Genomic DNA, 52,862 nt, shown 5'->3' with positions numbered 1-52,862 from the left:
CCCGGCCACGGCCAGGGAGATGAGGCTCCAGGGTTGGTAGACCTCCCAGCCGGGCATGTTGAGGATGTTGGCCAGCCGGCCGCCCAACCAGAACCAGCCCAGTGGGTAAAAGGTGGGCAGGCCCTCGTAGTTCATGTCCGCATAGGAGCTGGCTTCCGTGACGCGGGTGAGGAACTGGGTGCGGAATACCTGGTCAACTTGGACGCCGTCGAGCCAGAGACGGGAGGCCGACAGTGGCAGGCCAATGCTGGTAAGCGTAAGAAGCGCCGGAGAAATATAGCACAGGGCGGTGGTGAGCCACGTCCGCCAACGGGGGCGCGGCGAAGCGCCAATAACCCACCACACGCACAGAGCGCCCACCAGGAGAACGGTGAGCGCAGTTCCCGCGGTGCTCAGCGCACGGGTCACCATCGACGTACTGAACGCCGGGAGGGAGACCGTCTTAAAGGCAAAGAAGCCAAGAAGCGTGACAAGGCCACCACCTAGAGCGGCGGCGGCGATACCCACGAGGGTGGCGCGACGCGATAGGCGGTCGACGTCATATTCCATGGTGGGGGACACGGCGGGAGACGACATGGTGGGAGACTCAGTCATGTAAGTAGTTTCCCACACGCCGTGGACTTAGCGGAACTTTAGAAAGGCAGCTTCCGGAAGATCGCCTGCGGGATGAACTTGAATCCCAAGGACACGTACTCAAACAGCGGGTGCACGAAGATGGACTGCTTGCCGTCCAGGACCGCCTTGACGGTGGCCTTGGCCACGTCGGAGACGTTGACGGTCAGTGGCGCTTCGCCGGCTTCCGCCGACATCTTGGTGCGGACCTGGCCCGGGCGGACCACGAGCACGTTGGCGCCGGAGCCGCGCAGGGCCTCACCGAGGTTGATGAAGAAGCCGTCCACGCCGGCCTTGGAGGCGCCGTAGACAAAGTTGGAGCGGCGCACGCGCATGCCGGCGACGGAGGAGATCGCCACGATGGTGCCGTGGCCCTGCTCCTTGAACTTCTGGCCGAGCAAGACGCCAAGGGAGACCGGTGCGGTGTAGTTGGTCTGGGCGGAGGCGACGGCCTTGGCCTGGTCCTGCCACAGTTCTTCCTGGTCACCGAGGGTGCCGAAGGCGATGATGGCGACGTCGACATCGCCGCGCTCAAACGCGCGCTTGACGACGTCCCCGTGGCCCTCGAAGTCAGTCGCGTCAAAGTCGATGACCTCGACGTCGCCGCCGCGGGACTCGATGGTCGCGCGGGCATCCGCGATACGCGGGGAGTTGGCGCGTGCCGCGAGGGTGACCTTGGCCGGGCCGCGCTCGAGGAATTCTTCGACGATGCCCAGGCCGATTTCGGAGGTGCCACCGAGAAGGAGGATGTGTTGTGCTTGGCCTACTGCATTCAGCATGAGGTGATTCCTTTCTAGTGCAGCTCGAGGCGGCGGGACATATCGGAGGCGAAGACGCCGGTCGGGTCGATGTCGTTGCGGGTCTTGAGCCAGCCCGCGAGGCCCGGGTACATCTTGTGGAAGTTCTCCGCCGAGGTGCGGGACTCCTTGGCCAGGTAGAGGCGGCCGCCGAATTCCATGACGCGCTTATCCAGATCGTCGAGGAAGGCGCCCAGGCCCGGCTTGATGGGGAAGTCCACGCAGACATTCCAGCCTGGCATCGGGTAGGACAGCGGGGCCTTGTTGCCGGGGCCGAAGAGCTTGAACACGTTGAGCGCGGAGTAGTGGCCAGAGCGCTGCATGTCCCGGATGATCTCCTTGAAGGGTTCGACGGCGTCGGTCGGCACCACGAACTGGTACTGCAGGAAACCGTTGGAACCGTAGCCACGGTTCCACTCGCCGATGAGATCCAGCGGCTGGTAGAACTGCGTGAGGTTCTTGACCTGGTTACGCGCCGGGGCGCCCATGAGGTAGTAGGCCTCACCGATAGCCATGAGGGAGAGCTTGTTCATGGTGAAGTTCGGGAAGATATCCGGAACCGTCATCAGCTGCGGAGCATTGAACTTCAGCGGGTCCTTCGCCAGCTTCGGGGCGAACTCCTCGAGCTGCTCCAAGGTGGCCAAAGAGCCGCGCGAAATGGTGGAGCGGCCCAGCTTCGGCTCCGGGGAGATAACGTCGAACCACGCGGAGGAGTACGTGTAGTTGTGCTCCGAGCCATCGGAGTGGAAGGCCACGGTCTCATCGAGGTTATCGGTGCGGTCGGTATCCGCGATGAAGTAGGCGGTTTCCGTCTTGGTCATCTTGATCTGCGCGCGCAGGATGATGCCGGTCAGGCCCATGCCGCCGACGGTGGCCCAGAAAAGATCGCTGTGCTCTCCCTCCGGGGTTAGGTGGAGGACGCGGCCGTCGGCGACGAGCAGCTCCATGGAGGTGACGTGGTTACCAAAGGAACCGGCGGAGTGGTGGTTCTTGCCGTGGATATCCGGGCCGATAGCGCCGCCGATGGTGACCTGGCGGGTACCCGGCAGGACAGGAACCCACAGGCCGTAGGGCAGAGCGGCCTTCATGAGCTGGTCAAGGGTGACGCCACCGTCGACGTCGACAATGCCCGACTCCGGATTGATGGAGTGGATCTTGTTGAGGGGTTGCATGTCGATGACGAGGCCACCGGCGTTTTGCGCGGGGTCACCGTAGGAACGGCCCATACCGCGGGCGATGACGCCACGGCGCAGGTGGGCGGGCTTATCAGCATTGTCCTCAGCCACCTGGGCGACGGCAGTCTTGATGACGTCGACGTCTGGGGTGGACAAAACGTGGGCGGTTGTCGCCGCCGTGCGGCCCCAACCGTGGAGGGACTTCTCAGTAGTATGCAGTTCCATCTCTTACTCTTTGATTCGATGTGATGGGTCGGTTCTCTACCCTACCTAGGTGACAGTGCCTGTGGCGTGAGTGAAAACGTGAGATTAGGTACAAAAGCCAAGTAAACGGAACATTTGTACTGTCCGGTTATGTGGTTTTAGTTCGGAATTAGTACAGATCCATAATCTCGCGGATCTCTTCCGGCAGCTCTTCCTGGGAGGTGATCTCCGGGCCGTCATACTCACGGAGGATCTCGTAGACTCTTGCCCTTGAGACGGAATCGAGGATGGGGAGTTCCTCGGCGATGAGCCGCGTCATGAAACCATTGAGCGGCAGCGAGGTGTGTTCGGTGGCCAGATAGTGGCCGTGGCGTTTGTCTTCCTCGGCGCGCTCATCTTGCGCTGCTCGCTGGGCCGGGGTGAGGTGCTCTTTTTTGGAGGAGTACATGCACGGTAGCCTACCGCCCGCCTAAAGTGGGGCGGTATGACTTCTCCCAAGCAAGACAATTATGCGCTGGATGACACCCTTGCCGGACGCATCACCCAGGCTGCGGCCGTGGGCATCATGACCGCGTTCCCTGACTGGATCAAGAATAAGACTGCGCTCGTTTTCGCCTACGTGCTGTCCTTCCTCGGATTCGGCGCGCTCGTGGCTATCACTAATGCAGAGAGCCATGAGGACCGCCCGGAGCCGGAGACCCCCGACGTTCCTGTGTGGGCCATCCCGGTTGCCTTCGCCATTCTTGTGCTGGGTGGATGGATCACTGTGAAGACTGAGCAAAGCGTGGTCCGGTTTATTCGCCGCCGTGGGGCGGCAAAACCCTGGACGGTATGGGGCGGAATTAGTGCTGCCATCGTCCTCATCCTTAGCGAGCTTGAAGCACGCGAGCTCACCGCGCGTAACTAAAAATGCGTATGGTGGGGCACATGAGCTCACAGGTCACAGATTTGGCGCAGGTCCGCGCCAATCGTGGTGAAACCCTCCTGTGCCAGGTATCCAATGTTCGCGCAGAAGCAGAGGTTCACCGCCAGATCGGTTTCTCTGACGCGCTCACGTTGGAAGAGCTCCACCACATTCTTGAAATCTGCTTCGGGCTGCCGCAAGAGGATTCACCGTGGCACTTCTTTGAGCACACAGATGCCCGCGGCCAGCGCATCGATCCGAGCCACACCGTGCGCGAATTCTTGAGCCGCGAAGGCGAGCAGGTCGATTACGCCTGGGGGCTGTGGGACTTCGAAATCGTTGTGGTGGAGACCTACCCGCGCGATAGCGGGACGCCGGAGGCCCTGTGCGTGGGCGGTTCCGGTTCTTTCCAGACCCCCTTTGATCTCACCGCCGTGAATGCGGAGCTCACGGGCCAGGAAACCATCGATGAGGTGTTGGATCTTGTCATTAGTCCCGTCCGCGCGCTGATTGAGAGAACCCGTCTCTATGACTTTGTTCCGCTCCTCCAAGCTCTGGACCTGAAGCGTGAGGTAAGCATTGATGCTCAGGCGTTCCGCCAGCTGCGCACCTTGCCGCGCGAGGTGACGAATGAGGGCAAGGATGCTTTTTGGTCCATGGCTCTGGCACTGTCCTGCATGGGCGGGCGCGAGTTGACTGATTCCGTCGTAGAGACCGCCATGGCCGCTCTGGGCTGGGTCGACGATGACGGTGAGGAATTACGTGGTTCGGCGATTCGGGAGCTGTGCTCGGCGTCGCTTAAGGTTTTGTCATCCCTCGGCGCCTATGGCGAAGATGCCGTCGCGCCCGTGGACCGCCTGGACATTTACCGCGCCCTTATCCGCGGGTAGAGTATTTCGTCGTGACTGAACCTACCTCTAGCATGAAGACCCAACTCGTGCGCTTCGTGTCCGTCGGTGTTTTCACCGCGGCGATTGATTACGGCCTGACCCTCTTCCTTACTTATTTGGGTCTGCATCGCTCCCTGGCGAAGGCGATTGGCTGGGTCTTCGGCACCATCGCCGCCTATGTGGCCAATGCCCGGTGGACTTTTGGTGCCCAGGTTTCCGGCCGCACCGCCGGTGCCGTGGGCTTGCTGTACCTGTCCACCTTTGCAGTACAGAATTTCCTGTATTGGGTGCTCAACGCCCCGCTGATCAGCTTGGGCTTTGAAGGCGCGGTCAAGGACACCATCGCCTTCGTCATCGCACAAGGCGTTGCCACGGTGACCAACTTCGCCATTCAGCGCGCCTTCATCTTCAAAGGAAAGTAACCATGGCTGGTCGCGCCGAACGCCTCTCACGGTCGAATTCCCTGCAGGCGCAGGGCGCGAAGTTCGCAATCACGGGAGCCATTGCCGCGCTTATCGACGTCTCCCTGACCTGGCTCTTTCAAATTGGTTTAGGTCTGTTCGGCGATGTGGCCTCGCGGACCGTTGGCTTTGCCGCCGGTACCTTCGTGGCCTACCTGCTGAATCGGCGTTGGACCTTCAACGCGCGGGCATCGAAGCGCCGCTTTGCTGCCGTGTTTGCCACCTACGCCATGACCTATGCGATCAACATTGTGCTGTATCGCTGGGCCTTCCCCTTCTTTGATCACACACTGGACTGGCCTTCGTCCTGGGCGCTGGCGGTCGCTTTCGTGATTGCCCAGGGCACGGCAACGCTTATCAACTTCTTTGTGCAGCGGTGGGTGATTTTCCGCAGCACGCGCAAGTCCTTTGAGGTTTAGGGCCGGCGGAAGTCTTCCTTGCGGCCGCGGTTGTGCAGGCGCAGCCACTCCATAAAGCCCTTCACGTCATGCTGCTGCACGATGAAGAACCAGCCAAACCGCGCGAATTCTTGCGGCAGCAGCTTGCGCATGCCGCGCTGCCACAACAGGTAGCCGCGGTTGCGGTAGGTGAAGAAGCGCTTGAACTCGCCCTCCGGGTATTGCGTGTGCATCTTTCCGCCGAGGATGGGCTTGAACTCATCGGAGCCATCCGGGTGCAGGTAGCTCGTGGTCAGCGCGGTGCCGAAGTTTAGGCCCGAGTTGACCAGGCGGCGGTGATACTCCACCTCATCGCCGCGGATGAACAGGCGGTAGTCCGGAACACCGATGATCTCCATGGCTTCTGCGGAGATGAGCGCGCCGTTGAAGAGGGAGGCAATGCCGGGGAGGAAGTCACCCTCCAGCTCGTTCATGTAGCGCCGCCACACCAGGCCCTGGCGCAGAGGGAAGGCCAGCTTGGCGGGCTCGTTGATGTTGCACACGGCGGGGGAGACTTCGTGGAGTGCGTTGTTTTCCGCAACCCGGTAGAGCTCCTCTAGCACGTGGTGGTCGGCGGGGCGTCCGTCATCATCCGCGCACCACACCGCATCTGCCCCGAGGGCCAATGCCGTAAGGAAGCCCAGCGCGAAGCCGCCTGCGCCGCCAAGGTTGGTCTCGGAAGGCACGTAGACGCCGCGCTCACCGGCCAGTTCGTGGAGGAGCTCCTTCACTGCTGCTTCCGCACCGTTATCCACCACGATGACCCATTGCACCGGGTGCGTCTGGTTCACCACCTGCTCAAGGGAGGCGCGTAGCAGCTCCACGCGCTGGTGGGTGACGATCACAGCGGCCGTTGTTCCGGCCTGGGACAGGGTGGCAGTCATGGGTTCTATTGTGCCACCCGCATGTGGCGCTCAGGTGCGTGACATGGAGGTGGCCGAGGTTTAGGCGTTGAAGCCCGGAATCTTGATGAGACCGGAGTTCACAGCATTGACAACACCAGCAATGAGGCCCAGCACAATCGCGGCGATGGAGGTGCCAACGAGGATCTCAGCGGTGGTGCCCACCGGGTATTCCTTGGCGGTGTCATTCTTCAGGGAAGACATGGCCACGTCCTTGGCGGAGCCGGCAGTCTCAAGTCCTTCTTTGATTTCCTCAGGAGTGCTGCTGCCCTCGCTGCTGCCTTTGCTGCTGATAGCTTCAGCGCCCTTCTCAATGCCGTAATCCACGGAGGAGGCGAAGCCGTCACCGCCGACGAGTTCCTTAGCCCCTTGCTTCAGGATGTAGCCAAAGACCTCAGCCTCGGAGACCTCAGAAGAACCCTTCTCAGCAGCAGTAGCCGGGGCGATGGACAGGGACAGTGCAGTGGCGGCGGCAACGGCAGCGGCGGTGAAACGCTTCATGGAGGTACTCCTTGGAAGAAAGGTAGAGGTAGCGAAAGTAAAGAAAATGATAAAGAAGTGAAGGCTAAAAAGTATGCGATATGGAAAAGCTCCAGCCCTCAAAGGGCTGGAGCTAGAGCTTCAAAGCTAAAAGCTTGATGCGTTCAAATTAGAACGGAAGGGAAACGCCCGGGATGAGGCCGTTCTGAACTGCGGTGTAAGCAGCGCCGAGGACGGCAGCGGCGATGCCAACGCCCCAGAGGATGTCTGCGGTGGTGCCAGCAGCGTAGCCCTGCTTGAGATCGTTGTCGTAGGAAGAGCCGTAGAATTTGAACCAGTCCTTGGAGGAGTTGGTCGACCATTCTCCACCTTGAGCCTTAGAGCTGATGTCTGAGGAACCCTCATGCGGATCAGAAACACCATTGGCAGCAGCGGCGCCGAGAAGGTCAAGAACTCCCGTGGCTACCTGGACGTCATCGGAGTTAGTTGCAGCAGAGGCAACACCAGTGGACAGGGACAGTGCGGTAGCGGCGGCAACAACGCCAGCAGCGAAACGCTTCATGATAGGGCTCCTTAGAGTTAAGAGAGAACGGTGCCTGTGATTCAGGCTCGCGACAATTTTAGCTTGAAAGGAACTAAGAAAAAGAGCAAATAGAAAAAGTATCTATCGTGATTCACCCATACAGGGGTATGCATTCTTCCAGCGCATGGGCCCATTGACGAGTTCCGCACACAGTAGAGTGACCTTATGACCGTACGAAGCGTTGAAGAAATGTGGGCTCCCTTTCGAGTTTCCATCCACGTGGGTGACCTGACCCTGCGGGTGCTGCGTGATAACGACATCGCTGCGATTCATGGTGTCACTGCCGCCGAGATTTTTGGTGAGCCGCTACCGGATTACACGTTTCCGTGGTTGAAGCAGAAGCCTGATCCAGGTTTCCGGTGGGCGCACCGCGCGCAGATGTCCCCGGAAGAATGGTCGCTCGACTTCGGAGTGCATCTTGATGGTGAAGTCATAGGCTCAGTGGATCTGCGGGCAAAGAATTTTCCCGATAACCATGAGGTCGTAACCGGATCGTGGATCTACCACCGCCTTCAGGGCCGCGGCATTGGTACGCAGGTCCGCCATGCCGTTGCGGTCTTTTGTTTTGAATACCTGGGTGCGCGCCGGCTGCGCTCAGAATGGGAGCCGGGGAACGAGGCGTCGCAGGCTGTATCGCGCAAGCTGGGCTACACCATCGAAGGCAACAAGGCCGTGCTGAGCAAAGAGGATTACCAGCCGGGGCCGGAAGTGATTGTGGCCGGGATGAGTGAGGAACTGCGCGAGCTTCTGGGAGCAAACTTCGCAGTGTGACGAATCATTCGTGAAAATGGGAGAGTATCGACTCGTTTTCACGGATACTTGTATAATATTGGCATGCTTAACGCGCGGACCGCCTCAAAAATTGACGCTCTTCTTGATCAATATGCAGCGTTGCGGGAGGACAACTCCGAGGCCATTGCAGAGATAGCACGCGCAGAGGTGGCGGAGTCAGTGTATAACTCGAACGCCATTGAGAATTCCACGCTGACTTTGGAGGACACCGAGAACATCTTGGCGGGGTTCACCGCCAGAGCGCACGATTTACGGGAAGTCTTTGAGGCCACAAACCTGGCGGACGTGACTGAGGAACTTATTCGGGGCGTCGGTAAGCTCGATGCAAACCTCATTCTGCGACTGCATGGCGTGTTGCTTCGCGGCATCAATGACGACTGGGCGGGGTGCTTTCGTCGAAGGGGGGAGTGGGTTCGCGTGGGCGCTCATATGGGAGCCAACTCTGAATACGTGGACAGGCTGGTGGACACAGCCATTGCCGAATACTACGAGGACACTAGCTTCTTTGTTGACCGAATCGCGCGGTTTCATGCGGAATTTGAAACCATTCATCCTTTTTCAGACGGCAATGGGCGCATCGGGCGCGTCATTATCAATCAACAGCTCTTGGAGCTAGGGGCACCGCCCATCATCATTCCGAACAAGGGAAAAGAGCGCCACTATTACCCTGTGTTCCGTGGCTACCCAGTTAGTGGGGACTTCTCTGCGCTGAGCACGCTCATCGCGCAGCAACTCGTCGAGTCCCTACACAAGCGCATCACGCTCATGACCGCGCCGAAGGTAATTCGCTTGTCGGAATGGGCAAAGGCTAATGGAGTTTCTGGGTCCGCGGCCGCCAATAAGGCGGCGCGGGGTACCATCCCGGCCTTCCGACAGCGCGGAACGTGGATGATTGATGCGCAGTATGGCAGTGACAACAAACGCAGTGGCTAGGCGTTCTCCTCGTTGTCGAAGCGCTTGCGCAAGTCCCGCACGTACTGGCCCACCTCAGGGCCTTCGTACTCGCCGACGACCTCGGAGACCTCGCCCACCGAGCGAATCTGGCCGTGGTCGATCCACAGGGCGGTATCGCACAGCTGGGCCAGGAAGTCATTGGAGTGGGAGGCAAAGACCAGGATGCCGGAGCGCTTCACCAGGTCCTGAAGACGGACGCGGGCCTTGGCCATGAAGGCGGCGTCGACGGCGCCAATGCCTTCGTCGAGAAGCAGGATCTCCGGCTCAATGGAGGTCACCACGCCCAGCGCTAGGCGCACGCGCATACCGGTGGAGTAGGTGCGTAGCGGCATGGAGAGGTAATCACCCAGCTCAGAGAATTCCGCGATCTCATCCATCTTGGCCTTCATCTGCTTGATGGTCTGGCCCAGGAAGAGGCCGCGGATGATGATGTTGTCGTAGCCGGAGACCTCCGGGTCCATGCCCACGCCGAGGTCGAAGACGGGGGCCACGCGCCCGCGGACATCGGCGGCGCCGCGGGTGGGCTCGTAGATGCCGGAGAGCAGGCGCAGCAAGGTTGTTTTGCCCGCGCCGTTGTGGCCGACGAGGCCGACGCGATCGCCCTCGCGCAGGTGGAGGTTGATGTCCTTGAGTGCTTCCACCATGACCACGTTCTGGTCATTCTTGCCAATGGAGCCACCGGCCGTGGAGAGCATCGCCTTCTTGAGAGAGCGGGACTTGGCATCAAAGATGGGAAAGTCCACGCAAGCGTTATACGTATCAATGGAAACCATGGACGATCCTTTCTAGACCCAGTAGGAGACGCGGAAGCGCCACTGCCGCATGGCCAGGCCGGCGATGAGCAGGCCGGCGACGGTACAGCCAATGACGATGAGCCAGTGATAGCCGGCGACGGGTTCACCAATCATGGGGGCGCGGATGATCTCCATGTAGTGATACAGCGGGTTGATCTCAGCGATGCGCGCGCGGCTGGCTACAGCGCCTCCTTGCTCCTTCAGGGTGTTGGTCATCCACACGATAGGCGTGACGTAGAAGAGCAGCTGGGTTAGAGCCTCCAGCAGCGGGGCAACGTCACGGAAGCGGGTGGCAATGATACCGAAGAACATGGCGACCCACACGCCGTTGACCAGGAAGAGTCCTAACGCCGGGATGAACAGGAAGAACTCCCAGCCTAGGTGGCGCGGGAAGATAAGAATGAGCAGCAGCCAGATGATGAGGTTGTGGCCCAAGAAGAGGGTTTGCCGCCAGACCAAGCGGTAGACGTGCACCGACAGTGGCGCGGGCAGCTGTTTGATTAGGCCCTCGTTGTCGATGAAGACCGTCGAGCCTTCTTTGATGGCGCCCGAAATGAAGTTCCACATAATCAGGCCCACGGTCACGTGGGGCAGGAACTCCGCCACGGGGATCTGGAAGAGCATGGAGTACAGCAGGCCAAGCGCCGCGGCCATCACGCCGGTCGCGATGGTGATCCAGAACGGACCCAGCACCGAGCGGCGGTAGCGCTGCTTGATGTCTTGGATGCCCAGCTTGAACCACAGCTCGCGCTGGCGAGCGCCTTGCAGGAGATCGGCGAAGGCCGCCGACATGGTCATGGAACGCGAGGCCGGCTCCTCGCCGGGTGCAGGCGCGGAGGTCATGCGGGCGACGTCGTCACGCAGGTTTTTCTTGTCTTGCACGCCCTTCACCCTAGCGCGCACGTCCCACAAACACCTACACACACGCCCGTAACCTGGGAAAACACGGGCGAGCTGGGAAAACCGAGGGTTAGGAAAGATTCAGGTGGGGCGTATAGAGTAGGGGGCGTTCATCCGCATCGGAAGGAAGGGTTGAAGCATGACGGAACAGTATGACGTCGCCAGCGTGCGAGGTCTTTACACTGGTCTGTCCGATGGTTGGACCTACCTGAACGCGCATGCCGCGCCGCAGATTGCGGAGCGCGTGGCCTCTGGTGTTGCCCGTTCTTTCCGCATGTCCGCCACGGTGAAGCCGCTGGAGGACGCCGTGGGTGCGCACTCGGCGCACAACGATCCGGGGGAGCTCCACGCGGCAGACATGTATGCCTCCGCGCGCCGGGCGGTGGCGGATCTCACGGGTGCCACGGCGGAACGGGTCATCCTGGGCCCGTCCTTGCCGGTGCTTTACCAGTCCTTGGGCGTTGCACTGCGCCCGCTGCTGCGCCGCCAGTCTTCGGTGGTGCTCTCCCGCTTTGATTCGCCGGAGATGACACGCGCGTTTGAGCACGTGGGTGCTGATATTCGGTGGGCGCAGCCGGATTTGGGTACGGGCGAGCTCCCAGCCTTCCAGTACGCCGATCTGGTTGATGGCTCGACGCGATTCGTCGCTTTTTCCGCCGCGCACGAGCTGCTGGGCACGGTCACGCCGGCCTCGGACATAGTTGATGCGGTCCATGAGCGTTCGCGCGCATGGGCGCTTGTCGACGTCTCATCGATCGCCCCCTACCGTCTCCTCGACTTTGATGCGATTGGGGCAGACATTCTTGGTGTGGATGTGGGCGCGCTGGGTGGCCCGCAGATGGCGGCGCTGGTCTTCCGCGATACCGCGATGTTCCGCCGCCTCGATGAGATTGTCGTTGGTCCGGTCTCCGCGGGCTTGGCGGGTGGCGTTGGGCCCTTGGTGGATCATCTGGCAGAACTTGCCGGCGGGGAGCGCGGTTCGCGCCGCGTGCGCCTGACGCGTTCGATGGAAGCCCTCGCGGGTTACATGGAGGATCTCACGGGGGATCTCTATAGCTTGTTGGGCACGCTGCCGGCCGTTCACATCCTGGGCGTGACGGGTGAGGCGGCTGCCGACGCCTCCGATGATCGCCTCCCGCGCCTGACCTTCGCCGTGCGCGACGTGCCTGCGGATGTGATCCACCGCCGGCTCTTCGACAATGGCTTGGTTACTACCATCGCCCCGCACACCCCGCTGCTCACGGAGATGGGCGTGGAAGAGGTCGGCGGTGCCGTCACGGTCTCGTTGAGTCCGTTTAGCACGTACCACGACGTTGAGCACTTGACCCGCGTGGTCGCGTCCCTGGCTTAGACCTCGAGGACAAGCTTGCCCGTGACCTCGCCGGAGTCGAGGGCTTGGTGGGCTTCGGAGGCGTCGGCAAGCGCGTAGGTAGCGTGCAAATGGTGCTTGACGCTGCCGTTCTCCAGCCAAGGCCAGACGTTCTTAACGGTATCCGCAACGATGGCGGCCTTGCCCTCCAGCGAGCGGGAGCGCAGCGTGGTGCCCTGCAGGGTCAGGCGCTTGTTAAGGAGGATGCCCATGTTGAGCTCGGCCTTTGTGCCGCCCTGCATGCCGATGGTGACCATGTGGCCGCCCTTAGCTAGCGCGATGAGGTTCTTTTTGAGGTACTTCGCACCCATGATGTCGAGGATGACATCGCACTGGTTCTTCAGTTCCTCGGCGAAGTCCTGCTCGTTGTAGTTGATGAGGATATCCGCGCCGAGTTCCTTGCAGGTCTCGAGCTTTTCGTCCGAGCCAGCCGTCACCGCGACGGTGGCGCCGAGGTTTTTCGCCACCTGGATGGCGAAGGTGCCAATGCCGCCCGCGCCGCCGTGGATGAGGATGGTCTGGCCCTTATTTAGTTTCGCCTCCATCGCGATGTTCGACCACACGGTGCAGGCCACCTCGATGACGGATGCGGCCTCGGCAAAGGAATAGCCGCTGGGGATGGGCAGCAGCTGGCCTTGCGGTACGGCGACGTATTCGGCGTAGCCGCCGCCGGCCAGCAGTGCGCCGACCTTGGATCCAACCTCGATGTCGGTGTCGCCTGCGTCGACGACTTCGCCTGCGACTTCGAGGCCGATAATCTCCGAAGCGCCCGGCGGCGGCGGGTAGTGCCCGCGGGCCTGGAGCAGATCGGCGCGGTTTACGCCGGCGGCTTTGACTTTAACGAGGACTTCGCCGTCTTGGAGTTGTGGCTTATCGGCTTCCCCCAACTCCAGTGAGTGTGGGTCTTCCAGATTGGTCTGAATGATGGCTTTCATGCCACACCACCGTACTTAAATCCAATCATCCTCGACGAGAAACGCGTTGACCGCGATGGCTGCGGCGTTGGCCTCGCCCATCGCTACTGCCACCTGTGCCGGCGGGTTAACCACGTTGCCCACGGCCCAGATGCGCGGGTGGCTGGTGGCACCGGCTGGGCCCACCTTGATGAGGCTTCCGCCCATCGCAGCCGGCGGGCTGTGGCGTTCGAGGTTGAGGTCAGCGAGGAACTCATCGTGCGGGTGAGGAACAGGCATGTAGAACAGCGCATCGACGGCATGGGGTGTGCTCCCAACCAGGACCTTTCCATCTTGGAAGGCGGTGACGGGGCCGTCGACAAGCGCAATGCCCCGTCGAGTCAGGTCCGCGCGCTGCTCCTCGGTGAGCTCCATGCCGTTGGTGAAGAAGGTGATGTCCTTGGACCACTGGCGCAGGAGTGCCGCATGGTGCAGGGAGAACTCGCCGATGCAGAGAACGCCGAGCTTCTTGTCCGCCACCTCGAACCCGTGGCAATAAGGACAGTGAAGGACTGTATCTCCCCAGTTTTCTTCGAGGCCCGGGATGTTTGGATGTACGTCGTCCACGCCGCTGGCGACGATGATGGAGCGGGCCGCGATGGTCTCACCGTTGCTCAACGTGGCGGTGAGTGTGCGGTCATTGTCGGTGACGGAATCTACGGTGGCGTTCGCGATTGTTACGCCGTAGCTGCGCAGCTGCTCTTTGCCGCGCTCCTGGAACTCAAGGGGTGGTGTGCCCTCGAGGGCGATGACACCGTGGATTTCGTGGGCGAAGCGGTTGCGGGGAGTGGCGGAATCAACTACGAGGACGCTGCGGCGGGCGCGGACCATGACCAGCGCTGCCTGAAGGCCGGCCGCACCACCGCCGATGATGAGGGTATCGACTGTCTGCATGGGCCCGAGTAAACCAGAGCAAGGTGCGTGCGGCAATGGTTTTCCGTAGGTTGTGTTGGGCGCTTTGCACAACGTGATGAGGCGAATTCTTCTCCCGCCGCGGAGTCTAGTACTCTGAACGTGTTGCGCGCGGTGCATGCTGACGCGTGACGAGGAGGCGTGGCAGAGCGGCCGAATGCACTGGTCTTGAAAACCAGCGTGGGGAAACTCACCGCGGGTTCAAATCCCGCCGCCTCCGCCAATTGTTTTGGTGATTACACCAAAATCTTGCGTAAATTTAGCAGTGGCACTGGGCTACTCTAGTTCCATGGCCAATCGGCAAATATTCCTCCGCCCAGAGTACAGCCACCCAAGCTCGCTGTGGCCGTCTAAAGAACTCATAGTTTCTGGGGCTAATAGAATCGGATTCTATCTTCCTGAAGACTTAGGAATTGAGTCTGATCTGGGACGCGAAATCCTTGAGTGGACGGAGGAGTTTCAGCAGAATTTCCTCGAGAAACCCGATAGCTTTCGCCAGCGTCCGCGTTGGAAGGGCCAATTCGATAGATTTCGATGGTACGACGCGGGATGGCGTATTACTCACCAATTAAGGGAGCTTTTTCCATCGGTACAGATTGTTCCCCAGTTCGCTCAATTCGTTTTCTCCGTTAATGAGCGAAGAGAAAATGCAGGGAAGAAGCCCTTATGTCTCCCCGGAGAACAACTTACAGGGTTTGTATCCATTAGGGATGTGAGGAATGACGATTAAGCGAAGTTATCGCTCTACGGCGTCAGGCATTGTCTCCGTTGTTCATCGCTGCAGTCACCCAGCTCAGAACGCATCCCACTAGTAGGAACCCGCTGATCTGCAGGTGGGTGGCCCAGTTTCCGCCGCCAGGCAAGGCGAGAAAAATTGAAAATGCAACTGCGGCAAGGCAGTGGATGGCTAACCGGCTATGTGCGCCTAGACGTCGTTGTGGCCAGGCTTTCCCGATGGCCCAGCTCACTGCTGTGAGAATGACATAAAAGACGATTCCCGCTAAGGCTCCTGGAACAAGGTAGAGCATGGATTCATCTCCTTTGGAGGAGGAAAAGATTGTAGCGACGAACAGAGCACCTTACAAGTGTTCTGGTACCGTATTGTTGTACCACAACGTGGAGGTTGGACATGTCGATTAGTGCTTCGGAAGCTCGCCGTACTCTTTTCCCCCTGATTGAGAAGGTAAATCAGGATAGGGATGCCGTAGAGATCGTCTCTCGCAATGGGAATGCTGTGTTGATGTCAGCGGACGACTATTCGGCGTGGGTGGAGACTGCTTACCTTTTCCGATCTCCAGCTAATGCTCGCCGGCTATTGGAGTCTTACGAGCAAGCGCTTAGTGGAAAAGCGGAAGAACACGACATCAATCTGGATGCGTAAATGCTTTTGTCATGGACCCCGCATGCGTGGGATGACTACCTGTACTGGGAGCGCAAGGATCGGAAAGTCCTCAAGCGGGTCAACCAACTCTTGAAGGACATGATGCGGGACCCTTTTGAAGGAATCGGAAAACCGGAACCGTTAAAGTACGGAATTCCGAATGCGTGGTCGCGGCGAATCACGGACGAGCACAGGATTGTCTATCTAGTCGAAGACGGCGAGCTTAGGATCCTGCAGGCTCGCTATCACTACTGATTCGCCCCGCCAGGATGCGAGGTAGCGCCTCCGCTGCGGTGGCGGTGACCACGATGCTGGCAAGCGGCGAGAGGTCGGTGGGCTGTGGGGTGACTTCCACGATGGGGATGCCGCGTGCGTGGGCAATCTGTGGCAGGCCGGCGGCGGGGTAGACCACGCCGGAGGTACCCACGATGAGCAGCGCGTCCGCGGTGGACATGCGGCGCTCGGCCTCAGCCCATTCGTCGTCGGGCAGGGCTTCGCCGAACCACACCACGCCCGGGCGTACGAGCCCGCCGCACATGGGGCATTCGGGTGGCGTGATGGACTCAACTGGCTTAGTTGGGAGCGCGATGTCCTCGTCATACGGGGTATCGCAGTCGGTGCAGCGGAAGGCAAACAAGGAGCCGTGCAGGTGAACTACGTCTTGGCTTCCGGCGCGCTCGTGCAGGTTATCGATGTTTTGCGTGGTCACCGTCATGCCGCGTGCGGCAGCAATCGCGCGGTGCCCGGCGTTGGGCTCGGCCCGCTGCGCAAGCTGTGCGCGCCACAAGTACCAGGCGAACATGGGCTCAGGCTCGCTACGCCATGCGCTTATCGACGCCATCGCAACCGGATCCACGTTCTCCCAGATGCCCGTCTGCGCATCGCGGTACGTGGCGATGCCGCTATCCGCGCTCATGCCCGCGCCGGTGAAAACCTCAACGTGGGTGGCATCAGAAAGGATCGACTGTGCGCGCTCAAACAGGTGCTCCATGCATCTAGAGTACGGCGATGAGCACGCAGAATGCTATGGATGCGCTAAGGGCGATGCCCATGCGCCACAGGTAGCGCCGGCCCGGTTCGTGCGCGGTGTTGATCTGCAGCTTCGAAGAATTCGTGGAAAAGACTGCCATGCACATGGGGTCGGTGGGCTCGTTGTAGATGCCCATGCTGCCGGCAAAACGAAGTGCTTCGTTGCGAATTTGTTCTTCATGGTCGGCGGGTATGGATTGCACGGCCTTCGGGGATGTCAGCGTTAATCGGACGCCCTGAATCATGACGAACACGGTGAAGGCTATCCACGCGGCCACGAGCAGAAAGCCGGAGAAGGGGATATCCGGAATGACGGTGCAGACCGCAGTGAGGCACACGCAGGCCGTCATGGTGAGGACTGTCTGGGCAATGAACGTGGAGGTCTTTCGAGTGAGCAGCTCCGCGCGCTGTGCCGTGGCCTCGGAGAACGGAAGAGCTGACTCTGCCGGTACATCCATAGTTTTTCGAGCCAGCGAGATCGGCGGCACGCACAGTGGCAGTGCAATGGCAAACACAACGCCGATCCACACGAGGACCGTTGCGTTGAGGAAAGACTTTGGCTCGAAGCGGTCCGGGGTGCCCGAGACATCGAAGTGGACCGGGATGGGATCGGGCACCGAGTCCCAACGCAGCAGCATGTACACCAGCGTGAGAGCACACACCACAGCGGTAGCGACGTAATACTGGCGGCTTCTCATGCCAGTGAGTTTACAAGGCGACCGGCCGAGGACCTCTGCGAAAGGCGTCTGGCAAAAGGCATCTGTCAAAAGGCATCTTTGGGATTAAAACGCCATTTGCGCGGGGGTAAAAGGCGTTTTTGGCTCTGAAAACGCCTTCTGGTTGATGCCTTTTACAAGATGCCATGTGAGCAGAGGAGACTGAGCAAGAGTGCGGGCTATGTGTCGTTGTGCTCTTGCCAGGCGTCGATGCCGCCGCGCAGCGAGTAGACGCTGCTGAAGCCGTGGGCGCGGAATGGATCTTCATTGGAGATGTGCTTAAAGGGCGACCGGCTGATTCTTTCCACGCTACGTGGTCTGGGTGAGCAGGTAGAGTCGAGCCCAAGCTGACCAAGAACCGGAAAGGACAGTAGCCGGCAATGGAACCTTATGTTGGAATTGTCGTGATGGAGCTTGCTAAGAAGTCCAGTTCATCTGCCCAAAGCTTCTTCCGCGAGGACTTTTATATTGTGTATGCGGAGTCGGAAGAGAAGGCTCGAGAGCGCGTTGAAGCGATGGCGAACGAGCAGGCCGATGGTGAGGACGTGAAGGTACGGCATATCGTGGATGTCGCGCCAGCCCTCTATGGTTATGTAGACCGCGATTGTGATCTCTACTCGCGGCACTTTGCGAACCTAGAGGACTACGAGCGTTTCGAGATGAAGCTCGGCGGAACCGACCCGTTGGCTGATTAATCGTAGACTTCGCGAAGAAACCTGCTGACTCTCTTCTGCATTGGCCTGGCTAGCTTTCGGAAGGCTTTCGCACCGCGCGGCGTGAAGTTAATTCTCCACGCCACGTTCGGCCTCTAGGTCATCGAGAGAAATGGTCTCTAGCTCGCCTCGGCGTCGGCTTCGGCCGAGAGTTCGGAGATGTGCTCTTGCCAGGCGTCGATGCCGCCGCGCAGCGAGTAGACGTTGCTGAAACCGCGGGCGCGCAGGGTCTCGACGGCCTGGGCGGAGCGCAGGCCGCTGGCGCAGTAGAGGACGGCGAGGTCGGCGGGGTCTAGTGGCGGGTTGTGGCCGGCGAGGATCTCATCGAGCGGGAGATGCTGCGAGCCGGGGATGAGGGAGGCGGCGCGCTCGGGGGCGGTGCGGACGTCGATAAGCGTGGCGTCCTCTGGGATGTCGCGGATGTCGGTGGGGTTGTCGGGGCGCGCCGGGGTGGCGCCGTTCGCGCGCACGGGGATGTATTCCCAGGTCCCGGCGAGGGAATCGTAGTAGCCCAGCGTGCCGATGAGCGGGGTGCCGATGCCCGTGAGGAGCTTGAGCGCTTCGACGGCTAGGGCGGAGCCGGCGACGCCGACGACCGGTCCCATCACACCGGCCTGCGAACAGGAGGGCACCTGCGGGTCGGTGGGGAAGAGGTCTTCGTAGACCGGGCCGTGGCCGGAGTGGAAGACGGTGAGCTGCGCGTCGTAGCCCAGAAGCGAGGCCCATACGTGCGGAATGCCCAGTTCATGGGCGGCCCAGGAGGCTAGGTGGCGGGAGTAGAAGTTATCGGTTCCGTCGATGATGAGGTCAGCGCCGCGCAGTTGCTCCAAGGCGGTATCGGGTGTCAGGCGCGAGAACTCCTCGACGGTGCACTCCGGGTTGAGGGCGTTCAAGGCCGAAGCGGCGGATTCGGTCTTGGGCTGGCCTACGGTTGCTGTGCTGTGGATGACTTGGCGGTGCAGGTTGGAGAGGGAGACGGTGTCGTCGTCGAAAAGCAGGATGCGTCCCACGCCTGCGCCTGCGAGATAGAGAAGGGCAGGCGATCCCAGGCCGCCGGCGCCGATGACGGCGACGGCGGAAGCGCGAAGTCGTTCCTGTGTAGAGGTTCCCCACAGGGCTTCCTGGCGTGCGTAGCGTGAACTCATTCCAGGCCTACCCACGTGGTGGTGTCATCGGTGTGCAGCTGTTCCTTCCAGATGGGGACTTCCGCCTTGACGCGGTCGGCGCAGGTCGACGCTGCTTCGAAGGCATCCTTGCGATGCGCGGAGGCGGCGGCGACGATGAAGGCGGACTCGCCGATCTCTAGTGCTCCAGTCCGGTGCGCGCACCAGAGGCGGACGGCGGGGAAAGCGGCGGCGACTTCGCCGGCGACGCGCTCAATTTCCTGCTGGGCTGAGGGGTGCGCGGTGTAGGTGAGGAGCTTGACGCCGCGGCCGGAGTCGTGGTTGCGCACGATGCCGTCGAATAAAACGACGGCACCCGTTTCCGCGGTGGTGATGTCGGGGGCCGTGATGGGCTCGGCGCTGATGTGTGCGCCGAGGAGACCGTAGTTAGTGCTCATTGATGCCTTCCAGCTGGTTGATGATGTGGTTAAGAACTGGTTCGAGGACGGCGCCGCCGTCCTTGGCAGCACCCGTGGAGCCGGGCAGGGCCATGGCGAAAGTGGACCCGGTGACTCCGGCAACCGTGCGGGAGAGTGCCGCGGTGGGGATGGCCGCCGAGTGCGCATAGAAGGCGTGGGCCAGGCCGGGCAGTTCGCGGTCAAGATGTGGGGTGAGTGCTTCGACGGTGCGGTCATCCGGCGTGATGCCGGTGCCGCCCGAGGTGAGGATGACCGAGGGGGCGTTGGAAAAAGCGGCTTCGAGGGTGGAGTCGATGTCGGCGTCCGCGACGACGACGGGCTCCGGAGTATCGAAGCCCTGCTCACGGAGGAAGTTCACCAAGATAGGGCCGGAGCGGTCTTCGTATTCACCGGCGGCGGCGCGGGTCGAGGCAACGATAACGAGTGCGCGTCGGGTCATGAGAGTGGGAACACCTCCACGAGGTCGCCGGCTGAAAGCTGTGCGCCGGCGGGGATACGAATAAGGGCAGTGGCGCCGATGGCCTGGGACATCAGATGGGAGCTAGTACCGCCGAGAAAGGAGGCTTGGGCGGTGCCGTCGGAGATAGCTAGGGTGCCACGGCGGAACTGCTCGCGGCCCTCCAAGCCTTCGGCGTGCTCAGTAAGGCGTGCGCAAAATGGAGCGGGAGCGCGGCCGATAACGGGTGCCAAGTAGAGGCGGAAGCTTACCAGCGTGGAGATGGGGTTGCCGGGGAAGCAGACAACGGGCACCTCGCCCAAACGCGACAGGCCCTGCGGGCCACCGGGCTGCTGCGCCACGTGGCCGAACCAGCCGTCCTCTTCAAAGATTTGGCGGATGACCTCAAACTTTCCGTGGGAGATACCGCCTGAGGTGACGATGACATCGGGGCGGTGGGTAATGACGGCCTCGGCGAGGTCCGCGCGCAGGGCAGAAGGATCGTCATTCGTGCGCACGAAGCCGGCCACCTCGATGCCATATTGCGCGGCCAAGGCCGCGAGCATGGGCGCATTGGAATCGGGGATGGTGGCCTCGCCCGCGCCACCGATTTCCGCACCACCGGTGCAGATGAGGATGCGGGCGGGCGCGAAGGTGAGGACCTCGGCCAGGCCTTGGGAGGCGAGGGTGGCGATGGAGGGGGCGTCGAGAAGCGCGTGCTCATTGATGAGGGTTGTGCCGACCGTGACGTCGGAGCCCGCACGGCGGATGAACTGCTCAGGGGTTGCCGGCACGGTGACCGTGGCGCCCTCTTCCGTGAAGTGCGGGGGCTCGCAGTGCTCGACGGGAACGATGGTGGCGGTGCCCTCAGGGACCTTCGCGCCGGTCATGATGGGGAGGGCGGTGCCTTGCTCGAGTGAGCCCGGGGGATCACCCGCCGCAATGGTGCGGCCGACGGTGAAGGTGCCGCCGTCACATGTGGAAAGCGCATAGCCATCCATCTGCGAATTATCGAAAGGCGGAAGGTTGTGCTCCGCGCGGTACGTCGCGGCGGCACGGCGCCCGAAGGCGTTGGCCAGGGGAGTGGACACCACCCGGGGCTGCGGAAGGGCCGCGCGAACGGCGGCGAGGTGTTCCTCATAAGTGCGCATCGAGTTCCTTCCTGTCACGGAGGCTGGCATAGTGGCAACCATGGTTGATATACACTACTTTGCCGCAGCCCGCGCCGCCGCGGGGCGCGCGCAGGACACGGCGCAGGCGGCGACGCTGGGGGAGTTGCTGGACGTGTTGCGTGCTCGGCATACCGGTAGCACCGAGGCCGGCATGAGCTTTGCGGAGGTGCTGGAGCGCTGCACCTTCCTGGTGGATGGCGCGAGCGCAAAGGAAGACGCCGTGCTTGCCGACGCTTCCCGCGTCGACGTCCTCCCGCCTTTTGCCGGCGGTTAGTGTCGAGTTCGCAGCGGGCTGGTGAAGAAGTTCACCACGCTTGAGACAATCGCGAGGACAATCGCGCCGATGATGGCAGCGCCCCAGCCGTCGATGACGAGTGAGTCCATCAGCGCGCTGACGAGGAGCAGGACCGCGCCGTTGATGACGAGCGCGAAGAGGCCCAGTGTCAGGCAGGTCAGCGGTGCGCCGAGGAAGCGGAGCACCGGGGTGACGACCTCGTTGACGATGATGAAGACCGCCGCGATGAGCAAGAAGTTCTGGGTAGTAGCGGGAACGATGTCGATTCCGGGGACAATCGCTACCACGGCCCAGAAGGCCACCGCGACGGCAATGACGTTGAGTGCAAAATTGATAAATGTCTTCACAACTGCACTCTAACGCGGAAACTAGCCCTGCGCACCGAAGGCCGCGTCCCAGGCCTTGAGCAGCGTCTCGGTCTCCTCCGCCGTGGTGACGGAAATGCGCACGCCCTCGGGGAAGGCACGGACGAGGACGTCATTCTCGGCGAGCTGTGCGGCGACCTCCTGCGGGGAGCCCAGCTTCGCAATGCTGTCGGCGGCGAACCAGATGTGGTTGGCCTGGGACTCCGGAACGCCAAAGTCTGCGAAGTGCTTGACCAGGCGGTCGCGCTGCTTAACGGTCTCATCGGTGCGCTCACGCAGCTCCTTCTGAGCGGCCAGCGAGGCCGCTGCACCAACCTGCGCCACCGAGTTCACGGAGAACGGGATGGCCACCTTGCTTAAGGCCTCGATGATCTTGGCGTTGCCGAAGGCATAGCCCAAACGGATGCCGGCCAGGCCATAGGCCTTGGAGAAGGTGCGCAGGCCAATGACGTTGTCGTGGGTGTGGACATAGTCGGTGGCCAGCGGGACGGCCTCGTTGCGGTTGTATTCGATGTAGGCCTCATCGAGCGCCACGATGACGTCCTTCGGGACCTTGGCCAGGAAGGCGTCGAACTCCTCCTTGGTGATGATGGAACCGGTGGGGTTATTCGGGTTGCATACGAAGATCAGGCGGGTCTTGTCCGTGATGGCAGCCGCCATGGCCTCCAAGTCCACGCGGTGGTCCGCGGTGAGCGGAACCTTGACCGGGGTGGCGCCCACGACCTGCGCGAAGATGGGATAAGCCTCAAAGGAGCGCCAGGGGAAGACAATCTCATCACCGGGCACCGAGGTGATCTGCACCAGCTGCTGGCAAATGGCGGAGGAACCCGCGCCGGTGGTGACCTGCTCAGGGCTAACGCCAAGGTTTTCGGCGAGTGCCTTGCGGATTTCCACCGCACCCATGTCCGGGTAGCGGTTGACGTGCGCGACGGCAGTCTCCATGGCCTTGAGCGCGCCGGGCAGCGGCTCCTGGGTTGCCTCGTTGGAGGAGAGCTTCAAGGCGTGCTCGGCATTCTTGCCGGGGACGTAGACGGGCAGGGAGGAAAGGTCTGGTCGAATCATGTTCTCCACCTTAGGCGTTGCGGGGGCCGCGGGGCCCGAAGTCGAAATCTGCAGTTTGCGGGCCGAAGGCCTGAAGTCCCTTCGGCGCGTCGAAAGCGTCGAGGCGCACCTCAAGGAAGGCGCCGCGCTCCGGGTGGGCGGCGATATCCTCCAGGGCCTTGGCCAATTCGCCCTCGGTCGAGGCCACGTAGGACTCCATCGTGGTGTCCTTCATGAACACCTTCGGCAGAGCCGTGTAATCCCACATTTGGATCTCGTTGTACTCGCGCTCCATGCCCAGGATGTAGCGCTCGATGGTGTAGCCATCGTTGTTGACCAGCACGATGATGGGCTTGAGGTCCTGGCGCACGATGGTGGAGAGCTCCTGGGCGGTGAGTTGGAAGGAGCCATCACCGATGAAGAGGACGTGGCGGCGCTCCGGGTTAGCCAGCTGCGAGCCCAGCACGCACGGCAGGGTAAAGCCGATGGAACCCCAGATGGTGGAGTTGATGTACTGCACGCCCTCGGGCATGCGCTGCTGGCCCAGACCGATATTGGAGGTGCCGGCCTCGGCGATGACCACGTCATCTTCCTGGATGAAGCCGAGCATCTGCGGCCAGATGCGCTCCTGGGTCAGCGGGGCATCCGGGTTCGGCTCGAAGGGCTCGGGCTCGAAAGCCGCGCTTGTCGATGCCCCAGCTTCCGGGATGCGGTCGAGGAGGACGTCGAGAAGCTCCAGCGTATTAATGCCCACGAAGTACTCGCCGTCGGCGTTGAGGTGCTGGTCGCCGAAGTTATAGACGCGGGCATCGGCCAGGTTGTGGGTGAAAGAACCGGAGTTGACCTCGATGAAGCGCGGGTTCGTGGTGACCAGGAAGTCGGACTTTTCAATGCGCTCCTGCACGCCCGGCGCCGAGGCCGCGCCGTTATAGGTGCCGATGAAGAGCGGGTGGCGCTCGGACAAGATGGCCTTGCCGGAGGAGAGCTGGGAGTAGGGCAGCTGGGCCTTGTCGATGATGGCGCGGAATTTCTCAGTGAAACCGTGGCGGTTGGTGTCCTGGTCGATGAGGATGATCGGGTCCTTGGCCTTCGCGAGGTGCTCCAGCACGTAATCCGCAGCGGCGTTCAGGCGCTCCGGATCGGAGGGGGCGAGCTCGGTGGAGAAAGGCTCGTCGGGGACCTCGATGCTCAGGTGCGTGATATCGGAAGGAATCTGGATGTGCACCGGGCGCTTCTCGCGCAGGCAGGTGTGCAGGGCGCGGTCGAATTCCTCGACCACGTTCATGGGGGACACACGCGTGGCCACCTCGGTGAAGGGTGCAAAGGAATCCAGCATGTTGGCAAAGTCGCCGTCGGCAAGCGAGTGGTGCAGGTTCCAGCGGAACTCCGTGGCGTACTGCGGCGGCGCGCCCGCCAGCGACACCAGCGGGACGTGCTCGGCACGTGCACCCGCGATGCCGTTGAGGGCGGAAAGCTCGCCCACGCCATAGGTAGTGAGTAGGCAGCCCACGCCTTTCTGGCGGGCATAGCCGTCGGCGGCATAGGCGGCGTTGAGCTCGTTGCAGGCGCCGACGAAGCGGATGCCCTCGGAGGCCTCAATCTGCTCGAGGAAGCTCAGGTTGAAGTCACCGGGCACGCCGATGATTTCAGTAATGCCGATGGCCTTGAGGCGGTCCAGGATGAAATCACCAATGGTGGTCTGCATGATGAGGGTCCTTTCTATTTATTTCGGGCGTCGTGGCGCTTCTTGCCTAGCCAGATGAGGGCCAAGGCCACAATCCAACAGGGTAGGACAATGGCGCCGGTGCGGTAGTCGGGCAACATGAACATCAAAACGATGACGAGAGCGAAGAAGGCCAAGCACAGGTAGTTAGCGATGGGGTAGAGGGGCGCGCGGAAGGCCGCGTCCGGGCAGCGCTTGCGGAAGTTCAGGTGTGCAAGGGCGATGGCGGACCAGGAGATGAGCTCCGCGCCGACGATGATGGCGAGGAGAACGATCAGGATCTTGCCCTCGAAGAGGAAGTTAAGCAGCACAGCCGAGCCCATGAGTAGGGCGTTGAAAAGCAGAGCGCGAACCGGCACGCCCTTGGCGCTGACGGAATTGAAGAAGGGCGGAGCTTGGCCGCCGCGGGAAAGATCCCGCAACATGCGCGCGCCGGAGAAGGTCATGGTGTTGAACACGGAGACGGCGGCAACGAGCACGATGAGGTTAAGGCCCGTGGCCGCGGCACTAATGCCCAGGGTGCTTAGCGCGCGCACGAAGGGAGAGGTGGAGGTATCGAGCTCATTCCACGGGGCGAGCAGCACGATGATGCCGATGCCGCCGACGTAGAAGATGAGGATGCGCCAGATCACGTTGTTGATGGCCTTGGGCAGGCTCTTGGCGGGATCTTGGGCCTCGCCCGCGGCGGTACCGATGGAGATGATGCCGCCGAAGGAGAAAATCACCGCGACGAGGGAGAAGAGCACACCGGCGGCACCGTTGGGGAAGAAACCGCCGTGCTCGGTGATATTGCTCAAGCCGAGGGCGGGCTCCGGGGTAAGGCCGAAGACGATGGCCGCGCCGACGACGATCATGAGGATGAGTGCGACGACCTTGATGAGGGAGAGCCAGAACTCCGCCTCGGCGAAGGCTCCGACGTGCACCAGGTTGATGGCGGTGACGATGACGAGCGCGACGAGGGCGGTGAGCCAGTGCGGGATGCCAGGGAACCAGAAGTCCATGATGGTGCCCGCGGCGGTGAGCTCCACCATGCCGACGACGATGGTGGTGAACCACCAGTTCCAGCCGGTGACAAAGCCGGCGATGGGCCCGATGTATTCGCGGGCGTAGGCGCTGAAGGAGCCGGCGACGGGGTGCTCCACGGCCATCTCACCGAGCATGCGCATGATGAGGAAGATGATGAAGCCGCCGATGGCGTAGGCGGCGATAACGCCGGGACCGGCCTCCTGGATGGAGGCACCGGAGCCCAAGAAGAGGCCCGTGCCGATGCATGAGCCGAAGGCGATCATTTGCAGGTGGCGCGATTTCATGCCGCGCTGCAGGCCGTCGTCTGCACTGGTGTTATCGCTGGCGACAACGTCCTGTGCCCTGACGGAATTGTTGGTTGTGGTCATGTAGACGCCCTTCATGAACGTATATGTGTGACGTGGGTCATTTAGCTGTAGGAGATTATTGCGCAGCACAGTTTTGTTTGTCACTAGACAATATTCGGAAGTATCTTTGACATATGTCAAAAGTGACACCCCCGCAGCTGACGAGTATCCAGGATATCGTCGACGAATGCGCCCAGATCCTGCAGCGCTCCGTTGAGGTGACCACCCCCGCCATCGCGGTGATTGCGGCTAGTGCGCAAATCGGTGCCATCGATAAGAACCGGGCGGCCTCTATTCTTAATCGCACCCCGCCCCCGGAGCCCATCCCGTGGATGCTGAGCTTCGGAATCCAAGAGGCTGTGCTGCCGGTACGCTTGCCCGCTAACCCGCGCTATGACATGCTGCCCCGCGTGGTCATTCCCCTGCGTCACGAGGACAGGCTGGTGGGCTACCTGTGGATTATTGATGAGCCTGTGCTGGGCGACGCCCCCTTGGCCCGCCTGGATTCATTGCTTGCGCCCCTTGCCAGGCTTATCGACGCACGCGATGCTCCCCTCGCCGCCCGCGCCCAACAGCTCGGCGAACTGGCCCGCGAGGTGCTCACAGGTGATCCGGCTGCGCTGGCCGGTGCGCGGGAGCGCGATCTCTTGCCCTCCGATGGTGAGCTGACCGTGCATCGCGTGCTGGTGGAAGGCGATCAGCGCGCGGTGTCCGTGGAGCTCGCCCGCCCATTGGTGCGCCGGCCCTTCTTGGTCGCGGATTCTCACGATTCCCTCGTGCTCATTGAGTGCTGCCGCGACGACAAGGACACCGAGGCTCTCATGGAGGAGCTGCAGAGTGCCGCGCTTGTCACCGGCGCTGAGGTGGTGGCGCGTGGCTCAGCGCCGACGGCCCCGCAAGCGCGACTCATGGCGGATGTGGCCAAACTCTGTGGCCAGGATTCGCTGCGCTGGGAGGAGGCGGGCGCGTGGCGGCTGCTGCGCGGGTGGGAGCTGACCCCGGCAACGGTGCTGGAGATGAGTCCGGATGCCGCCGTGCTTCTCGACGACCCCCGCAATTCCTACTGGCACACCCTGCTGACCTACTTTGAGCATTCCCGCAACGTCTCCGCGACCGCCGCTGCGCTCTACATCCACCGTGCCACGCTGCACTACCGCCTAGACCGCGTCCGCGAGATTCTCGGGCCCGGCGTGCTGGATGATGGCTGGCGCTGCGCGGCACTCTACGTTGCCCTTAAGCTGCATGCGGCGCTTCAGGGAAAGAATAGGGAAGCCCCATTTTGTCCCTAGGGGAAGCGCTCAGGTAGAGTGATGGACGATTCATTGTGAATCGCTGGAGACGTGCCAGAGCGGCCGAATGGGGCTCCCTGCTAAGGAGTTGACTTACTTGCGTAGGTCCGGAGGTTCAAATCCTCTCGTCTCCGCAAACTACAGAACCCGAGTCATCGTTTCACCGGTGGCTCGGGATTTTACGTTTTCAGTTCCTTCGTATGCCGACAGCCCGTGAGCAGGGAACTTAGAATGAAGGCGCTGACCTTAATCTGTGCTGGCTGGGAGCGTCATGGAGTTACTAAAAGAGCCAATTTGGGATGTGGAAAGTAACGCGAACATCGATCCCGATGAGAACTTTGTCCGAATATTTTGTTCTTTCCAAAATTCATGAGTGCTATTCCCCTCAGCCACTTCCCAAAGCAACGAACGGCATAGTGAGGTGGGGGATGAAAAAGAAGTAAATATCGGGCGAATGTGCTTGATGGCGAAATGGGGCAGGGGTGGTTCCGAAGAATTTTTGGTCGCCTAATTCAGCACTAGCGGCAGGACCAATACACCGGTTGAGAGCGCGAGCATGCCTAAGCAGTTGATCCAGAATTCACTGTCGAGGAAGTGGGCGCGGACACGGGCTGCTGAGGCTGCGCAGAAATATGCGATGACTCAAAACATGGATGCGATTCCTACGCTTGGGAACCAGAGTCCGTCGATGACTCCTGTGGCTGCGCGGCACTTGATGACAATGAGCGCCCACCACCAGTCTTTGGGGCGCTGGTTAACCCGAGTCTCAAAAGACTAGGGTTTGCGGGGAAGGGGAGGGATTATATGCCTTCTTGTGCGCCCTCGCAACAAATCTTGAGGAAGTTTATACAATAGTCTACATTTTACATCTTTTGCTTCCAATTATCCCTACTGGATGTAACTCTAGGGGTGTCCGATTTTCAGCCATCTTTTCTAGAAAGGATTATGGACATGTATCGTCTCAAGAAATCTACGCGTTTAGTGGTGCTGGTTGCGGCAGCAACAGTTTTTGCACCAGTCAATGCTAGTGCCGGTACTGAGACTGACCTCGCTGAGTCGACTCAGAATAATGCCTCTCAGTCTTCTGTTTCCTCAGAAGTTGCGGAAAAAGCAGATTCCTATGTTTTCCTTCAGGGAGACCAATTCGCGATTGCTAGAGAGGCAGAAAGCGCTCTTTCGCAAAAGGAACTGCAAGAAATCAAAAATGAAGTAGAGACTCAGAACGAAAGGATCAGCGAGGCCAAGGCTGATAGTAACCTTGAGATGAAGGTGGCGGGAGACTCGATAACTTTCTGGGAAAAAGGGCCGAAGATTTCGAGCGCTGATGATGATGACATTGATCCATACTTTCAAGAGGGTCGGAATGGAATTGAATTCCATGGGACTTATGTGAGGGTGCTACTGTCTAAAACGACGATTAACCGGGTGGGTGGCGGTGTCACAATCGCTGGAGTCTGGATTCCCGAGCCAGTTCTTTCCAAAATCCTAGCTACTGGAGGGGCTATTGCTGGTCTTGCGCCCGGTGGTATGTATGCAGACTATGGCATTGGTTCGATTGTGGCTGGCGCTTTCACACATAATGCATATCCTCAGCGGGTTGGTTTTCAATAAATTATCCTTCCTCTAAACAGAAAGGGGTTTAGGGAAAGGTAATTGGAATTTTGCCATATGGATGTTTCTGCATTGTTCAGATAACAGTCCAAGAGAATCTGCCGCCTGGCAAGAATAGAAATGGTTCTGGAGAGTAAAATATGTGGAAAAAGATATTGGCCACTGTGGGCGTTTTATTGATGATGCTTTCCGCTCAACTTCAGTGGCCGTATGGGGTCACGATTGCTCTAGCAATTTTGGTCATTTTCCTTGTGTTTGTTCCATCTGGGAAGAAGTAAATATCTGAGCAGAGGTGGGTATTTTAGCGGGCCTGCCTCTGTTTTAGATTGATTATTTATTAAGTTATGAAACAAAATACTATTTCTATAGTAGGCAGGCTAGCTCTTTTCTTTCTGGCTAGCGTATCTTTTGGGGCCACGGCTTCATCAATATCTACTGCTCAACAGAGGAATTTCGATCCTCTTTCATATATTGAAAGTGGAGATGAGGTGCAGGTGGGTCCTCCCCGAGGGGCGGTGACGTGTTCTGTGACTATCATTTCCCAGCAGCGGGCCTTGACTGCCGGTCATTGTGGTGAAAGTGCGGATGAAGTGTATTCGAAAGGTAGGCGTATTGGAAGTATTGGTGAAAACTACTTGTGGAGTAACCAAGGGATAGATGTTTCAGAAATACTTCTTGATCCTCCGGTAGATTACGTTCTTCGGGCTGATAAAATTAGTGATAAAAGTATCGAAATACCTTCAGCTATTTTTGCAAAAACCTTTCTCGGAGGGAGAATTGATGGGGTTGTCAACGACAAGAACTTATATTGTGAGGCATTTTCCATCAATGGGAGAGAATATCAGGCGCGAACTCTAAAGGCTCAAATGACTTCAAAACCTGGGGATTCAGGCGCCCCTGTCTATAATCCTGCAGGAGAATTGGTGGCCCTCATTGAAGGCGGCAATGGGAAAGGGGATACTACTATCACGCCGCTTTCTTTCCTGGAGGAAAAACTCTCTGAAGACTCTTCTTCTAATGAGTGTAAAGGAAATGGTTAAATTACACAGCCTGTTTGCTAGGAGATTTTCCGCTTTATCTAACGACTAGTTGCAGCTGCTACGCAAAAGAGGAGGCGGAATCTGCTCAACGACTTCCTGCGCTAGCGACGAGTCGGATTTGGACGGTGTTGGTTGTTGCCGAGTGTATTTTGTTAGTCGGCGGACGTAGCGCCATCGGCAGATGCCTCAATACTAGTCCTTGTCCTAACATCGAGAAGTTTTAGAGTGCGTTAATTTTGTCGCTTTAGTCGAGGGCTTGTCGGTTTATTGATTGCTTGATTTCGCTGCTTCAACTTATAGAACCCTAGTCATCGTTCACCGGTGGCTCGGGATCTGCGTTTGTTGTTGTCATTCTAGAAGCGGGTGCCAGCGCAGCTCTCGGAAGCGGGCAAAGCCCTGATCTTGGCTCAGTAAGGTTGCTTCTTCTTCTATTACGGACGCGGCTATCCAGGCATCAGGGATGTCGCTGGCTTTAAGCTTGTGCAAGCGCACCAGTTCAGTGAAGGTTGTCCAGGTCCCTGGGCTGGAGCTCAAAAGAGTGCCCGTTTGGGGCCGCTAAAATGGTATTGAGTGCAGTCAGTGCTTGCTGGGCGGTTAGTGGTTTGTGGAATAGCTTGTGGTTGGTCATAACTCGAACAAGGCCCGTTGCCACAACATCCAGGAGCCCAATTGTTTCATGCCGATTCAGCGCACCACTTAACCACTGCTGAGCGGGTTTATGTTGTGGTGCTGCGGAGTGGAAGGTATAAACGAGAATGTTGACATCAGGAATGATCATCGAGCACCGCCCATACGGCTTCTTTGTCGCTGAGATCAACTAGAGCTGGTCCGCCGCAATCGAAGGAGGGGAGGTTTATCGTGGTGCACATACCTTTAGGGTAAAAAGCATCAAGTCATCAATCAAGGGGTGCAATGATGCATCTGCCTTCAGGAAGCCGTGAAAGGTTGACTGGTGTCTTAATTCAGTGCGAGCGTCAGGATCAGTACTCCGATGGAGAATGCGAGCATGCCTAAGCAGTTGATCCAGAATGCGCTACCGAGGAAGTGGGCGCGGACATGGGCTGCTGCGGCCGCGCAGAAATAGGCGATGACTCCAATCATGGCTGTGATTCCTACGCCGGGGAACCAGAGGCCGGCAATGAGTCCTACGGCGGCGAGGCACTTGATGACAATGAGCGCCCACCACCAGTCCTTGGGGAGTTTGACGCCGCTGAGGCAGGCTTCGATGAAGGGGACTGGTTTGAGGGAGAGGGCGGCGTCGCCAAGCAGAATGGCTGCTAGTAGAAGGGAGGGCCAGGCTGGGGAAGATTCTAGGATCATTGGGTTACTCCGAATGCGGTGTTGAGGCGTTCGATCGATGAGGCGGCTTGGGATGTGAGGTGCTCGGTGTCGTAGATTCCGGCGGCCCAGCCGATGAGTAAGCCGAGGTAGACGTTGTACAGCAGGTCGGCGTACTCGGCCGCATCGGCGCTGCTGAGCCTGGTGCCGAGTCGCAGGGTGATTTCATCGGTCAGGAGCGTTTTGAGTGCGGTGAGCGCTTCGCCTTGATTGCCTTGTTGGATGAGTGCTGCGCCAAAGGCGCGGGAGAGCTCTTCGTGGCCGGTAAACATCTGGAGGAAAGGTCTCAGGACATCGAGAAGGCTATCGGATTGTCCCCGGATGTCATCGTGGAGTTCTGAAATGTGTTGGCCAATGGTGCGGATGAGCAGCGTTTGTTTGTCGCCGACTCCCATGACGGTTCCCACGCTAACGCCAGCTTCGGATGCGATAGTCCGGATGCTGGTGGTGGCGTAGCCCTGAGTGAGGAAGAGTTCGTAGGCGGTGGCTAGGACCTTGCTGACGGTGCCAGCTTTGGCGGCCGAGCGCGATGAGTGAACGTGTTCAGTGAACATGTTCAAAAGGGTAGCTCTTGATGGTTTCGAGGTCAATGACGCCGAAGTGTTGACAGTTGGCGCTAGGCCAGCGTGGGGAAGACGCGGTCGCGCAGCAGGTGTGCAAGCTCGCGGTCGGGGGCTGCTGGGTTGACCCAGGCGGTGTCCCCGATTTCGGCGGCGGCGTGGGGTTCGTCGGTGGTGACGGTGCGGGTGTAGGTGAAGATGGTGCCGACGACGACCTCGCCCGGTTCGTTGGCGGCGGGAGCGTCGAAGGTGCCGAGTTTGTTGAGGCTCTCGGCGTCGAGGGTGAGGCCTACTTCTTCGGCAACTTCGCGCAGGGCGGCGTCGACAAGCGCCTCGCCCGCCTCGGGCTTGCCGCCGGGCAGTTGGTACTTGGTGGAGGACTTCTTGCGCACGGTAAGCACGTGGCCTTGTGGGTTGCGGATGACGACGGCTGCTACTTCAATCATGGCTGCTGATTGTAGGCGGCCTAGAGCAGCGGCAGGAGCACGAGGGCGAGATTGAGTGCGATGACCAGCGCGGCAAGCGTCCAGCCCACGGCCATAGACCAGGGTTTCGCGGCGAACTCACCCATGACGTCCCGGGAGCCGGCATAGCGGAAAAGCGGGATGATGGCGAAGGGGATGCCCAGGGAAAGAAGTGCCTGGCTGACCACCAGTGCCATAGTGGGGTCGACCCCGCAGCCGATGATGACCAGCGCCGGGATGAGCGTGACCAGGCGGCGGACTAGTAGGGGGACCTTGATGTGAAGCAGGCCGTCCATGATTTCGGAGCCGGCGTAGGCGCCCACTGACGTCGAGGCGAGGCCGCTGGCCAGCAGGCCGATGGCGAAGAGAACGCCGGCCAGCGGGCCGAGGTGGCTGGCAATCGCCGTGTGGGCCCCGGAGATGGTCTCTGTGCCGTCCACGCCGTAGAGGGCCGAGCCCGCCAGGACCAGCAGGCCCACGTTGACGAGCCCGGCGATGGACAGCGCCACGGCGATGTCCGCGCGGGTGCCGGCCAGCACGTGGGGGATTTCCAGGTCGGGGTAGCGCTGCTTGGTCAGGGAGGAGTGTAGGTAAATGGCGTGCGGCATGACGGTGGCGCCCAACATGGAGGCGGCCAGCAGGATGCTGTCCTTGCCCTCTAGGCGGGGGATGAGGCCGCCGGCCACGTCGGCGGGGTCGGGCGGGGCGATGGCGAGGCCGGCAAGGAAGCCGATGCAGATGACCAGGAGCAGGCCGATGACAAGCCCCTCGAACCACTGGTTCTTCTTCTGGAAGATGAGGAGAATGATGGAGACCGCGCCGATGATGAGCGCGCCCGCGAACAGGGGGAGGTTGAAGAGGAGTTGCAGGGCAATGGCGCCGCCGATGACTTCGGCGAGGTCGGTGGCCGCGGCGATGAGCTCGGCCTGGGCCCACATGCCTAGGCGCGCGCGGCGGGAGAGACGCTCGCCCATGATTTCCGGCAGGGAGCGGTGGGTGACTAGGCCCAGTTTGGCGGAGTGGTACTGGATGAACATGGCCATGAGGTTGGCCACGACGAGTACCCACACCAGGAGGTAGCCGTAGTGGGAGCCGGCGCTGATGTTGGCGGCTACGTTGCCGGGGTCGACGTAAGCCACTGCAGCAACGAAGGCGGGGCCGGTGAGGCTGATTAAGGTCTTACGCATAGGCATCTCCATACCAAAAGTTCAACTACTTGAAGTCTAGTTTTCATCGCCATATGTTCAAGCCAGGGGTTTGATCCGGCAAACCATGTTAAAGTTTATTTGTTAATTATTTAAATTACTTTATGTATTTCGGCAGGTTAGAGACTCGAAGCTTCAACGGGTACACTGCCTTCAGTGCGCCAAAGTTGGAAGATTTTTATTAGAGATGTAGCCAGGCTTGGCCGCGTCCCCAGGGCGTGGATCATCCTCATCGGGCTTATCATCACCCCCGCGTTGTATTCATGGGTGAACATCGCGGCTTTTCGTGACCCCTACGGCCATACCAACAACATCAAGGTGGCCGTGGTCAACGAGGATAAGGGTGCTAACAACGAGCTGACGGGGAAGATAGATGTCGGCAGCGAGGTCATTGAGAAACTCAAAAAGAATGACCAGCTAGGCTGGCAATTCCTCGAGCGCGACGAAGCCGAGAAAGCCCTTTTAGAGGGAGACGTGTATGCCTCGGTGACGATTCCTGAGGACTTCAGCGAGAACCTCGTGAGCATGCTCGACGGGAAGTTCACGCAGCCGCAACTGGTTTACCGCGTCAACGAGAAGAACAACGCCATCGCCGTGAAGATTACGGATACCGGTGCCAAAGGTCTGGACAAGCAGATCACGGCGGCCTTCAAGGAGCAGGTGGCCACCGTCGCGGCGGAGAACGTCAAGGACACCGGTACTGACTTCGAGCGAAAAGTCACGCGGGCGATGAACAACACCAGCTCCGCGTTCGGGGAGACCGCGCAGGAGATTGACGGTAACCGTGAGAACCTCGCGCGGATCCAGGGAAAGCTTGACGCCGCTGCTGATTCCACGTTGGGCGCCAAGTCCACGGTGGCTGATGTGAGTGCTGCGCTGGGCGACGCCCAAACAGCCCTCGCCGAGGTCTCCTCCCTAGTCGAGCAGGCCCAAGGGGGCATCGGTGACTTCACCGACCAGACCACCGGTGCCTTCGTCAGTGGCGCAAGTGCGGTGGCAGACGGCATCGCACAGGCGCAGGAATCCATTGCGGATGTCACAGCTGGCCTGAACCAGGCCGGTGACCGTTTCGATTACGCCACGCAACGGGCGAACACTGCTATTGACGCGAGTGCGGAATCGATTGCGCAGCTTAAGGCGTTGCGCGATTCCGCAACGCTTTCACCGCAGGTGGCCAAGGAGATCGATGACGCCATCCAGCGCCTCGATGAGGGCAATGAATCCAACCGCCAGCTGGTGGGGAACCTGAATGCGCTGAGCAAGGATACCCAGGCCGCAGCGGACAACGTGCAGGCAAGTGCGGAGGCCATCAACCAGGCGGCGGCAGATACCAAGGCCACCTCGCAAACGCTGCGCGATACCGTGACCACCGCTGTGCCCGAAATCAACCGTGCCATGAGCAATCTGAGCTCCATGGCGAGTGCTTTGAGCTCCACCCTGGAAGCTCAGAAGGGAACCATGCAGGAGGCCAATGGTCTCCTGGACGGCGTGGCCCAGCAGCTGCGCGCCACGAAGGACACCTTGTCCGATTTCGATACCAACCTCCTGGCCCTGCAGGACAGCCTGCGCGCTATGCAGGGCGATGTGGGTTCGCTGCGTGCCGCGATGAACTCCAAAGTCGTTCAAAATGTCACCGGGCTGGACGCGGAAGAAATCGGTAAATTCTTTGCGGAGCCCATCGAGCTGAAGACCGAAACCGTGTACCCGGTGGACAGCTACGGCTCCGCCATGGCGGCGCTGTTTACTAACCTCTCTCTGTGGATTGGTGCCTTCGTCCTCATGGTGATCTTCCGGGTTGAGGTCGATAAGGAGGGCTTCGACCGCATCACGGTGGGCCAGGCCTACTTGGGCCGCTTCCTCCTCATGGCCCTGATGGTCATCATCCAGGCCGTCACGGTGACCGTGGGTGATCTGCTCATCGGCGTGCAGACCGTGAACGCGCCTGCCTTCATTCTGACGGGCGTGCTCGTGGGGCTGGCCTACTTGAGCATTATCTATGGGTTGTCGACGTCTCTGGGTCACCTCGGCCGCGGCCTCTGCGTGGTCTTTGCCATCATTCAGATTCCAGGTGCGTCGGGCCTGTACCCGATTGAGCTGCTGCCCAGCTTCTTCCACAGCATCTACCCGCTGCTTCCGTTCACGTACGGCATTGACGCCATGCGCGAAACCATCGGCGGGTTCTACGGCAACCATTACTTCAAGAAGATGGGCGTGCTCGCCTTCATGTTCATTCTCTTCTTCGTCTTCGGTCTTCTACTGCGCAAGGCGTTGGCGCACTTCAACGTCATCTTCAATCGCGAGCTGCGGGACACCGAACTCTTCGACTATGAAAACGTGCAGGTTGTGGGCTCCGGCTACCGCATCGCGGACGTCATCCAGGCGCTGGATAGCCGCAGTGGCCTCAAGAGGGATTTGGACCGCCGCGCTCATAACTGGGGCTATTGGCTCAAGATGGTGGCCATCGCGGGCGTTATCGGCGTGGTCATCCTCATCATCGTCTCGGGCCTCTTGCCCGACCAGAAGCCGCTGCTCTTGGGTATTTGGACGGCGTGGTGCTTCCTCATCATTGTCGCCGCGGTCACCCTGGAATACCTGCGCATCAGTCTGAAGCAGTCCGCGGAGCTCGTGACGCTGGATGAAGATGACCTTATTCATCCGTCCCGCATCGGCGCAGAGTCCACGGAGGGGGATAACTAATGCGTGGAACACTCGATCTTTTCCTCAACGATATCCGCACCGCATGCCGCAACGTGATGAGCGCGGTGATGCTCGTGGGTCTCGTCGTCATTCCGATGCTGTTCACGTGGTTTAACGTGTTGGCTAGCTGGGATCCCTTTGATAACACCAGCCAGCTCAAGGTGGCGGTGGCCAGCAAGGACACCGGCTATGAGAGCGATCTTTTGCCGGTGCCCATCAACGTTGGCGACCAAGTACTCAATGAGCTGCGCGCGAACGATCAGCTGGATTGGGTTGTGACCACCTCTGATGAGGCGATTGAAGGTACCAAGTCCGGCGAGTATTACGCAGCCATCGTGCTCCCCGAAGATTTCAGTACCGACATGATGAACTTCTACACGGATGGTTCCCAGCCCGCGGATTTGTCCTTCTACATGAATGAGAAGAAGAACGCGCTGGCGCCGAAGATCACCGGTCAAGGCGCAGAGGGGGTGTCAGCCCAGGTTGCCGAGGCTTTCACGACGACGGTCGGTAACGTGTCCTTCGATCTGGTCACCTCACTCTCCGATTTCTTGAGCAAGGGCGATACCAAGGCTGTATTGGACCGGATGCAGGCGCGCGCGGATGGCGTGCAGACTCAGCTGGATATGGCGGCGCGTACCGCGCGTTCCCTCGCTGGCCTCGTGGATACTGCGGTTCCGCTCATGGAAAGCGCCCAGCGCATTGCGGACTCGGCGGACCTGAAGCTGCCGGAGATTCAGTCTTCCTCACTGAACGTGTCCACGGATGCGCTGCAGCAATCGCTCGATGCCACCAGCGCTAGTTATGACGTGGTGCGCCAACGCATTGATGCGCTTTACGCCGACGCCTCCGCCTCCCGCGCCGACCGCGTCGCCGCGCTCAACACCTTGGCCGGCCAGGTAGAAGGCACCATTGCCCAGTATCAGAACCTGCACGGCCACATTGAGGCCCTGCCAATTCCTGCCGGGGATAAAGAGAAGGCGCTCAGCCGTATCGAGGAGGCCATCGACGCGCAGCGCACTCTCCACGCGCGCCTCACTGCGGCCGCGAATGCTCCCGAACCCACGAAGCCGGATCTCTCCAGCATCGACAATGCCAAGAAGGCAGTGGAGGGAATCTCCACCTCTGGTCTGCGTGAATCCTTGCGCGCGCTGCAGGATTCCCTGGGCCAGGTAAGCGCGGATCTGGATACCGCGAAGACTCCCGTCACCATTGATTCCTCTTCCCTGACGGATGCTCGGGATGCAGTACAGAAGCTCGCCTCTGGCCTGCAGGATAAGGCCAACAAGTTCGGCGACCTGCGGAAGGATATCGACTCCGCTGCGGCATCTGGTGACCTGAAGAAGCTGGCGGACCTCATCGGTTCCGATCCGGACGCTCTGGCGCACGCGATTGCGGCTCCGGTGGACGTCGACAGGCAAGCGGTCTACCCAGTCAAGAGTTTCGGTGCCGGCATGACACCCATGTACACGGCGCTGGCGCTGTGGGTCGGCGCGCTGCTGACTGCGGTGAGCGTGCGCACGGATGTGGTGGATAAGGATACATATTCGCCGATGCAGCGCTTCTTCGGCCGCTTCGGAATGTTTGCCGCGGTTGGCCTCGTGCAGTCGACGATGCTGATTCTGGGCCTCATCTTCTTCGTGGGCATTGAGCCCGCGCACCCGATTCTCATGCTGTTGGCGGGCTGGGTTAGCTCGCTCATCTTTATGCTGATTTGCTACACCTTCGTGGTGTCCTTCGCCAACGCGGGCAAGGCCCTAGCGGTGCTCATGCTGGTGGTCCAAGTATCGTCGTCGGGCGGTGCCTACCCCTTGCAGGTGCTCCCGGACTGGTTCCAGAACATTAGCCCGTGGCTGCCGGCGACCTATACCATCCGTGCTTTCCGCGCGGCTATCGCCGGAACCTACCACGGTGATTACTGGCTGGCGTTGCTGTGCCTGCTGCTCTTTGCTGTACCGATGCTTGTTCTGGGCGTGGTCTTCCACAAGCCGTTGGAGAAATTCACCAACGGCTGGGTGGAGACCTTGGACAAGACCAAGCTGATGTAGCGCCTATTTCTTGGCGTAGGCGCTGCTTTCGGGGTTGTCGATTGTGGAGTGAGTGCGGCTGTCATGTAGGAAGAGCATGGCAACCACACCCAGCGCCGCCATGACAGTGACATAAATGGGGAAGGCGTTAGCATGACCGGCGTTCTTTAGACCCAGAGCGACGTATTCGGCCGAGCCGCCGAAGAGCGAGTTGCCTACGGCGTAGGTGAATCCCACGCCGAGGCCGCGGATGTAGGTGGGGAACATCTCGGCTTTGAGAATTCCGGAAATCGAGGTGTAGCCGCTTTCGAAGACGAAGATGAGAATGATGACTGCCCCGGCGCCGATCAGAGTGGATTGGGCTTCCAGGAGCATGAAGGCGGGGATGGTGCCGACCGTGGATGCCACACCGAAAATGAGGATGGTGTTCTTGCGGCCGATCTTGTCAGAAAGCAAGCCTGTCAGCGGCTGCAGGATCATAAAGACGAAGAGGCATACTGTCATCGTCCGGGCAACGTCGCCTTTGGCAAAACCACCCGTATTGATGAGGAACTTCTGCATGTATGTGGTGTAGGTGTAGAAGGTCAGTGAGCCGATTGCGGTAATACCAAGGACGACCCAGAACGAGCGCGGGTGCTGCATGAGTTGGCGAAGTGTTCCGGCTCCCTCCTCACTGCGCTCGGTGCTCGACGTCGTTTCTTCAAGACCGTTTCGTAGCCAGAGGCTTACCACAGCGGCGAGTGCACCGATTACGAAAGGCAGGCGCCACCACCCATTTGTGATTGCTTCTTCTCCCAGCGTGGAGGTCATGATGACGGCGAGGAGGCTGGCCAGCAATTGCCCGCCGATGAGCGTGACGTATTGGAAGGAGGAGTAGAAGCCGCGGCGTCCTGAGGAAGCAATCTCAGACATGTAGGTGGCCGTTGCTCCGTACTCACCACCCACGGAGAGTCCCTGGATGCAGCGCACGATGAGCATCAGCACTGGAGCCCAGGCGCCAACGGTCGCCGCGGTGGGCAAGGCCGCAAAGAGGAGGGAGCCGGCGCACATCATGATGATGGCGATCAGCATTGAGCGCTTGCGGCCATAGCGGTCGGCGATGCGTCCGAAAATATAGCCGCCGATGGGGCGCATGAGGAATCCGACAAAGAAGACGCCCGCAGACTTCATGAGCGCACCGGTTTCACCAGTCCCGCTGAAGAACTGGTCTGCAAAATAGACGCTGAAGAAGGCGTAGATATAAAAATCAAACCATTCCACAAGGTTGCCGCTGGATGCGGCGAGGATAGCCTTGATGGTTGGCCATTCGATTCTTGGTTTGGCAGCTTCAGTGCCGTCCGCCGTGTGCGTGGTCGCTTTATGGTTCATCATGGCTTCGCTTTCATATCCGGGTAAAGGGCCGATTCGTTCCTAATATCTGTCGTTCGATTGTCTAATGGGAAACTACCTTTCGGGCAGTTATTACAAAAGATATAACTATAAAATTGCCGGCAAATTCACAGGGAATGGGGGTGATTTAAGAGGGCGCGAAGCGTAGTGTTGACCGCTGTGAATCGCGGTCACTTCTTGGGCCCAGCTCGGCTCACCGCCGTGGGCTTTATCCTGCTCATCCTCGTGGGAACGCTGCTGCTGATGCTGCCGATTTCCGCCAACGTTCCGCAGTGGACACCGTTCCTGCCGGCGCTGTTTACGGCGACCTCGGCGGTCTCCTTGACGGGCCTCGTGGTGGAGGACACCGGGACCTATTGGACGCCCTTTGGCCAAGCGGTCATCATCACGCTTATCCAGCTGGGAGGGCTGGGCATCATGAGTTTGGCGTCGCTGTCGGGCATGCTGTTGACCGGCCGTATCAGCTTCAAAGCCCGCCGGACCATGGCTGCGGAGGGCCGCGCCGTGGCCTCCGGCGGCATTCGCCGCGCGCTCTTGCTTACCGTGGTCATGACCCTGATCTGCGAGGCCATCGTCGCTGTGTTCATCGGCGTGCGCCTAGCCACCGAGCATGGTGTAGCACCTGGGCGCGCAGCGTGGGAAGGAGTATTCCACGCCATTTCGGCCTTCAATAACGCAGGGTTTAGTACCTATTCAGACAGCGTTATCTCCTTCGCTGCTGATGGCTGGATTCTTCTTCCCCTTGCCTTCGCCCTGATCATCGGTGGCTTGGGTTATCCCATGCTGGCGGAGTTCGTGCGACGGGCCCGCGCACGGCTAACGCGCTGGCGCGGCGGCACGCCGCGCATTCACCGCATGTCCATGACCGCCCGGATGACGCTGGGCGCCACCGCGTTCTTGTTGCTTAGTGGCACCGTGATCTTCCTCCTCTCCGAGGGTTCCAGTGTGCTGAACGGGATGCCGTTGGGCCAGAAGCTCATCAACGCCTTCTTCATGAGCGCTTCGCCCCGAACGGCAGGTTTTAACGCCATCGACTATGGGGAAGCACACCCGTTGACGCTGATGGTTACGGACATCCTGATGTTTATCGGCGGTGGTTCCGCCGGTACGGCGGGTGGCATCAAGGTCACCACAGCCTGCGTGCTGGGCGCCGCCATGATCTCGGAATTCTTGGGCCGCGAGGACACGTCTATCGGGCACCGCCGCTTGCCGCTGTCCACCTTCCGGCAGGCCCTCGCGCTAACGGCCGCCGGAATGATCGTCGTTGCCGTAGGCGTGGCGACGCTGCGCGTCTGGGATCCCGAGTTCACCGCGGACCAGGTCACGTTCGAAGTCATGTCCGCCTTCGCCACCGTGGGTTTGTCCACGGGTATTACTGCAAGTTTGTCCGCACCATCGCAGCTCATGCTGTGTCTCATCATGTACGTTGGCCGCGTAGGCCCTACCACCTTCGTGGCGGCACTGGCCGCCCGGACTATTAGCCTGCGCTACCGCTACCCCGAAGAAAGGCCGTTCATTGGCTAACATGTTCAGCGCCCTGCGGCGTGAAAAGTCTTCCATCAATATCCCGCCGGTCGTCGTCATTGGTATGGGGCGGTTCGGTTCTTCCCTAGCCCGTGAACTGATGGAGCACGGCGTGGAGGTTCTTGGCATCGATGCCGAGGAGAAACACGTGCGCGAATATGCCGCGTATCTCACCGAGGCGGTGACCGCGGATACGACCGACGCCGAGGCCCTCCGCCAGCTGGGCGTTGATGAAGTGGAACGCGTGGTCGTGGCCATCGGCTCCGACTTGGAGGATTCCATCCTCACCGCCTCGAACTTGGTGGAACTGGGGGTAGGCGATATCTGGGCCAAGGCGGATTCGGATGCGCACGCCCGTATCCTGCGCCAACTGGGAGTGCACCACGTTATCCGCCCAGAGCGCGATACTGGTCGCCGCGTGGCGCACCTGCTGGGTGGTCGCTTCGAGGATTTTGCGGAGATCGCCACTGATTATGGCGTGACGGCGATGACCCCGCCGGCGTCGATAAGCAAGCACCCGCTCAACCTGCACCAGGTGTGGGAAGCACACAACGTTCAGCTCATCTCCCGCTGTGAGGGGCCTGGCCAGTGGCGCCCGCTTGTCGACGGCACCGAGCTCACCCACCGCGACCTCATCGTCGTCGCCGGTAGCCCCGCGGATCTGGAGGCCTTCTCGCAGTCTTAAGCGCGGCGCTTGGGGTGCTGCGCGCTGTGGAATGAAGCGTCGGACGCTACAGTAGCGCCTATGACGAAGGCACGTTTCCCGGGCTCGGTGTATGGAACAGGGGAGGAACCCGACCCGCGCTTCAGCATGGCCAATGAGCGCACGTTCTTGGCCTGGATCCGCACGTCGCTGGCCTTTATTGCCGGTGGTGTGGCCCTGGAGACCTTCGAGCTGCCGTTGAACACGACGCTGACTCGCGTCGTCTCCGTCATCATGCTGATCGTGGCCATCGTCCTGCCGGCGGTGGCATGGTTTCACTGGGGTGCTTCGGAACGAGCGATGCGCCATGGGCGTCCGCTCCCGGCCAGCCCGGCGTTGGCGTTGATTGTTGGTGTGGTGATCATCATCGGCCTGATGATTCTGGTGGGCGAGCTGCTAGCGTGAGCGAGCTTTTTGATCCTGGCCTCCAACCCGAGCGCACCCGCCTGGCCTGGCAGCGCACGGGGCTCGCGGGCCTTGTTGCGGGTTTGCTTGTCGTGCGTTCCATTGCGCCATGGGCCGCCCTGATTGTCGGGGTAGTGGTGGCCGTTGTGTTGTGGCTGGCCACCGCTAAGCTCCGCCATGTTGACGAGATCCTGGCTCGGACCGAATCACCTGCCCTGCCCGGAGCTCCGGCGCTTGCCGCCGTTGCGCTGGGGACGATGCTCCTCGGGGCAGTTGCCTTCGCCGCTATCTGGTAGCGGTGCTCAACGCGAATCTTAAAGGGGTTGCCCACACATTGGTGAGAATTCTTTGCAGCTAATCTGCAAAAAGTTTTGCAAACAGGGGTGAATTTGGTTCTTTAGTGGGGGTAATGAGACGAAAGTGTTTGTTGGTTGTCTGTGGTCTCGATAGCCTGAACGTGTAGGCCCATTCGGTGATCCCGATAACTCTCTCGGCTGAATGGGGGCTGGTTAACCAGGAAAAGGAGGGGGCAGATGACTACCCCGCAAACTCACGTCTCAACCGCGCACACGGAGGGCGAGGACGATCGCGGTGTCGACCGCAAAGACTGGCGCCGCATGGCCATTGGCCTCATTGTCGGTCTCGCATTGGCCATACTCGTGTGGTTCATCTTCCCCAGCAACGCTGTCGACACGGTATTGGAATCCCCCGGCGCCAAGGATGACGCCGAATACACCCAGGGTGCATTGCGTGCTGTAGCCGCGGTGACCATTCTGATGGGCGTGTGGTGGATGACGGAGGCCATTCCGTTGGCCGCTACGGCACTGTTGCCGTTGGTTATCTTCCCGCTAGCTGGTGTGGGTGCCATTAAGGAAGTCGGTGCACCGTATGCCTCCGCCACTATCTTCCTGTTCATGGGGGGCTTCCTTATTGCCCTTGCGCTTCAGCGCTGGAACCTTCACCGCCGCCTTGCACTTTACGTGGTGAAGCTGATTGGTACCTCGCCCAAGCGTCTCATTTTGGGCTTTATGGTGGCTACTGGATTCTTGTCCATGTGGGTCTCTAACACTGCAACCGCCGTGGTTATGCTGCCGATTGGTACGTCAGTGCTAGCGCTGACTGCGGAGACCGTTGGTGGTTGGGATAAGCAGAAGAAGTTTGCCACTGCTCTCATGCTTGGTATCGCGTACTCGGCGTCCATTGGCTCGCTGGGCACGCTCATCGGCACCCCGCCGAATGCCTTCCTCAATGCGTATATGGCGGATACCTGGGGTGTGACCCTCGGCTTTGGTCGCTGGATGGCTGTAGGTGTGCCGCTGGCCGCCATTTTCCTGCTCATCGCGTGGTTCCTGCTCATCACCATCTTTCAGCCGGAGATGAAGGAGATTCCGGGTGGGCGCGAGCTTATTGATGAGGAAATTGAGGCCCTCGGCCCGTGGACCCGCCCCCAAATCATGACGGGTATTATCTTCCTGCTCGCCGCCGCTTCCTGGGTGGCCCTGCCGCTCGTGCTTAAGGAATTCGACAACTACGATGACGCCATCGTAGGTATTGCAGCCGGTATTCTGCTTTTCATCTTGCCGGCGGACAACGAGCGCCGTATCCGCCTCCTAGACTGGGAGACGGCGAACGAGATGCCGTGGGACGTGCTTCTCTTGTTTGGTGGTGGCCTATCGCTTTCGGCAATGTTCAATCAGTCTGGCCTGTCCCTATGGATTGGTGAGATGGCTAAGGGGCTTAGCGTCCTGCCGGTCGTGCTCATCGTGGCTGCCGTGGCTGCGCTGGTGCTCTTCCTTACGGAAATCACTTCTAACACCGCAACTGCCGCGACCTTCATTCCGATCATGGGCGGCGTCGCGGTGGGCGTTGGTCTGACCGCTGACGGTGACGTCAACGTCCTCCTCCTCACCATCCCGGTGGCACTCGCGGCAACGTGTGCATTCATGTTGCCCGTGGCTACCCCGCCGAACGCCATTGCGTACGGCTCTGGCTACGTCAAGATTGGTGAAATGATTAAGGGCGGTCTGGGTCTCAATATCATCGGCATCTTCCTCATTACCCTGACCGTTTACCTGCTGGCGGTGCCTATTTTCGGCCTCGCGGTCTAGCTGGCGTAGCCATCCCTTGATGAAAAACGTTATCATTACGGGATGGCTACACCCGTTACCGTGCTGTCCGGCTTTTTAGGCAGCGGAAAAACCACCCTTCTCAACCACCTGCTGGCTAATCGCGAGGGGCGCAAGCTGGCAGTCATTGTCAACGACTTCTCCGAGGTCAATATCGATGCCGCCCTCGTCGCTGGCGAGGGTCATCTTGAACGCGGCGAAGACCGCTTCGTTGAGCTCTCCAACGGCTGCATTTGCTGTACATTGCGCGAGGATCTTATTGAGTCCGTCGGCAAGCTGGCCCGTTCCGGCCGTTTCGATCAAATCGTCATCGAATCCACCGGTATTTCCGAGCCCATGCCCGTCGCCGCCACCTTTGAGTGGAAGTTTGAAGACGGCGCCACGCTTGCCGACGTTGCCCCCATCGACACCATGGTCTCCCTCGTGGATGCCTCCACGTTCCTTTCTCAATTACGCCGTGGCCGCAGCTTGGTCTCTGAGAATATCGAGGCCACGCCTGATGACGACCGCACCATCGCCGACCTGCTTGTGGACCAGGTCGAATTCGCCGATCTCATTCTCGTGACGAAGACGGACCTGGTGGAGGCCGCCGAAACCGAACGCGTCATCGCCACCGTGCGCGCCATGAACCCCCGCGCTCGCGTCGTGCCCGTAACCAACGGGGTTATCGACCCTGCGCTGGTCCTTGACGCCCATCTTTATGACACCGCAACCGCCGCGGCCTACCACGGCTACGCCGAGGAACTGGCTAACCCGCACACGCCGGAAACTGAGGAATACGGCATTTCCTCCGTGGTCTTCCGCTCCGATCGGCCTTTCAATCGTAAACGCCTGCTGGCTGCGTTGAGGGGCAGCACCGGCCTGGTGCGTTCGAAAGGTTATTGCTGGATTGACACCGACCTGCGCGTGGCTCATGCCTGGCAGCAAGCAGGGCCCAACCTGCAGATTATGCCGGCGTCATTGTGGGCGGCCAACGGGGTTACTCCCGGCACGGAGTTGGTGCTCATCGGAATCGACTTCGATCACGAGTCCACCCTGCAGGCTTTCAATGACGCCGTGCTTTCCGACGCCGAAGTCGCCGCCCTTGTCTAGCTCGTCATTAAGGTGAACACGGGGTGAATTGCTATGCCCATTCCCTGGGGCGAAAACATGCATTGACATCGGGATTTGTTAGTTCTCTGGAGTGTGGGTATAGTTATTCCTCGTTGCACAGCAGAGCGCACACGCTCCGGCGTCAAGCACTGCAAACCAACGGACTGCGCCCGTAGCTCAACGGATAGAGCATCTGACTACGGATCAGAAGGTTGGGGGTTCGAATCCCTCCGGGCGCACCACCTAAAACCCCAGGTTAAACGGCATAAACACCGGATAGCCTGGGGGTTTCTTCGCGTTTTAGTCGCCTAAAAGTAGACCCGAGTAATCCCAGGTAAACCGAAGTGGGTGCAAACGCGGTGCAAACACCCTGCAAACGGATTGCAAACATCCGACCTGGTATCTGGCTTAAGCCCTTAAGGGACATTTCGTGTGGATTTGCGGCGTGTCGCGTTGTTGGTTAGCAGGGTCCGTATTCGGAGGGGAACCGGACGCACAGGGGTGGCAATTGCTGGCTGGGGCCGTAGCCATCGCCGCTGTTGGGGTTGTAGGTAGGCGTGTAGGTCATGGGGAGATCGACGCCGCCGTTGCAGGCCGGATATTCGGGGTGTGCTGCGCACATCTCGACTTCGGTGTCATAGCCCGCGTAGCTGCCGCCGATTGGCGCGCTACCAGTTAATCCGGCAGCTCCCTCGGCGGAAGCGCTGGCAGCGCCACCCATCTGCTGCCAGCACCAATCGGAGTAGGCGGTGGTTCCGTCTGGCCAGAGTGCCGGGCCGGGTGTGCCCTCGAGGCACTGGACGACGTAGGGTTCCTCGGATTGCGCGGTGGTGGGGGCTGCGGCCTCCGCGGTGGGTTCCTCGGTGGTCGAGGTGGCCATGCTGGTCGATGTTGCGGTGGTGCTGCTCGAGCTTGTCGATGTCGACGTGCTCGTTGTGGAGCTCGTCGCGCTCGTCGAGGTGGCCGGGGTGTCGCCGGAGATGGAGCAGCCGGCAACGAGGAGAGTGGCCGCGGTCAGGACAGGGAATAGCTTTTTCATGGGTGGTTCATTGGGAGTTGAGAGTGGTTAGAGGATCATGCGGCTAGTGCGCCCATAAGCAAGAATCCTGCCGGACTCCCAGAGCTGCATCTAGATGGTCAGGAGCCGCGGCGTGACGCCTAGTTCGGCGGCGATGGCGCATGCCCGCGTGGCAGGGTCGAGGCCCGTGCGGACGATGACTGTGTTCGTGGAGCGGTGGCAACAGGCGTTGAACCTCATGTCGAGCTTTCCGGACCCTACCTACGCAACCAGGAGGTGTAAGCGCTCCTTGATAGGGAACATGGTGGGCTCCTTTTAGGGAAATGGGTGGTTGTCATTCAGGCTTGTGGTGGTGTCGTTGTTGCAGGGCTTTGACTTCGCTTTCAAGCTGGCGCATATCGATTTCATTTGCTTCTTGGTCGAGACGTTGAAGGTAGGCCTTCCACTCGGCCTTGGCCTTGGAGTCGGCTTGCTTCTTGTTTCGCTTTCCGAACCCCTGAAGCAGCTCACGTTCGTTGAACTCCAGCCATTGCGCCGTCTTTCGCTCCCAGTCTTTGAGCAGGAGGGTCTTGCCCATTTCTGATTGATCTTCGGCGTAGTCCAGGTACATCGTTGTGAGACGGTTTAACCGACGTAGCTCGGCGTCATTGAGGTAGTTCTTGGCGATGATGACATCGGCTGCATGTGGTCGCTCTCCCTGCCAATTGGTCAAACCGGCGTTTGGTTTCATGTGGTCTGCACGCTCGTAGATGAGTTCTGCAGCCGTGGAGCCGTGGATTGCGTAGTGCAGTCGGTTTTGCAGGTTGGCGAAGAAATTACGGACATCATCGAAGCTCCTACGCTCTTCGTAGTCAGCACTTGTCTCGGAAATGACGTCACAAATCTTGCGGAAGAACTGTCGTTCCGATGCGCGAATCTCACGGATTCGCTCGAGTAGTTCATCGAAGTGCGTGTCGGCACCGTCATTCTTGAGCCGTTGGTCGTCAAGTGCGAAACCCTTGATGAGATATTCGCGGAGAACCTCGGTCGCCCACTTTCGAAATTGGGTGCCGCGTGGTCCTCGGACGCGGTATCCCACTGCGAGGATCATGTCGAGGTTGTAGTGGTTCGTAGACCTGTCCTGACCTGGCTGTTGTAAAAGTTTTTTACATGTAGCTTGGTCCAGTTCTCCATCGCGGAGAATTTCGCGAATGTGATGGTTGACTGCCGGTGCACCGACGTCAAAGAGTTCTGCCATTTGAGCAGTATTAAGCCATGCAGTGTTTTCTTTGAGCTGAAGTCTTACCTGGGCTTTTCCATCATCAGTGGTGTAGAGCGCTATTTGATCTGGGGTAGGCATACTTTCCTCCTTTCGCTAGGGCTGATTTTCCTCAAGAGGATCCGTAGCCTCCTGGGCAGCCACTGGCTCCAGGTCGGCATTGATCCGGTCATTTCTGCCTTGGTCGTCCAAATCGTAAACCTCGGCCTGGACATCTGGTCCGTCCTCTGTGAGCTCTGCAAAGGTTCCGAACCAAGCCGACGGATCCGAGTCGATACGTCGGGCCAGCTCGCGAATGAGTGCTTGATCGCTTAGGACTTCGGCCACATCGGTTAGAGATTGGTATGAAGTTTCATGCGGACGCAGATAGCCGGTAGCTACAAGCGCCGCAGTTACAGAAGCGCCATACGCACGAGCGAGTGCGATCACGTAATCCGCCGAAATCTCATCCTTTGCGAGCTGCCGGTTAAGGGTCGAGATGCTAATGCCGGCCTTTATTGCGGCCTGCCGTCCGGAGGCCTCTCTAGTGAGTCGTGAGAACCATGCTTTGTGCGCTTCCATGTGGCCCATTATGCGCAATATGGCAACATTGCGCGAGTTGCGCAGCCCCGTACTTTCCAGCTAAAACGGAACTTCTTTGTGATTGAGCTTGCGCAATCCGGGTTACGAAACCCAAGGTGCGCTACGCAAATCAAAATGCGCAAGGAGGTGAACCGAGAAATGAAGTACCGAATCCGTCCTGAAGTTCTCGACAAAAATCGAGAAGAACAGCAGCTAGGAAGTGGCGAAGCTCTAGCCCGAAACCTAGGGATCTCACTCCGGGCGGTGCAAGGACTCCGAAAAGCGGACACCAAGTCTCCCGACATTCGTCCAAGTCATGCAGGCGGCAAACAGCACCCGTATCAACGTCGGAATCGCGGCCGCCTAGGCGCGCCTGGCATCGGAAGCAAGGAAGAGGAAATGCTGACTAAAGAACAAGAAACCAGATCTGCTCGCCAAGAAAGCGGAAGAGGAGAGTGTCTGATGGTTTGTGTGGGGGTTCCCAATCCGCATGAGGAGATAGACCAGAATGACTACTGTGACGAGGCAAAGTGCCCGCGTCCCCGTGTCTTGCCATCGAGGTTAACGATGAGTCAGACCTGCCGCAGATTAATCGGGACTTAGCCGAGATGTCGCAGGCATTGAATAAAGAGTTCGGGCGCTACGCGACGGTGAATGATTGGCGGCAGTGTATTACTGCTCGCCGTCAGCAGGCCCCTTCTCTTGCAGTCCCGCCACCGCACTAACGGCACAGATCCGAGTTTTCTGACATAGTGGGGCGCCTAACCGAAACCGTGATGTGAAGGAGATTAAAAATGACTAGCGTATTGTTCGTCGTCAGTGCGGCAGATGGCTGGACACAGAAGGACGGTTCCGTTCACCCGACTGGGTACTGGGCTGAGGAACTTGCCGTTCCGCACCGCCTGTTTAGCGAGGCCGCCTGGGACATCACCATCGCTACCCCCAACGCGGTAGCGCCGACGCTGGATGAAATGAGCCTTGGTGAAGGGGCCGGTGAGCCCGAGGAACTTCAGGAAATTCGTTCCTACCTTGAGTCCATCAAGGATGAGCTCGATAATCCAAAGGCCTTGGCGGATGTCAACGAGGAAGACTATGACGTGGTCTTTTACCCAGGTGGCCACGGCCCCATGGAGGACTTGGCCGGCGACGCCGCCTCTGGTGCGCTGTTGAAGCAGCGCCTCGCCGCCGGCACGCCCCTCGCTCTGCTGTGCCATGCACCGGCCGCACTTCTGGCAGCGAAGAACGACGATGGCACCAACGCCTTTGCCGGCAAGAACGTGACTGGCTTCTCCAACACCGAGGAAGAATCCACTGGGCTTGCGGAGAATGCGAAGTGGCTCCTGGAGAGTGAGCTTGTGAACGCGGGCGTCAAGTATGACAAGGCAGCGGAAGACTGGAGCTCCCACGTCGTTGTGGACGGCAACCTCTACACTGGCCAGAACCCGCAGTCTTCGGCTGATCTGGCTAAGCGCATCCTGGAGGACTTGGGCAAGTAAGTACTGGAGGATCGCACGGTGGGCCCGCCAGCGGGGGATATAATGGTGCCCATGATTCAAGCGATTCTCTCCGCTATCTTGCTTTTCTTTTCCTCTCTGTTGTCTTTGGCTGGCTCCTCGGATCTGCCAGGGAGCTCAGGTATAGCGGAAGCTGGATCCTCACAACGAAACATCGTTACTAGCGTGCCCTCGGGCTTAGTTACCGTTAATGCACAGCAGATGGAGTTCGTGGAGAATTCTGAGTGGAAGTCCGCGGAACAGCCGGAATCTTTTTATGTGAACTTTAGGGATCAGGTCATGGAGTTCTCCTGCGATATCGCCGGTTTCCACTTTGAAAGCAATGAGGCTGGTCAGATAGATATCACGTGGGATTTGATATCGGATCACGTCTGCTTTGGCCCACAATCGGACGGGGCCATCATGAAACTTCTTGCGAGCCCAGTAATGGTGAAGGTGGATCCTGCTGCCTCCGTAACGCCGCAGCGCATCTACCTTGTGAACGGGGACCAAGCCATCACGCTCATTCGCTGAGATGCATATCACGCAGCGCTGAGTGAAATGCAGAGCTGAAAACGGACACAAATAAGAAGACCGGCCAGAGCCACTGGTCGGTCTTTAAACGTTTTCAACTGCAAGGAGATGAATAGGTGTCAGCGCGCGCCCGAATAGTGGGCCTCGATATTGCTCGTTCCTTGGCCATCATCGGGATGATTATTCTGCACATGGCCAACCTGGTGTGGAGCGCCAAGGTGGTGCTCTCCGGGCTGCCGGCGGCGGGCTTTGCCATCATTGCAGGTACCACGATGATGATTCTTGCCCGCGACTACTCGCTGCGGGTCTTCCTCAAGCTGGTCGCCCGCGGCCTGATAGTCATGCTCATCGGCGTGGCCTTGCTGCCTGTGGGCGGTGAGATTCAGGTGGTGCTCGTCGTGATGGGCGCGGCCATGGCTCTCACCGCCTGGGTGCCGCCGCTGGCCACCGGCTGGAAGGTCCTGCTCTTCGCGCTGGCTACTGCGGGCGCCACGGTGCTCTACGCGCCGTACACACTCCCACAGGTCTACCCCCTCGTGGCATTCCTGGCGTACATGGTGGCGGGCATGCTGCTTTACGACGTCTACCTCACCCGCCCCACCCGCACCCAGATCGTCACGACCGCGGTGGCCGTCGTCGTTACTGGCATCGGCCTGTGGCAGCGCTTTAACCCGGATATCGCCGGCTGGCTGCGCTTTACCGGGCATACGGGTGTGCTTGGTGAAATCCTTCTCTCCGTGGCGGTCACCGCGGTGGTGCTGCACCTGTGCCTGATCATTGGCCGTCACCTGCCGCGCTTGACCTTCCCCTTCGCGGCATTGGGCTCGATGTCGTTGACCATCTATATCCTGCACATTCTCACCGCTCGCTACTGGCAAGCACACGTCTCCCTACACAACACCATGGCGGCAGTGGGCTTTGTGCTCGCGTTCCTACTGTTGAGCGCGCTGTGGAAGAAGTTCTGTGGAAAGGGCCCGGCCGAGAGGGCCGTGGCTTGGGCAATCAAGGAGGTGGCCGCGTAATGGTGGCACGAAAGATAACTGCTGTCGTGGCCAGCTCTCTGGTCGTGGGGCTAGGCGCTGCGCCGGCCATGGCCTTGGAATTCGCCCAGCCCGCACCTCACTCGGAGGAAAGCGCCGCCGTGGCTGCGTTGCGCATGGGCAAAATCGGAAACTTCGGCGATTGCACCGGCACGCTGGTGGCTGAGCAGTGGGTGCTGACCGCCCGCCACTGCTTGGAGTCCGTCAACAACGAGGGCTCGCAGGCCCGCTTTGGCCAGGGCAAGGACACCCGCGTCTATGACGTGGACTCCTGGGCTGTTTCGCCGACTATCGACGCCGGCCTCATGCACCTGACCGAGCCCGTCAAGGGCGTTAAGCCCGCCAAGCTCGCGGATGCGGTCCCCACCGCCGGCGAGAAAGGGCACTTCTACGGCTGGAGTAGTAGCTCCCGCATGGCCCGCAAAGGCCAGCTACCGATAGCCGAGATGGAAGTGGGCGAACTGCTCTCCGGCGGCACCCCGCCGGCAAGCCCAGATGAATCCGGCGAGAAGATGACGCCGGTGGCGCCAGGAGATTCCGGGGCTATGGCTCCTGGTGACATGGCAGTGCCTGCCCCCGGTGGAATGGTCGCTCCCGCCCCTGGTTCGTCCGATGCGCCCCAGGTGATGAAGGGCGGCGACATGCCAGATATTGCCGTTGGACCTGACGGCGCGGAAAGCATTCCCGCCGGTGAGCTTGGGGGAGTAGGCCCGATGATTGCGGCTGCCATCATGGACGTGAAGTCCCTCAATGGCGAAGGCATGCAGGGCGGCGACTCGGGCGGGCCGTTCTTCGTCAACGGCCGCCTCGTGGGCGTAGCTACGGCCGGAACGTCTAATGCGGATCCGGATCTGCCTTCCCCAACCGCGGCGATTACATCCGTGGTTGAGGTCCGCGACTGGATTGAGGACGTCACCAGTGGCCGCGACACTGATGGTGTGTTGAATGCCGATAACTCCCCGAAACCTCCGAAAACCATGCAGGTCAGCGAGCCCTATGCCATGCGCGCCGGCATCTTTGGGGTGGCAGGACTGGTGGTTGTCGCCATCGCCTCACGCGTTCTTCGCCGCAAGGGCACACGCTAAAATAACTGCTGGACTTTGCGCCTGATATGCCCAGAGCCATGGTGCGGCTAGGCTGAATCTCCATGAAGGAGAAACTCGTTCCGTGTCTGATCGCTGGTGTCATTCTCGGGGTGGTGTTGTGGCTGGCCTCCGGTATGCTCTGGCTCTTGCCGGTGGGCCTCGCGGTGGGCCTGGCGGGCTACCCGTTGCTTGGCATGACTCGCGACGAGTCTCTAGCCCGCAAGCGCCGCGACGACACCTTCCGCGACTAAGCGTCCCACCCCACGCCACCGCACTACGCCGCCCGACGCCGCCGCGCACGCTCCTCCACGGTCGGTCGCTAGATGGCACCCCACAAACCGTCGACAAATGGCGCCCCACAAAAGGCATCCGCTAGAAGGCATCTTTGGGGCCAAAAACGCCACCTGCAGGATCTAAAAGGCGTTTTCAGGCGAGAAAACGCCTCTTGACAGACGCCT

General features: G+C 60.0%; 59 protein-coding genes and 3 tRNA genes (1 of these 62 only partly in view). 30 read left to right on the top strand and 32 right to left on the bottom strand.

The features are described 5' to 3' along the window. From HMPREF2912_RS02715 to HMPREF2912_RS02700, 4 genes are all read right to left on the bottom strand, one after another. Window positions 1–594: the beginning of a galactan 5-O-arabinofuranosyltransferase gene (locus HMPREF2912_RS02715; RefSeq protein WP_070683157.1), read on the bottom strand. 1,359 nt of this gene lie to the left of the window's left edge; only the first 594 of its 1,953 coding nucleotides appear in the window; the start codon lies at window positions 592–594; the stop codon falls past the left edge of the window. Window positions 595–632: 38 nt separating this feature from the next. Then, entirely contained in the window at window positions 633–1,391 is a 759-nt protein-coding gene (locus HMPREF2912_RS02710) for a decaprenylphospho-beta-D-erythro-pentofuranosid-2-ulose 2-reductase (protein ID WP_070533449.1), read from the bottom strand. A 14-nt stretch (window positions 1,392–1,405) separates the two neighbouring features. After that, complete coding sequence (locus tag HMPREF2912_RS02705) at window positions 1,406–2,809, bottom strand: decaprenylphosphoryl-beta-D-ribose oxidase (RefSeq protein ID WP_070683156.1); 1,404 nt, start codon at window positions 2,807–2,809, stop codon at window positions 1,406–1,408. A gap of 148 nt (window positions 2,810–2,957) precedes the next feature. Next, window positions 2,958–3,236 carry a hypothetical protein gene (locus HMPREF2912_RS02700; protein ID WP_070520269.1) on the bottom strand — a complete coding sequence of 93 codons (279 nt, stop codon included), beginning with the start codon at window positions 3,234–3,236 and terminating at the stop codon, window positions 2,958–2,960. A 36-nt stretch (window positions 3,237–3,272) separates the two neighbouring features. Between HMPREF2912_RS02700 and HMPREF2912_RS02695 the strand changes: the two genes are divergently transcribed. The 4 genes from HMPREF2912_RS02695 to HMPREF2912_RS02680 are packed head-to-tail and all read left to right on the top strand — an operon-like array spanning window position 3,273 to window position 5,462. Continuing rightward, a complete protein-coding gene (locus HMPREF2912_RS02695; protein ID WP_070520265.1) occupies window positions 3,273–3,695 on the top strand; it encodes a hypothetical protein in 423 nt (140 codons plus the stop codon). 20 nt (window positions 3,696–3,715) lie between these two features. Continuing rightward, window positions 3,716–4,582: a plasmid pRiA4b ORF-3 family protein gene (locus tag HMPREF2912_RS02690; protein ID WP_070533529.1), complete on the top strand. Its 867-nt coding sequence runs from the start codon at window positions 3,716–3,718 to the stop codon at window positions 4,580–4,582. A gap of 32 nt (window positions 4,583–4,614) precedes the next feature. After that, window positions 4,615–5,004, top strand: a complete 390-nt coding sequence (locus HMPREF2912_RS02685; protein ID WP_070520260.1) for a GtrA family protein — start codon at window positions 4,615–4,617, stop codon at window positions 5,002–5,004. Between the two features lie 2 nt (window positions 5,005–5,006). Then, complete coding sequence (locus HMPREF2912_RS02680) at window positions 5,007–5,462, top strand: GtrA family protein (protein ID WP_070596272.1); 456 nt, start codon at window positions 5,007–5,009, stop codon at window positions 5,460–5,462. Here HMPREF2912_RS02680 and HMPREF2912_RS02675 read toward each other — a convergent pair. From HMPREF2912_RS02675 to HMPREF2912_RS02665, 3 genes are all read right to left on the bottom strand, one after another. Continuing rightward, on the bottom strand, window positions 5,459–6,364 hold the full coding sequence (locus tag HMPREF2912_RS02675) for a galactofuranosyltransferase GlfT1 (protein ID WP_070533445.1): 906 nt from the start codon (window positions 6,362–6,364) through the stop codon (window positions 5,459–5,461). The two genes, HMPREF2912_RS02680 and HMPREF2912_RS02675, sit on opposite strands and share 4 nt — an antisense overlap. 60 nt (window positions 6,365–6,424) lie before the next feature. Next, window positions 6,425–6,883, bottom strand: a complete 459-nt coding sequence (locus tag HMPREF2912_RS02670) for a hypothetical protein (protein ID WP_070533443.1) — start codon at window positions 6,881–6,883, stop codon at window positions 6,425–6,427. A gap of 148 nt (window positions 6,884–7,031) precedes the next feature. Further along, on the bottom strand, window positions 7,032–7,424 hold the full coding sequence (locus HMPREF2912_RS02665) for a hypothetical protein (protein ID WP_070533441.1): 393 nt from the start codon (window positions 7,422–7,424) through the stop codon (window positions 7,032–7,034). Between the two features lie 186 nt (window positions 7,425–7,610). Here HMPREF2912_RS02665 and HMPREF2912_RS02660 point away from each other — a divergent pair, with 186 nt between their 5' ends. Together HMPREF2912_RS02660 and HMPREF2912_RS02655 are read left to right on the top strand one after the other, a co-directional pair. Beyond that, on the top strand, window positions 7,611–8,216 hold the full coding sequence (locus tag HMPREF2912_RS02660) for a GNAT family N-acetyltransferase (RefSeq protein WP_070596279.1): 606 nt from the start codon (window positions 7,611–7,613) through the stop codon (window positions 8,214–8,216). Between the two features lie 63 nt (window positions 8,217–8,279). After that, a complete protein-coding gene (locus HMPREF2912_RS02655; protein ID WP_070596281.1) occupies window positions 8,280–9,170 on the top strand; it encodes a Fic family protein in 891 nt (296 codons plus the stop codon). On the opposite strand, the gene HMPREF2912_RS02650 is transcribed toward HMPREF2912_RS02655, so the two are convergent. Both HMPREF2912_RS02650 and HMPREF2912_RS02645 read right to left on the bottom strand, forming a co-directional pair. Continuing rightward, window positions 9,167–9,964 carry a galactan export ABC transporter ATP-binding subunit Wzt/RfbE gene (locus HMPREF2912_RS02650; RefSeq protein WP_070561654.1) on the bottom strand — a complete coding sequence of 266 codons (798 nt, stop codon included), beginning with the start codon at window positions 9,962–9,964 and terminating at the stop codon, window positions 9,167–9,169. The genes HMPREF2912_RS02655 and HMPREF2912_RS02650 overlap by 4 nt on opposite strands. A gap of 12 nt (window positions 9,965–9,976) precedes the next feature. Beyond that, window positions 9,977–10,828: a galactan export ABC transporter permease subunit Wzm/RfbD gene (locus HMPREF2912_RS02645; RefSeq protein ID WP_070444741.1), complete on the bottom strand. Its 852-nt coding sequence runs from the start codon at window positions 10,826–10,828 to the stop codon at window positions 9,977–9,979. 196 nt (window positions 10,829–11,024) lie between these two features. Between HMPREF2912_RS02645 and HMPREF2912_RS02640 the strand changes: the two genes are divergently transcribed. Further along, window positions 11,025–12,236, top strand: coding sequence for an aminotransferase class V-fold PLP-dependent enzyme (locus HMPREF2912_RS02640; RefSeq protein WP_070520243.1), 1,212 nt, complete (start codon window positions 11,025–11,027; stop codon window positions 12,234–12,236). Here the strand turns inward: HMPREF2912_RS02640 and HMPREF2912_RS02635 are convergent. Together HMPREF2912_RS02635 and HMPREF2912_RS02630 are read right to left on the bottom strand one after the other, a co-directional pair. Further along, window positions 12,233–13,189 (bottom strand): NAD(P)H-quinone oxidoreductase, encoded by a 957-nt coding sequence (locus HMPREF2912_RS02635; protein ID WP_070683155.1) that lies wholly within the window; start codon window positions 13,187–13,189, stop codon window positions 12,233–12,235. The genes HMPREF2912_RS02640 and HMPREF2912_RS02635 overlap by 4 nt on opposite strands. 15 nt (window positions 13,190–13,204) lie before the next feature. After that, window positions 13,205–14,101, bottom strand: a complete 897-nt coding sequence (locus HMPREF2912_RS02630) for an NAD(P)/FAD-dependent oxidoreductase (RefSeq protein ID WP_070683154.1) — start codon at window positions 14,099–14,101, stop codon at window positions 13,205–13,207. 153 nt (window positions 14,102–14,254) lie between these two features. Here HMPREF2912_RS02630 and HMPREF2912_RS02625 point away from each other — a divergent pair. Continuing rightward, window positions 14,255–14,342 (top strand) — tRNA-Ser (locus tag HMPREF2912_RS02625). A 529-nt stretch (window positions 14,343–14,871) separates the two neighbouring features. Here the strand turns inward: HMPREF2912_RS02625 and HMPREF2912_RS02615 are convergent. After that, the gene (locus HMPREF2912_RS02615) at window positions 14,872–15,147 is read right to left on the bottom strand and encodes a hypothetical protein (RefSeq protein WP_070596287.1); all 276 of its coding nucleotides are present in this window, start codon (window positions 15,145–15,147) and stop codon (window positions 14,872–14,874) included. Window positions 15,148–15,248: 101 nt separating this feature from the next. Here HMPREF2912_RS02615 and HMPREF2912_RS02610 point away from each other — a divergent pair, with 101 nt between their 5' ends. Together HMPREF2912_RS02610 and HMPREF2912_RS02605 are read left to right on the top strand one after the other, a co-directional pair. Beyond that, complete coding sequence (locus HMPREF2912_RS02610; RefSeq protein ID WP_070596289.1) at window positions 15,249–15,500, top strand: type II toxin-antitoxin system Phd/YefM family antitoxin; 252 nt, start codon at window positions 15,249–15,251, stop codon at window positions 15,498–15,500. Then, window positions 15,501–15,755 (top strand): Txe/YoeB family addiction module toxin, encoded by a 255-nt coding sequence (locus HMPREF2912_RS02605; RefSeq protein WP_070596290.1) that lies wholly within the window; start codon window positions 15,501–15,503, stop codon window positions 15,753–15,755. It begins immediately after the preceding gene. Here the strand turns inward: HMPREF2912_RS02605 and HMPREF2912_RS02600 are convergent. From HMPREF2912_RS02600 to HMPREF2912_RS13300, 3 genes are all read right to left on the bottom strand, one after another. After that, entirely contained in the window at window positions 15,724–16,491 is a 768-nt protein-coding gene (locus HMPREF2912_RS02600) for an NAD-dependent deacylase (protein ID WP_070596293.1), read from the bottom strand. The two genes, HMPREF2912_RS02605 and HMPREF2912_RS02600, sit on opposite strands and share 32 nt — an antisense overlap. 4 nt (window positions 16,492–16,495) lie before the next feature. After that, window positions 16,496–17,227 (bottom strand): DUF1648 domain-containing protein, encoded by a 732-nt coding sequence (locus tag HMPREF2912_RS02595; RefSeq protein WP_070683153.1) that lies wholly within the window; start codon window positions 17,225–17,227, stop codon window positions 16,496–16,498. Between the two features lie 197 nt (window positions 17,228–17,424). Continuing rightward, a complete protein-coding gene (locus HMPREF2912_RS13300; protein ID WP_256380802.1) occupies window positions 17,425–17,553 on the bottom strand; it encodes a rhodanese-like domain-containing protein in 129 nt (42 codons plus the stop codon). Window positions 17,554–17,625: 72 nt separating this feature from the next. On the opposite strand from HMPREF2912_RS13300, the gene HMPREF2912_RS02590 reads away from it, so the two are divergent. Continuing rightward, window positions 17,626–17,940: a DUF4288 domain-containing protein gene (locus HMPREF2912_RS02590; protein WP_010188343.1), complete on the top strand. Its 315-nt coding sequence runs from the start codon at window positions 17,626–17,628 to the stop codon at window positions 17,938–17,940. A gap of 137 nt (window positions 17,941–18,077) precedes the next feature. On the opposite strand, the gene HMPREF2912_RS02585 is transcribed toward HMPREF2912_RS02590, so the two are convergent. The 4 genes from HMPREF2912_RS02585 to HMPREF2912_RS02570 are packed head-to-tail and all read right to left on the bottom strand — an operon-like array spanning window position 18,078 to window position 21,127. Next, window positions 18,078–19,103: a ThiF family adenylyltransferase gene (locus tag HMPREF2912_RS02585; RefSeq protein ID WP_070533421.1), complete on the bottom strand. Its 1,026-nt coding sequence runs from the start codon at window positions 19,101–19,103 to the stop codon at window positions 18,078–18,080. Beyond that, on the bottom strand, window positions 19,100–19,519 hold the full coding sequence (locus tag HMPREF2912_RS02580) for a molybdenum cofactor biosynthesis protein MoaE (RefSeq protein ID WP_070564174.1): 420 nt from the start codon (window positions 19,517–19,519) through the stop codon (window positions 19,100–19,102). Before HMPREF2912_RS02580 ends, HMPREF2912_RS02585 begins: the two co-directional genes overlap by 4 nt. Then, window positions 19,509–19,979 (bottom strand): MogA/MoaB family molybdenum cofactor biosynthesis protein, encoded by a 471-nt coding sequence (locus HMPREF2912_RS02575; RefSeq protein ID WP_070683152.1) that lies wholly within the window; start codon window positions 19,977–19,979, stop codon window positions 19,509–19,511. The genes HMPREF2912_RS02580 and HMPREF2912_RS02575 overlap by 11 nt, the downstream gene beginning before the upstream one ends. After that, window positions 19,976–21,127: a molybdopterin molybdotransferase MoeA gene (locus HMPREF2912_RS02570; protein ID WP_070596309.1), complete on the bottom strand. Its 1,152-nt coding sequence runs from the start codon at window positions 21,125–21,127 to the stop codon at window positions 19,976–19,978. The genes HMPREF2912_RS02575 and HMPREF2912_RS02570 overlap by 4 nt, the downstream gene beginning before the upstream one ends. 40 nt (window positions 21,128–21,167) lie before the next feature. Between HMPREF2912_RS02570 and HMPREF2912_RS02565 the strand changes: the two genes are divergently transcribed. Next, window positions 21,168–21,422 (top strand): MoaD/ThiS family protein, encoded by a 255-nt coding sequence (locus tag HMPREF2912_RS02565; RefSeq protein ID WP_070524618.1) that lies wholly within the window; start codon window positions 21,168–21,170, stop codon window positions 21,420–21,422. Here the strand turns inward: HMPREF2912_RS02565 and HMPREF2912_RS02560 are convergent. Genes HMPREF2912_RS02560 through HMPREF2912_RS02545 form a run of 4 tightly spaced genes read right to left on the bottom strand, consistent with a single transcriptional unit; the run spans window position 21,419 to window position 25,966 of the window. Continuing rightward, window positions 21,419–21,790 (bottom strand): phage holin family protein, encoded by a 372-nt coding sequence (locus HMPREF2912_RS02560; protein ID WP_070596311.1) that lies wholly within the window; start codon window positions 21,788–21,790, stop codon window positions 21,419–21,421. The genes HMPREF2912_RS02565 and HMPREF2912_RS02560 overlap by 4 nt on opposite strands. A 21-nt stretch (window positions 21,791–21,811) precedes the next feature. After that, window positions 21,812–22,870, bottom strand: coding sequence for a histidinol-phosphate transaminase (hisC, locus tag HMPREF2912_RS02555; protein WP_070596313.1), 1,059 nt, complete (start codon window positions 22,868–22,870; stop codon window positions 21,812–21,814). A gap of 10 nt (window positions 22,871–22,880) precedes the next feature. Continuing rightward, window positions 22,881–24,554, bottom strand: a complete 1,674-nt coding sequence (locus tag HMPREF2912_RS02550; RefSeq protein WP_070596316.1) for an alpha-keto acid decarboxylase family protein — start codon at window positions 24,552–24,554, stop codon at window positions 22,881–22,883. Window positions 24,555–24,568: 14 nt separating this feature from the next. Beyond that, window positions 24,569–25,966, bottom strand: a complete 1,398-nt coding sequence (locus HMPREF2912_RS02545) for an amino acid permease (RefSeq protein WP_083299205.1) — start codon at window positions 25,964–25,966, stop codon at window positions 24,569–24,571. Between the two features lie 113 nt (window positions 25,967–26,079). Between HMPREF2912_RS02545 and HMPREF2912_RS02540 the strand changes: the two genes are divergently transcribed. From HMPREF2912_RS02540 to HMPREF2912_RS12830, 4 genes are all read left to right on the top strand, one after another. Beyond that, window positions 26,080–27,234, top strand: coding sequence for a PucR family transcriptional regulator (locus HMPREF2912_RS02540; RefSeq protein WP_070683151.1), 1,155 nt, complete (start codon window positions 26,080–26,082; stop codon window positions 27,232–27,234). Between the two features lie 45 nt (window positions 27,235–27,279). Next, window positions 27,280–27,368 (top strand) — tRNA-Ser (locus HMPREF2912_RS02535). Between the two features lie 817 nt (window positions 27,369–28,185). Continuing rightward, window positions 28,186–28,845, top strand: a complete 660-nt coding sequence (locus HMPREF2912_RS02530) for a hypothetical protein (protein ID WP_070510733.1) — start codon at window positions 28,186–28,188, stop codon at window positions 28,843–28,845. A gap of 344 nt (window positions 28,846–29,189) precedes the next feature. Further along, window positions 29,190–29,885, top strand: coding sequence for a chymotrypsin family serine protease (locus HMPREF2912_RS12830; RefSeq protein WP_141745871.1), 696 nt, complete (start codon window positions 29,190–29,192; stop codon window positions 29,883–29,885). Window positions 29,886–30,381: 496 nt separating this feature from the next. On the opposite strand, the gene HMPREF2912_RS12970 is transcribed toward HMPREF2912_RS12830, so the two are convergent. From HMPREF2912_RS12970 to HMPREF2912_RS02505, 5 genes are all read right to left on the bottom strand, one after another. Continuing rightward, window positions 30,382–30,663 (bottom strand): PIN domain-containing protein, encoded by a 282-nt coding sequence (locus HMPREF2912_RS12970; protein WP_070510735.1) that lies wholly within the window; start codon window positions 30,661–30,663, stop codon window positions 30,382–30,384. Between the two features lie 179 nt (window positions 30,664–30,842). Further along, window positions 30,843–31,205, bottom strand: coding sequence for a DoxX family protein (locus tag HMPREF2912_RS02520; RefSeq protein ID WP_005292602.1), 363 nt, complete (start codon window positions 31,203–31,205; stop codon window positions 30,843–30,845). Next, window positions 31,202–31,777: a TetR/AcrR family transcriptional regulator gene (locus HMPREF2912_RS02515; protein WP_005292598.1), complete on the bottom strand. Its 576-nt coding sequence runs from the start codon at window positions 31,775–31,777 to the stop codon at window positions 31,202–31,204. The genes HMPREF2912_RS02520 and HMPREF2912_RS02515 overlap by 4 nt, the downstream gene beginning before the upstream one ends. Window positions 31,778–31,839: 62 nt before the next feature. Continuing rightward, on the bottom strand, window positions 31,840–32,229 hold the full coding sequence (locus HMPREF2912_RS02510; protein WP_070564201.1) for an NUDIX hydrolase: 390 nt from the start codon (window positions 32,227–32,229) through the stop codon (window positions 31,840–31,842). Window positions 32,230–32,249: 20 nt separating this feature from the next. Beyond that, window positions 32,250–33,434 carry an Nramp family divalent metal transporter gene (locus HMPREF2912_RS02505; RefSeq protein ID WP_011272788.1) on the bottom strand — a complete coding sequence of 395 codons (1,185 nt, stop codon included), beginning with the start codon at window positions 33,432–33,434 and terminating at the stop codon, window positions 32,250–32,252. 174 nt (window positions 33,435–33,608) lie between these two features. Here HMPREF2912_RS02505 and HMPREF2912_RS02500 point away from each other — a divergent pair, with 174 nt between their 5' ends. Continuing rightward, entirely contained in the window at window positions 33,609–36,149 is a 2,541-nt protein-coding gene (locus HMPREF2912_RS02500; RefSeq protein WP_070624675.1) for a YhgE/Pip domain-containing protein, read from the top strand. Then, on the top strand, window positions 36,149–38,197 hold the full coding sequence (locus HMPREF2912_RS02495) for a YhgE/Pip domain-containing protein (protein ID WP_070524600.1): 2,049 nt from the start codon (window positions 36,149–36,151) through the stop codon (window positions 38,195–38,197). The genes HMPREF2912_RS02500 and HMPREF2912_RS02495 overlap by 1 nt, the downstream gene beginning before the upstream one ends. 3 nt (window positions 38,198–38,200) lie before the next feature. On the opposite strand, the gene HMPREF2912_RS02490 is transcribed toward HMPREF2912_RS02495, so the two are convergent. Continuing rightward, window positions 38,201–39,547 carry an MFS transporter gene (locus tag HMPREF2912_RS02490; protein WP_070683150.1) on the bottom strand — a complete coding sequence of 449 codons (1,347 nt, stop codon included), beginning with the start codon at window positions 39,545–39,547 and terminating at the stop codon, window positions 38,201–38,203. A 177-nt stretch (window positions 39,548–39,724) separates the two neighbouring features. Here HMPREF2912_RS02490 and HMPREF2912_RS02485 point away from each other — a divergent pair, with 177 nt between their 5' ends. From HMPREF2912_RS02485 to HMPREF2912_RS02455, 7 genes are all read left to right on the top strand, one after another. Further along, window positions 39,725–41,089 carry a TrkH family potassium uptake protein gene (locus tag HMPREF2912_RS02485; RefSeq protein WP_070683163.1) on the top strand — a complete coding sequence of 455 codons (1,365 nt, stop codon included), beginning with the start codon at window positions 39,725–39,727 and terminating at the stop codon, window positions 41,087–41,089. 1 nt (window position 41,090) lies between these two features. After that, a complete protein-coding gene (locus HMPREF2912_RS02480) occupies window positions 41,091–41,774 on the top strand; it encodes a potassium channel family protein (protein ID WP_070524594.1) in 684 nt (227 codons plus the stop codon). 60 nt (window positions 41,775–41,834) lie between these two features. Further along, entirely contained in the window at window positions 41,835–42,197 is a 363-nt protein-coding gene (locus HMPREF2912_RS02475) for a YidH family protein (protein WP_070524592.1), read from the top strand. Continuing rightward, on the top strand, window positions 42,194–42,493 hold the full coding sequence (locus tag HMPREF2912_RS02470; RefSeq protein ID WP_070524591.1) for a DUF202 domain-containing protein: 300 nt from the start codon (window positions 42,194–42,196) through the stop codon (window positions 42,491–42,493). The genes HMPREF2912_RS02475 and HMPREF2912_RS02470 overlap by 4 nt, the downstream gene beginning before the upstream one ends. Window positions 42,494–42,730: 237 nt before the next feature. After that, on the top strand, window positions 42,731–44,305 hold the full coding sequence (locus HMPREF2912_RS02465; protein WP_070524590.1) for an SLC13 family permease: 1,575 nt from the start codon (window positions 42,731–42,733) through the stop codon (window positions 44,303–44,305). 42 nt (window positions 44,306–44,347) lie between these two features. Continuing rightward, a complete protein-coding gene (locus tag HMPREF2912_RS02460) occupies window positions 44,348–45,415 on the top strand; it encodes a GTP-binding protein (protein WP_070524588.1) in 1,068 nt (355 codons plus the stop codon). A gap of 166 nt (window positions 45,416–45,581) precedes the next feature. Then, window positions 45,582–45,657 (top strand) — tRNA-Arg (locus tag HMPREF2912_RS02455). Window positions 45,658–45,875: 218 nt separating this feature from the next. Here HMPREF2912_RS02455 and HMPREF2912_RS02450 read toward each other — a convergent pair. From HMPREF2912_RS02450 to HMPREF2912_RS02430, 3 genes are all read right to left on the bottom strand, one after another. Further along, window positions 45,876–46,454 carry a hypothetical protein gene (locus HMPREF2912_RS02450; RefSeq protein WP_141746440.1) on the bottom strand — a complete coding sequence of 193 codons (579 nt, stop codon included), beginning with the start codon at window positions 46,452–46,454 and terminating at the stop codon, window positions 45,876–45,878. A gap of 313 nt (window positions 46,455–46,767) precedes the next feature. After that, the gene (gene rhuM / locus HMPREF2912_RS02435) at window positions 46,768–47,772 is read right to left on the bottom strand and encodes a RhuM family protein (protein WP_070524580.1); all 1,005 of its coding nucleotides are present in this window, start codon (window positions 47,770–47,772) and stop codon (window positions 46,768–46,770) included. Window positions 47,773–47,787: 15 nt separating this feature from the next. Further along, window positions 47,788–48,252, bottom strand: coding sequence for a helix-turn-helix transcriptional regulator (locus HMPREF2912_RS02430; protein WP_070683149.1), 465 nt, complete (start codon window positions 48,250–48,252; stop codon window positions 47,788–47,790). A 794-nt stretch (window positions 48,253–49,046) separates the two neighbouring features. Here HMPREF2912_RS02430 and HMPREF2912_RS02425 point away from each other — a divergent pair. The 5 genes from HMPREF2912_RS02425 (at window position 49,047) to HMPREF2912_RS02405 (ending at window position 52,655) form a co-directional block, all read left to right on the top strand. Next, window positions 49,047–49,748, top strand: coding sequence for a type 1 glutamine amidotransferase domain-containing protein (locus HMPREF2912_RS02425; protein ID WP_070683148.1), 702 nt, complete (start codon window positions 49,047–49,049; stop codon window positions 49,746–49,748). 51 nt (window positions 49,749–49,799) lie between these two features. Continuing rightward, window positions 49,800–50,279: a hypothetical protein gene (locus HMPREF2912_RS02420; protein WP_070524631.1), complete on the top strand. Its 480-nt coding sequence runs from the start codon at window positions 49,800–49,802 to the stop codon at window positions 50,277–50,279. A gap of 116 nt (window positions 50,280–50,395) precedes the next feature. Further along, window positions 50,396–51,301 (top strand): DUF418 domain-containing protein, encoded by a 906-nt coding sequence (locus tag HMPREF2912_RS02415; protein ID WP_070683147.1) that lies wholly within the window; start codon window positions 50,396–50,398, stop codon window positions 51,299–51,301. After that, a complete protein-coding gene (locus tag HMPREF2912_RS02410) occupies window positions 51,301–52,404 on the top strand; it encodes a trypsin-like serine protease (RefSeq protein WP_070524572.1) in 1,104 nt (367 codons plus the stop codon). Before HMPREF2912_RS02415 ends, HMPREF2912_RS02410 begins: the two co-directional genes overlap by 1 nt. A 62-nt stretch (window positions 52,405–52,466) precedes the next feature. Next, the gene (locus tag HMPREF2912_RS02405; protein WP_070524570.1) at window positions 52,467–52,655 is read left to right on the top strand and encodes a hypothetical protein; all 189 of its coding nucleotides are present in this window, start codon (window positions 52,467–52,469) and stop codon (window positions 52,653–52,655) included. The last annotated feature ends 207 nt before the right edge of the window (window positions 52,656–52,862 follow it).

It is taken from the genome of Corynebacterium sp. HMSC056E09, from assembly GCF_001813425.1.
Classification (GTDB): Bacteria; Actinomycetota; Actinomycetes; order Mycobacteriales; family Mycobacteriaceae; genus Corynebacterium; species Corynebacterium hesseae.
Note: the sequence above shows the minus strand (reverse complement) of the source record. Positions and strands in the feature narration are given on the sequence as shown.

What these genes read in the sequence shown, in the direction of transcription:
- HMPREF2912_RS02465 (WP_070524590.1), top strand. Translation starts at nt 42,731, where the DNA reads ATGACTACCCCGCAAACTCACGTCTCAACCGCGCACACGGAGGGCGAG.
- HMPREF2912_RS02640 (WP_070520243.1), top strand. Translation starts at nt 11,025, where the DNA reads ATGACGGAACAGTATGACGTCGCCAGCGTGCGAGGTCTTTACACTGGT.
- HMPREF2912_RS02565 (WP_070524618.1), top strand. Translation starts at nt 21,168, where the DNA reads ATGGTTGATATACACTACTTTGCCGCAGCCCGCGCCGCCGCGGGGCGC.
- HMPREF2912_RS02665 (WP_070533441.1), bottom strand. Translation starts at nt 7,424, where the DNA reads ATGAAGCGTTTCGCTGCTGGCGTTGTTGCCGCCGCTACCGCACTGTCC.
- HMPREF2912_RS02685 (WP_070520260.1), top strand. Translation starts at nt 4,615, where the DNA reads ATGAAGACCCAACTCGTGCGCTTCGTGTCCGTCGGTGTTTTCACCGCG.
- HMPREF2912_RS02710 (WP_070533449.1), bottom strand. Translation starts at nt 1,391, where the DNA reads ATGCTGAATGCAGTAGGCCAAGCACAACACATCCTCCTTCTCGGTGGC.
- HMPREF2912_RS02635 (WP_070683155.1), bottom strand. Translation starts at nt 13,189, where the DNA reads ATGAAAGCCATCATTCAGACCAATCTGGAAGACCCACACTCACTGGAG.
- HMPREF2912_RS02695 (WP_070520265.1), top strand. Translation starts at nt 3,273, where the DNA reads ATGACTTCTCCCAAGCAAGACAATTATGCGCTGGATGACACCCTTGCC.
- HMPREF2912_RS12970 (WP_070510735.1), bottom strand. Translation starts at nt 30,663, where the DNA reads ATGATCATTCCTGATGTCAACATTCTCGTTTATACCTTCCACTCCGCA.
- HMPREF2912_RS02425 (WP_070683148.1), top strand. Translation starts at nt 49,047, where the DNA reads ATGACTAGCGTATTGTTCGTCGTCAGTGCGGCAGATGGCTGGACACAG.
- HMPREF2912_RS12830 (WP_141745871.1), top strand. Translation starts at nt 29,190, where the DNA reads ATGAAACAAAATACTATTTCTATAGTAGGCAGGCTAGCTCTTTTCTTT.
- HMPREF2912_RS02700 (WP_070520269.1), bottom strand. Translation starts at nt 3,236, where the DNA reads ATGTACTCCTCCAAAAAAGAGCACCTCACCCCGGCCCAGCGAGCAGCG.
- HMPREF2912_RS02690 (WP_070533529.1), top strand. Translation starts at nt 3,716, where the DNA reads ATGAGCTCACAGGTCACAGATTTGGCGCAGGTCCGCGCCAATCGTGGT.
- HMPREF2912_RS02585 (WP_070533421.1), bottom strand. Translation starts at nt 19,103, where the DNA reads ATGAGTTCACGCTACGCACGCCAGGAAGCCCTGTGGGGAACCTCTACA.
- hisC (WP_070596313.1), bottom strand. Translation starts at nt 22,870, where the DNA reads ATGATTCGACCAGACCTTTCCTCCCTGCCCGTCTACGTCCCCGGCAAG.
- HMPREF2912_RS02540 (WP_070683151.1), top strand. Translation starts at nt 26,080, where the DNA reads ATGTCAAAAGTGACACCCCCGCAGCTGACGAGTATCCAGGATATCGTC.
- HMPREF2912_RS02630 (WP_070683154.1), bottom strand. Translation starts at nt 14,101, where the DNA reads ATGCAGACAGTCGATACCCTCATCATCGGCGGTGGTGCGGCCGGCCTT.
- HMPREF2912_RS02650 (WP_070561654.1), bottom strand. Translation starts at nt 9,964, where the DNA reads ATGGTTTCCATTGATACGTATAACGCTTGCGTGGACTTTCCCATCTTT.
- HMPREF2912_RS02520 (WP_005292602.1), bottom strand. Translation starts at nt 31,205, where the DNA reads ATGATCCTAGAATCTTCCCCAGCCTGGCCCTCCCTTCTACTAGCAGCC.
- HMPREF2912_RS02495 (WP_070524600.1), top strand. Translation starts at nt 36,149, where the DNA reads ATGCGTGGAACACTCGATCTTTTCCTCAACGATATCCGCACCGCATGC.
- HMPREF2912_RS02475 (WP_070524592.1), top strand. Translation starts at nt 41,835, where the DNA reads ATGACGAAGGCACGTTTCCCGGGCTCGGTGTATGGAACAGGGGAGGAA.
- HMPREF2912_RS02645 (WP_070444741.1), bottom strand. Translation starts at nt 10,828, where the DNA reads ATGACCTCCGCGCCTGCACCCGGCGAGGAGCCGGCCTCGCGTTCCATG.
- HMPREF2912_RS02460 (WP_070524588.1), top strand. Translation starts at nt 44,348, where the DNA reads ATGGCTACACCCGTTACCGTGCTGTCCGGCTTTTTAGGCAGCGGAAAA.
- HMPREF2912_RS02515 (WP_005292598.1), bottom strand. Translation starts at nt 31,777, where the DNA reads ATGTTCACTGAACACGTTCACTCATCGCGCTCGGCCGCCAAAGCTGGC.
- HMPREF2912_RS02550 (WP_070596316.1), bottom strand. Translation starts at nt 24,554, where the DNA reads ATGCAGACCACCATTGGTGATTTCATCCTGGACCGCCTCAAGGCCATC.
- HMPREF2912_RS02670 (WP_070533443.1), bottom strand. Translation starts at nt 6,883, where the DNA reads ATGAAGCGTTTCACCGCCGCTGCCGTTGCCGCCGCCACTGCACTGTCC.
- HMPREF2912_RS02405 (WP_070524570.1), top strand. Translation starts at nt 52,467, where the DNA reads ATGAAGGAGAAACTCGTTCCGTGTCTGATCGCTGGTGTCATTCTCGGG.
- HMPREF2912_RS02580 (WP_070564174.1), bottom strand. Translation starts at nt 19,519, where the DNA reads ATGAGCACTAACTACGGTCTCCTCGGCGCACACATCAGCGCCGAGCCC.
- HMPREF2912_RS02510 (WP_070564201.1), bottom strand. Translation starts at nt 32,229, where the DNA reads ATGATTGAAGTAGCAGCCGTCGTCATCCGCAACCCACAAGGCCACGTG.
- HMPREF2912_RS02680 (WP_070596272.1), top strand. Translation starts at nt 5,007, where the DNA reads ATGGCTGGTCGCGCCGAACGCCTCTCACGGTCGAATTCCCTGCAGGCG.
- rhuM (WP_070524580.1), bottom strand. Translation starts at nt 47,772, where the DNA reads ATGCCTACCCCAGATCAAATAGCGCTCTACACCACTGATGATGGAAAA.
- HMPREF2912_RS02660 (WP_070596279.1), top strand. Translation starts at nt 7,611, where the DNA reads ATGACCGTACGAAGCGTTGAAGAAATGTGGGCTCCCTTTCGAGTTTCC.
- HMPREF2912_RS02595 (WP_070683153.1), bottom strand. Translation starts at nt 17,227, where the DNA reads ATGAGAAGCCGCCAGTATTACGTCGCTACCGCTGTGGTGTGTGCTCTC.
- HMPREF2912_RS02570 (WP_070596309.1), bottom strand. Translation starts at nt 21,127, where the DNA reads ATGCGCACTTATGAGGAACACCTCGCCGCCGTTCGCGCGGCCCTTCCG.
- HMPREF2912_RS02615 (WP_070596287.1), bottom strand. Translation starts at nt 15,147, where the DNA reads ATGCTCTACCTTGTTCCAGGAGCCTTAGCGGGAATCGTCTTTTATGTC.
- HMPREF2912_RS02480 (WP_070524594.1), top strand. Translation starts at nt 41,091, where the DNA reads ATGTTCAGCGCCCTGCGGCGTGAAAAGTCTTCCATCAATATCCCGCCG.
- HMPREF2912_RS02610 (WP_070596289.1), top strand. Translation starts at nt 15,249, where the DNA reads ATGTCGATTAGTGCTTCGGAAGCTCGCCGTACTCTTTTCCCCCTGATT.
- HMPREF2912_RS02705 (WP_070683156.1), bottom strand. Translation starts at nt 2,809, where the DNA reads ATGGAACTGCATACTACTGAGAAGTCCCTCCACGGTTGGGGCCGCACG.
- HMPREF2912_RS02605 (WP_070596290.1), top strand. Translation starts at nt 15,501, where the DNA reads ATGCTTTTGTCATGGACCCCGCATGCGTGGGATGACTACCTGTACTGG.
- HMPREF2912_RS02590 (WP_010188343.1), top strand. Translation starts at nt 17,626, where the DNA reads ATGGAACCTTATGTTGGAATTGTCGTGATGGAGCTTGCTAAGAAGTCC.
- HMPREF2912_RS02575 (WP_070683152.1), bottom strand. Translation starts at nt 19,979, where the DNA reads ATGACCCGACGCGCACTCGTTATCGTTGCCTCGACCCGCGCCGCCGCC.
- HMPREF2912_RS02530 (WP_070510733.1), top strand. Translation starts at nt 28,186, where the DNA reads ATGTATCGTCTCAAGAAATCTACGCGTTTAGTGGTGCTGGTTGCGGCA.
- HMPREF2912_RS02430 (WP_070683149.1), bottom strand. Translation starts at nt 48,252, where the DNA reads ATGGAAGCGCACAAAGCATGGTTCTCACGACTCACTAGAGAGGCCTCC.
- HMPREF2912_RS02655 (WP_070596281.1), top strand. Translation starts at nt 8,280, where the DNA reads ATGCTTAACGCGCGGACCGCCTCAAAAATTGACGCTCTTCTTGATCAA.
- HMPREF2912_RS02505 (WP_011272788.1), bottom strand. Translation starts at nt 33,434, where the DNA reads ATGCGTAAGACCTTAATCAGCCTCACCGGCCCCGCCTTCGTTGCTGCA.
- HMPREF2912_RS02450 (WP_141746440.1), bottom strand. Translation starts at nt 46,454, where the DNA reads ATGAAAAAGCTATTCCCTGTCCTGACCGCGGCCACTCTCCTCGTTGCC.
- HMPREF2912_RS02490 (WP_070683150.1), bottom strand. Translation starts at nt 39,547, where the DNA reads ATGATGAACCATAAAGCGACCACGCACACGGCGGACGGCACTGAAGCT.
- HMPREF2912_RS02410 (WP_070524572.1), top strand. Translation starts at nt 51,301, where the DNA reads ATGGTGGCACGAAAGATAACTGCTGTCGTGGCCAGCTCTCTGGTCGTG.
- HMPREF2912_RS02675 (WP_070533445.1), bottom strand. Translation starts at nt 6,364, where the DNA reads ATGACTGCCACCCTGTCCCAGGCCGGAACAACGGCCGCTGTGATCGTC.
- HMPREF2912_RS02420 (WP_070524631.1), top strand. Translation starts at nt 49,800, where the DNA reads ATGATTCAAGCGATTCTCTCCGCTATCTTGCTTTTCTTTTCCTCTCTG.
- HMPREF2912_RS02545 (WP_083299205.1), bottom strand. Translation starts at nt 25,966, where the DNA reads ATGACCACAACCAACAATTCCGTCAGGGCACAGGACGTTGTCGCCAGC.
- HMPREF2912_RS02600 (WP_070596293.1), bottom strand. Translation starts at nt 16,491, where the DNA reads ATGGAGCACCTGTTTGAGCGCGCACAGTCGATCCTTTCTGATGCCACC.